50 protein-coding genes and 1 pseudogene (1 of these 51 running past the window's edge) are annotated in these 57,671 nt (G+C 43.9%); 42 read left to right on the top strand and 9 right to left on the bottom strand.

Features of this window, described 5'->3' with window-relative positions; genetic code table 11:
* Positions 1-501, bottom strand: the 5' portion of a protein-coding gene (locus G7035_RS22015; RefSeq protein WP_019687392.1) for a DsbA family oxidoreductase. It extends 228 nt beyond the left edge of the window; only the first 501 of its 729 coding nucleotides appear in the window; it begins with the start codon at positions 499-501; its stop codon lies off the left edge, out of view.
* A gap of 209 nt (positions 502-710) precedes the next feature.
* Here G7035_RS22015 and G7035_RS22020 point away from each other — a divergent pair, with 209 nt between their 5' ends.
* The 11 genes from G7035_RS22020 (at position 711) to G7035_RS22070 (ending at position 12,820) form a co-directional block, all read left to right on the top strand.
* Positions 711-1,739 carry a LacI family DNA-binding transcriptional regulator gene (locus G7035_RS22020; protein ID WP_019687391.1) on the top strand — a complete coding sequence of 343 codons (1,029 nt, stop codon included), beginning with the start codon at positions 711-713 and terminating at the stop codon, positions 1,737-1,739.
* Positions 1,732-2,610 carry a ribokinase gene (gene rbsK / locus G7035_RS22025; RefSeq protein WP_019687390.1) on the top strand — a complete coding sequence of 293 codons (879 nt, stop codon included), beginning with the start codon at positions 1,732-1,734 and terminating at the stop codon, positions 2,608-2,610. Before G7035_RS22020 ends, rbsK begins: the two co-directional genes overlap by 8 nt.
* Positions 2,610-3,044 carry a D-ribose pyranase gene (gene rbsD, locus G7035_RS22030; RefSeq protein WP_016820746.1) on the top strand — a complete coding sequence of 145 codons (435 nt, stop codon included), beginning with the start codon at positions 2,610-2,612 and terminating at the stop codon, positions 3,042-3,044. Before rbsK ends, rbsD begins: the two co-directional genes overlap by 1 nt.
* 31 nt (positions 3,045-3,075) lie before the next feature.
* A complete protein-coding gene (locus G7035_RS22035) occupies positions 3,076-4,557 on the top strand; it encodes a sugar ABC transporter ATP-binding protein (protein WP_019687389.1) in 1,482 nt (493 codons plus the stop codon).
* 1 nt (position 4,558) lies between these two features.
* Positions 4,559-5,527: a ribose ABC transporter permease RbsC gene (gene rbsC / locus G7035_RS22040; RefSeq protein WP_017427749.1), complete on the top strand. Its 969-nt coding sequence runs from the start codon at positions 4,559-4,561 to the stop codon at positions 5,525-5,527.
* A gap of 35 nt (positions 5,528-5,562) precedes the next feature.
* Entirely contained in the window at positions 5,563-6,483 is a 921-nt protein-coding gene (gene rbsB, locus G7035_RS22045) for a ribose ABC transporter substrate-binding protein RbsB (RefSeq protein ID WP_019687388.1), read from the top strand.
* A gap of 220 nt (positions 6,484-6,703) precedes the next feature.
* Positions 6,704-7,711, top strand: a complete 1,008-nt coding sequence (locus G7035_RS22050; RefSeq protein WP_019687387.1) for an ABC transporter substrate-binding protein — start codon at positions 6,704-6,706, stop codon at positions 7,709-7,711.
* Between the two features lie 32 nt (positions 7,712-7,743).
* Positions 7,744-9,459, top strand: a complete 1,716-nt coding sequence (locus G7035_RS22055; protein ID WP_019687386.1) for an ABC transporter ATP-binding protein — start codon at positions 7,744-7,746, stop codon at positions 9,457-9,459.
* A 37-nt stretch (positions 9,460-9,496) separates the two neighbouring features.
* The gene (locus G7035_RS22060) at positions 9,497-10,477 is read left to right on the top strand and encodes an ABC transporter substrate-binding protein (protein ID WP_019687385.1); all 981 of its coding nucleotides are present in this window, start codon (positions 9,497-9,499) and stop codon (positions 10,475-10,477) included.
* A 230-nt stretch (positions 10,478-10,707) separates the two neighbouring features.
* A complete protein-coding gene (locus G7035_RS22065) occupies positions 10,708-11,772 on the top strand; it encodes a FecCD family ABC transporter permease (protein ID WP_019687384.1) in 1,065 nt (354 codons plus the stop codon).
* Between the two features lies 1 nt (position 11,773).
* Entirely contained in the window at positions 11,774-12,820 is a 1,047-nt protein-coding gene (locus G7035_RS22070) for a FecCD family ABC transporter permease (RefSeq protein ID WP_019687383.1), read from the top strand.
* An 80-nt stretch (positions 12,821-12,900) separates the two neighbouring features.
* Here the strand turns inward: G7035_RS22070 and G7035_RS22075 are convergent, their stop codons facing one another.
* Both G7035_RS22075 and aiiA read right to left on the bottom strand, forming a co-directional pair.
* On the bottom strand, positions 12,901-13,068 hold the full coding sequence (locus G7035_RS22075) for a hypothetical protein (protein ID WP_007432475.1): 168 nt from the start codon (positions 13,066-13,068) through the stop codon (positions 12,901-12,903).
* A 435-nt stretch (positions 13,069-13,503) separates the two neighbouring features.
* Positions 13,504-14,259 carry a quorum-quenching N-acyl homoserine lactonase AiiA gene (gene aiiA / locus G7035_RS22080; protein WP_019687382.1) on the bottom strand — a complete coding sequence of 252 codons (756 nt, stop codon included), beginning with the start codon at positions 14,257-14,259 and terminating at the stop codon, positions 13,504-13,506.
* A gap of 467 nt (positions 14,260-14,726) precedes the next feature.
* Here aiiA and G7035_RS22085 point away from each other — a divergent pair, with 467 nt between their 5' ends.
* The 5 genes from G7035_RS22085 (at position 14,727) to G7035_RS22105 (ending at position 20,437) form a co-directional block, all read left to right on the top strand.
* Entirely contained in the window at positions 14,727-15,683 is a 957-nt protein-coding gene (locus G7035_RS22085) for a tyrosine-type recombinase/integrase (protein ID WP_019687381.1), read from the top strand.
* Between the two features lie 244 nt (positions 15,684-15,927).
* Positions 15,928-16,929, top strand: coding sequence for an ROK family protein (locus G7035_RS22090; protein ID WP_019687380.1), 1,002 nt, complete (start codon positions 15,928-15,930; stop codon positions 16,927-16,929).
* A 33-nt stretch (positions 16,930-16,962) separates the two neighbouring features.
* Positions 16,963-18,183, top strand: a complete 1,221-nt coding sequence (locus tag G7035_RS22095) for an MFS transporter (protein ID WP_019687379.1) — start codon at positions 16,963-16,965, stop codon at positions 18,181-18,183.
* Between the two features lie 473 nt (positions 18,184-18,656).
* Positions 18,657-19,463, top strand: coding sequence for an HAD-IIB family hydrolase (locus G7035_RS22100; RefSeq protein ID WP_019687378.1), 807 nt, complete (start codon positions 18,657-18,659; stop codon positions 19,461-19,463).
* A gap of 68 nt (positions 19,464-19,531) precedes the next feature.
* Positions 19,532-20,437 (top strand): ROK family protein, encoded by a 906-nt coding sequence (locus G7035_RS22105; protein ID WP_019687377.1) that lies wholly within the window; start codon positions 19,532-19,534, stop codon positions 20,435-20,437.
* A 118-nt stretch (positions 20,438-20,555) separates the two neighbouring features.
* Here the strand turns inward: G7035_RS22105 and G7035_RS22110 are convergent, their stop codons facing one another.
* Entirely contained in the window at positions 20,556-22,517 is a 1,962-nt protein-coding gene (locus G7035_RS22110) for an endonuclease MutS2 (RefSeq protein WP_016820761.1), read from the bottom strand.
* 702 nt (positions 22,518-23,219) lie between these two features.
* On the opposite strand from G7035_RS22110, the gene G7035_RS22115 reads away from it, so the two are divergent.
* The 3 genes from G7035_RS22115 (at position 23,220) to G7035_RS22125 (ending at position 27,907) form a co-directional block, all read left to right on the top strand.
* Positions 23,220-24,209 (top strand): helix-turn-helix transcriptional regulator, encoded by a 990-nt coding sequence (locus tag G7035_RS22115; protein WP_019687376.1) that lies wholly within the window; start codon positions 23,220-23,222, stop codon positions 24,207-24,209.
* Positions 24,210-24,347: 138 nt separating this feature from the next.
* Positions 24,348-26,186, top strand: coding sequence for an ABC transporter ATP-binding protein (locus G7035_RS22120; protein WP_019687375.1), 1,839 nt, complete (start codon positions 24,348-24,350; stop codon positions 26,184-26,186).
* Positions 26,186-27,907 (top strand): ABC transporter ATP-binding protein, encoded by a 1,722-nt coding sequence (locus G7035_RS22125; protein ID WP_025364985.1) that lies wholly within the window; start codon positions 26,186-26,188, stop codon positions 27,905-27,907. Before G7035_RS22120 ends, G7035_RS22125 begins: the two co-directional genes overlap by 1 nt.
* An 82-nt stretch (positions 27,908-27,989) precedes the next feature.
* On the opposite strand, the gene G7035_RS22130 is transcribed toward G7035_RS22125, so the two are convergent.
* Positions 27,990-29,204 (bottom strand): MFS transporter, encoded by a 1,215-nt coding sequence (locus tag G7035_RS22130; RefSeq protein WP_019687373.1) that lies wholly within the window; start codon positions 29,202-29,204, stop codon positions 27,990-27,992.
* A gap of 382 nt (positions 29,205-29,586) precedes the next feature.
* Between G7035_RS22130 and G7035_RS22135 the strand changes: the two genes are divergently transcribed.
* A complete protein-coding gene (locus G7035_RS22135) occupies positions 29,587-30,690 on the top strand; it encodes a DUF3900 domain-containing protein (protein ID WP_019687372.1) in 1,104 nt (367 codons plus the stop codon).
* A gap of 119 nt (positions 30,691-30,809) precedes the next feature.
* On the opposite strand, the gene G7035_RS22140 is transcribed toward G7035_RS22135, so the two are convergent.
* Entirely contained in the window at positions 30,810-31,739 is a 930-nt protein-coding gene (locus G7035_RS22140) for an L-lactate dehydrogenase (RefSeq protein WP_017427033.1), read from the bottom strand.
* Positions 31,740-31,971: 232 nt separating this feature from the next.
* Here G7035_RS22140 and bcaP point away from each other — a divergent pair, with 232 nt between their 5' ends.
* From bcaP to G7035_RS22195, 11 genes and pseudogenes are all read left to right on the top strand, one after another.
* Positions 31,972-33,363: a branched-chain amino acid transporter BcaP gene (gene bcaP / locus G7035_RS22145; protein WP_017427032.1), complete on the top strand. Its 1,392-nt coding sequence runs from the start codon at positions 31,972-31,974 to the stop codon at positions 33,361-33,363.
* A 163-nt stretch (positions 33,364-33,526) separates the two neighbouring features.
* Positions 33,527-34,777, top strand: coding sequence for a YCF48-related protein (locus G7035_RS22150; RefSeq protein WP_017427031.1), 1,251 nt, complete (start codon positions 33,527-33,529; stop codon positions 34,775-34,777).
* A gap of 152 nt (positions 34,778-34,929) precedes the next feature.
* Positions 34,930-35,112 carry a hypothetical protein gene (locus tag G7035_RS22155; RefSeq protein ID WP_013371387.1) on the top strand — a complete coding sequence of 61 codons (183 nt, stop codon included), beginning with the start codon at positions 34,930-34,932 and terminating at the stop codon, positions 35,110-35,112.
* A 188-nt stretch (positions 35,113-35,300) separates the two neighbouring features.
* Entirely contained in the window at positions 35,301-35,696 is a 396-nt protein-coding gene (locus G7035_RS22160; protein WP_019687371.1) for a DUF2500 domain-containing protein, read from the top strand.
* 134 nt (positions 35,697-35,830) lie between these two features.
* Positions 35,831-36,582 (top strand): annotated as a pseudogene (locus G7035_RS22165) (SDR family NAD(P)-dependent oxidoreductase).
* Positions 36,583-36,701: 119 nt separating this feature from the next.
* Positions 36,702-37,124, top strand: a complete 423-nt coding sequence (locus tag G7035_RS22170) for a cell wall hydrolase (protein ID WP_016820774.1) — start codon at positions 36,702-36,704, stop codon at positions 37,122-37,124.
* 58 nt (positions 37,125-37,182) lie between these two features.
* Positions 37,183-37,638, top strand: a complete 456-nt coding sequence (gene gerQ / locus G7035_RS22175; protein ID WP_017427029.1) for a spore coat protein GerQ — start codon at positions 37,183-37,185, stop codon at positions 37,636-37,638.
* Between the two features lie 356 nt (positions 37,639-37,994).
* Entirely contained in the window at positions 37,995-39,329 is a 1,335-nt protein-coding gene (locus G7035_RS22180; protein ID WP_016820776.1) for a hemolysin family protein, read from the top strand.
* Between the two features lie 200 nt (positions 39,330-39,529).
* Positions 39,530-40,537 (top strand): biotin synthase BioB, encoded by a 1,008-nt coding sequence (gene bioB / locus G7035_RS22185; protein ID WP_019687370.1) that lies wholly within the window; start codon positions 39,530-39,532, stop codon positions 40,535-40,537.
* A 36-nt stretch (positions 40,538-40,573) separates the two neighbouring features.
* Positions 40,574-41,692 (top strand): glycerol dehydrogenase, encoded by a 1,119-nt coding sequence (locus tag G7035_RS22190; protein WP_019687369.1) that lies wholly within the window; start codon positions 40,574-40,576, stop codon positions 41,690-41,692.
* A 131-nt stretch (positions 41,693-41,823) separates the two neighbouring features.
* The gene (locus tag G7035_RS22195) at positions 41,824-42,315 is read left to right on the top strand and encodes a hypothetical protein (protein ID WP_016820779.1); all 492 of its coding nucleotides are present in this window, start codon (positions 41,824-41,826) and stop codon (positions 42,313-42,315) included.
* A gap of 74 nt (positions 42,316-42,389) precedes the next feature.
* Here the strand turns inward: G7035_RS22195 and G7035_RS22200 are convergent, their stop codons facing one another.
* Positions 42,390-43,622 carry an aminopeptidase gene (locus G7035_RS22200; protein ID WP_016820780.1) on the bottom strand — a complete coding sequence of 411 codons (1,233 nt, stop codon included), beginning with the start codon at positions 43,620-43,622 and terminating at the stop codon, positions 42,390-42,392.
* A gap of 163 nt (positions 43,623-43,785) precedes the next feature.
* Here G7035_RS22200 and G7035_RS22205 point away from each other — a divergent pair, with 163 nt between their 5' ends.
* The 9 genes from G7035_RS22205 (at position 43,786) to G7035_RS22245 (ending at position 54,287) form a co-directional block, all read left to right on the top strand.
* Complete coding sequence (locus G7035_RS22205; protein WP_013371376.1) at positions 43,786-44,082, top strand: hypothetical protein; 297 nt, start codon at positions 43,786-43,788, stop codon at positions 44,080-44,082.
* 126 nt (positions 44,083-44,208) lie between these two features.
* Positions 44,209-45,012 carry an MBL fold metallo-hydrolase gene (locus G7035_RS22210; protein ID WP_019687368.1) on the top strand — a complete coding sequence of 268 codons (804 nt, stop codon included), beginning with the start codon at positions 44,209-44,211 and terminating at the stop codon, positions 45,010-45,012.
* A 136-nt stretch (positions 45,013-45,148) separates the two neighbouring features.
* Positions 45,149-46,168, top strand: coding sequence for an aldose 1-epimerase (locus G7035_RS22215; protein ID WP_016820782.1), 1,020 nt, complete (start codon positions 45,149-45,151; stop codon positions 46,166-46,168).
* Positions 46,169-46,321: 153 nt separating this feature from the next.
* A complete protein-coding gene (locus G7035_RS22220; RefSeq protein ID WP_019687367.1) occupies positions 46,322-47,032 on the top strand; it encodes a FadR/GntR family transcriptional regulator in 711 nt (236 codons plus the stop codon).
* A gap of 99 nt (positions 47,033-47,131) precedes the next feature.
* On the top strand, positions 47,132-48,676 hold the full coding sequence (locus G7035_RS22225; RefSeq protein ID WP_019687366.1) for a 2-isopropylmalate synthase: 1,545 nt from the start codon (positions 47,132-47,134) through the stop codon (positions 48,674-48,676).
* Positions 48,677-48,841: 165 nt separating this feature from the next.
* The gene (gene fumC / locus G7035_RS22230; RefSeq protein ID WP_019687365.1) at positions 48,842-50,230 is read left to right on the top strand and encodes a class II fumarate hydratase; all 1,389 of its coding nucleotides are present in this window, start codon (positions 48,842-48,844) and stop codon (positions 50,228-50,230) included.
* Positions 50,231-50,433: 203 nt separating this feature from the next.
* A complete protein-coding gene (locus G7035_RS22235; protein ID WP_016820786.1) occupies positions 50,434-51,900 on the top strand; it encodes a potassium/proton antiporter in 1,467 nt (488 codons plus the stop codon).
* A 219-nt stretch (positions 51,901-52,119) separates the two neighbouring features.
* The gene (locus tag G7035_RS22240) at positions 52,120-53,241 is read left to right on the top strand and encodes a phosphodiester glycosidase family protein (RefSeq protein WP_019687364.1); all 1,122 of its coding nucleotides are present in this window, start codon (positions 52,120-52,122) and stop codon (positions 53,239-53,241) included.
* Between the two features lie 41 nt (positions 53,242-53,282).
* Positions 53,283-54,287, top strand: coding sequence for a stalk domain-containing protein (locus tag G7035_RS22245; protein WP_019687363.1), 1,005 nt, complete (start codon positions 53,283-53,285; stop codon positions 54,285-54,287).
* Positions 54,288-54,403: 116 nt separating this feature from the next.
* Here the strand turns inward: G7035_RS22245 and G7035_RS22250 are convergent, their stop codons facing one another.
* The gene (locus tag G7035_RS22250; protein ID WP_016820789.1) at positions 54,404-54,943 is read right to left on the bottom strand and encodes a helix-turn-helix domain-containing protein; all 540 of its coding nucleotides are present in this window, start codon (positions 54,941-54,943) and stop codon (positions 54,404-54,406) included.
* Positions 54,944-55,214: 271 nt separating this feature from the next.
* On the opposite strand from G7035_RS22250, the gene G7035_RS22255 reads away from it, so the two are divergent.
* Positions 55,215-55,628: a DoxX family protein gene (locus tag G7035_RS22255; protein WP_016820790.1), complete on the top strand. Its 414-nt coding sequence runs from the start codon at positions 55,215-55,217 to the stop codon at positions 55,626-55,628.
* Between the two features lie 49 nt (positions 55,629-55,677).
* The gene (locus tag G7035_RS22260; protein ID WP_019687362.1) at positions 55,678-56,544 is read left to right on the top strand and encodes a VOC family protein; all 867 of its coding nucleotides are present in this window, start codon (positions 55,678-55,680) and stop codon (positions 56,542-56,544) included.
* Between the two features lie 70 nt (positions 56,545-56,614).
* On the opposite strand, the gene glsA is transcribed toward G7035_RS22260, so the two are convergent.
* Entirely contained in the window at positions 56,615-57,553 is a 939-nt protein-coding gene (glsA, locus tag G7035_RS22265; protein ID WP_013371363.1) for a glutaminase A, read from the bottom strand.
* Between the last annotated feature and the right edge of the window lie 118 nt (positions 57,554-57,671).

A 57,671-nucleotide genomic window follows, 5' to 3' on the forward strand; every position in this document is an offset into this window, starting at 1 on the left:
AGCTCTAACTTCGTCGGTAAAGCGGTCACCGGCTAATATGGCAGCGGCTTCGTTATGATCCAAACCAACTTCGGCTGCCAACGCTGCCAGTACTTCATGATCCCCAGTATGCTTGCCTTCCATGAAGACAGCCTGAAATAAACGCTCGCTCAATTCCAGCATTTTGCCTTGTGTGTGAGCCCAATGCGTTAGACGGTGAGCATCGAAAGAGTTGGTCGGCACCATGGCATGAATATTGTACTCCAGACCTGTAGAACGTGCGTTTTCGGTCATGCGATCATTCATGGCATGAGCCTCTTGCAGACTAACGCCATATTTTGCTGATAGTTCTTCATTAATCGTCTTACCACTATCTTTCACAGCATTCGGATTCAATTCAAAACTCTTGAATGTCAATTGAACCTCATCGCGATGTGGGAACTGCTGCAAGACTTGCTCCAAACGGCGTTTGCCAATATAACAGAACGGACACATATAATCAGACCAAACTTCGATATTCATCAGGAAATGCCTCCATATATATATTTTATTAAGCAACTGAGAGTGAATCTGCCTACTTTAGTGTAAGTGAAAGGTGAAACTTCACCAGTTACAAAAAGAATTATACGGCTAATGCTTTCGACGTGCAAATATTTAATGCTTGTCAAAAAATAAATGCTATGATATTTTATATCTGTAACCGGTTACACAATTGGAGTTGAACCTACATTATGACAACAATTAAGCAAGTAGCAAGTTTTGCAGGTGTTTCCGTGGCGACCGTATCCCGAGTTATTAATGAAACCGGCTATGTCCACGAGGATACACGGCGAAAAGTTGAAGCTGCGGTGAAGCAGCTAAATTACAAGCCTAATGAAGTTGCGCGTTCTCTGTATAAAAAGAAATCCAGATTAATCGGCCTGCTGCTGCCGGATATTACAAACCCTTACTTTCCCTTGTTGGCTCGTGGGGTGGAGGATCGAATGCAGGAAAATGATTTTCGTATTATTTTCGGTAATAGTGATGAGGATCGCCAAAAAGAATTAGATTACATGGATACTTTTGTTCAGAATAATGTTGTTGGGGTTATTTCATCTACCAATGACCCTGCTGCCGACTGTTACGCCAAACTGAAAATACCAGTCGTTTTTCTCGATCGGACTTCCAGTGACAGTCTCTCCGTTTATGCGGATGGAGCTCATGGCGGTCGCTTGGCTGCACAAGCTATGGTTGCCCGTGGCAGCAGACAAATTACAGTCATGCAGGGTCCTGCTCATATTCGTCCAGCACAAGATCGTTTTCGCGGGGCAGTGGAAGAGCTTCAGCATTCTGGTATTGCTTACCATATCGTCGAGACAACGTCCTTTTCATTTGAGGAGGCAGAGTCGTGGGCCAAAGAGCTATTCAGCAAATATCCGGATACAGACGGAGTTATTGCCAGTAACGATATTGTAGCTACCGCGGTGATGCATGAGGCACATAGATTAGGAAAGAAAATCCCGGAAGATGTTCAAATTATCGGGTTTGATGATATACCATTAAGCAGCTTGTTATTTCCGCCATTATCAACAATCCGGCAGCCTGCTTATGAAATGGGCTGGGAAGCGGCAGGTCTGCTCATTCAATTGATTGAGCAGTCGCAAGCAACGAAGTCAAGTGTACCTAATCTTCATTCGAAAGTACTTACCTATTCAAGCATACAATTGCCCGTCAAATTTATCGAACGGGAAACAACGAGAAAGGTGGATTATCATGGCTAAAATTTCGGTTATCGGAAGCAGTTCGATGGACCTCGTAGTTACTTCTTCCAAACGCCCTGGTGCTGGTGAAACGGTATTGGGAGAAAGCTTTACAACCGTACCTGGCGGTAAAGGAGCCAATCAGGCAGTAGCTGCAGCACGACTCGGGGCGGACGTTACGATGATTGGACGTGTAGGAGACGACCATTTGGGACAACAGATTTTCCGCAATTTTGAAGAAAATCATGTTCATATTAACTATGTGAAACCGGTTACACACATGGAAAGCGGTACAGCACACATTGTACTAGCCGAGGGTGATAACAGTATTGTCGTGGTAAAAGCAGCGAATAATGAAGTTACACCCGCTTACGTGGAAGAAGCGCTTGATGTTATTCGAAGTTCGGATATTGTATTAATTCAACAGGAAATACCGGCGGAGACGATTGTTTATGTAAGCGAAATTTGTGCGAAGTATCAGGTACCCTTGCTGCTGAATCCAGCCCCGGCTCGTGAGGTGGAAGAAAGCGTAATTGCCAATGCAGCCTACATTACGCCAAATGAGCATGAAGCCGCCATCATGTTTAAGGATATGAGTCTTCAAGAAGCGCTGCGCAAATATCCGAACAAGTTGTTTGTAACGGAAGGCAGCAACGGTGTACGGTTTTTCGACGGAGAACAGGAAGTTGTAGTTCCTACTTACAAGGTCGAAGCCGTGGATACAACAGGTGCAGGAGATACGTTCAACGCTGCTTTTGCGGTGGCACTGGCTGAAGGAAAATCGCTGGCAGACAGTGTGAAATTTGCTAATCGTGCTGCGTCATTGTCTGTTACCAAATTTGGAGCGCAAGGTGGAATGCCAACCCGTCGTGAAGTGGAGGAGCAATTATAATGAAGAAACATGGAATTCTAAACAGTCATATATCCAAAATACTAACGGATCTCGGCCACACGGACTTTATTGTCGTGGCTGATGCTGGCTTACCTGTTCCTGAAGGCGTTACCAAAATTGATTTGGCGCTAAAACTGGGTGTTCCGTCCTTTCAAGACGTTGTTGATGTTATTGCTTCGGATATGGTGATTGAAAAAGTAACACTGGCCGAAGAAATCAAACAAGAAAATGAACAAGCACTCCAGTATATTATGCGCACCTTTGCAGGAGAGCAACTAGAGCATTCGCAGATTATTCAGCCGACTGCCGTCATTGAATTTTGCTCACATGAACAATTTAAGACATTAACTCGGCAAGCGAAAGCTGTCATCCGTACAGGAGAGGCTACGCCGTTTGCCAATTGTATCTTACAGGCAGGAGTTCTTTTTGGATAAATTAGTGTTGAATAAAAAAGGGGGGAACAGCATGCAGATTCAAATGAAAGGAATTCACAAAGCATTTGGAACCAATCAGGTACTAAGTGGTGTTGACTTTGATCTCCGTGAAGGAGAAGTACATGCCCTCATGGGTGAAAATGGTGCAGGCAAATCAACGCTGATGAATATTTTAATCGGACTGCATCGACGCGATGAGGGAACGGTCATCATTGACGGTCAGGAAACCTATTTTGCCAACCCCAAGGAAGCGGAGCAAAAAGGAATTGCTTTTATTCACCAGGAACTGAATGTATGGCCAGAGATGACGGTACTGGAAAATCTATTTATCGGCAAGGAAATGACTTCCAAGTGGGGATTACTAGATAGCTCTAAAATGAAAGCGCTAGCAAATGAGCAATTTAGCAAGCTTTCAGTAAACCTTCCTTTGAACGGTGAAGCAGGCGAGTGTTCAGTGGGTCAACAACAAATGATTGAAATAGCCAAAGCACTCATGACGGATGCCAAAGTGATCGTAATGGATGAGCCGACAGCAGCCTTAACCGAACGGGAAATACAAAAGCTGTTTGAGGTTATTACTTCATTGAAAAAAGATGGTGTTTCAATTGTGTATATTTCTCACCGGATGGAGGAGATATTCGCGATCTGTGATCGGATTACCATTATGCGTGACGGGAAAACTGTAGATACTCAAGCGATCCCCGATACGAATTTTGACGAGGTTGTACGGAAAATGGTTGGCAGAGAGCTGACTGAACGCTACCCGGTAAGAACGCCTGCTTTGGGAGAAGTGGTGCTAGAGGTCAAAAACGCATCACATAAAGGTCTATTTGAAAATGTGAATTTTACAGTGCGCTCTGGGGAAATTGTAGGTTTTTCGGGCTTGATGGGCTCGGGACGGACCGAGATCATGCGGTCGTTATTTGGACTGGATACTTTGGATCGTGGTGAGATACACGTACGTGGGAAAAAGGTGTCTATTCGCAAGCCGGATGATGCAGTGAAACTAGGGATTGGCTTCATTACAGAAGATCGAAAAGATGAGGGCTTAGTGCTGGATTTCTCCATTCGGGAAAACATGGTGCTGACGAATCTGTTCAGTTTTACATCAAAAGGATTTATATCAGGCAAAAAAGAGATGGATTTTGTTAATACATTAATTAAGCGCTTACAAATCAAAACCCAATCAGCCGAAGCGACGGTTGGCAGTTTGTCAGGTGGCAATCAGCAAAAGGTGGTTATTGCCAAATGGGTAGGTATCGGTCCCAATGTGCTCATTCTTGACGAACCGACGAGAGGCGTGGATGTAGGAGCCAAACGGGAAATCTACCAGTTGATGAACGAACTGACCGAACGTGGAGTCGCAATTATCATGGTATCCTCAGAGCTTCCCGAGGTACTTGGCATGAGTGATCGTATTGTCGTGGTGCACGAGGGAAAGATCAGCGGAGAGCTAAGCAGGGAAGAAGCCACACAAGAAAATATTATGACGCTAGCTACAGGAGGACAGTAATATGACAACTATGAATGAAGCAAAAGGTAGCAAAGGCATCCAAATATCACAAATCACACAGAAGCTTGGCCCATTGTTGGGGCTCATTATTTTGGTGATCATTGTATCGGCCTTAAATCCCAGCTTTTTGGAACCGCTTAATATTTTGAATTTGTTGCGCCAGGTATCTATTAATGCGTTGATTGCGTTTGGTATGACCTTCGTTATTCTTACAGGCGGAATCGATTTGTCCGTTGGCTCTATATTAGCACTATCCAGTGCGTTTGTCGCAAATATGATGTTGGCCGGCTTCGATCCGATTTTGGCGATTATCATTGGCTGTGCATTGGGTGGCGTGATGGGAATGGTCAACGGCTTGATGATTACGAAAGGTAAAATGGCTCCGTTTATCGCCACACTCGCAACCATGACTATTTTTAGAGGATTAACATTAGTTTATACCAACGGTAACCCTATTACGGGGCTCGGAGATAGTCTGGTATTTCAATTATTCGGTCGTGGTTATCAGTTTGGTATTCCGGTCCCGGCGATTACGATGCTCATTACCTTTGCTGCTCTTTGGATCATTCTGCATAAAACACCTTTCGGACGCAAAACGTATGCCATCGGCGGCAACGAGAAAGCTTCGATTGTTTCAGGTATTAAAGTACCACGTGTAAAAATCTGGATTTACTCTTTGGCGGGAATGCTTTCCGCATTGGCGGGTGCTATCTTGACCTCACGCTTGAATTCAGCGCAGCCGACAGCAGGTGCTTCTTATGAACTGGATGCCATTGCGGCTGTCGTACTAGGTGGAACAAGCCTTTCGGGAGGACGCGGACGGATTGTAGGTACATTAATTGGTGTGCTAATCATCGGGACACTAAACAACGGCTTGAATTTGCTGGGGGTTAACTCTTTTTACCAAATGGTCGTAAAAGGGATCGTCATTGCTATTGCTGTATTGATTGATCGTAAAAAATCCGCATAATACATCTAATCTTGCATAGAAGGAGACACACAAATATGAAAAAGCTTACATTAATCATGACGGCCTTGCTGCTCCTGCTCATGACAGGGTGTTCCCTGGAACCGCCTGAATGGGCGAAGCCTAAAGCGGCCGCAGACCTGAAGGACATAAAAATCGGCTTGTCGATCTCAACATTGAATAATCCATTCTTCGTTTCCCTCAAAGACGGAGTTGTTGCAGAGGCCAAAAAACAAGGATTGCAGGTTATTGTGGTCGATGCACAAAATGATTCTGCGAAGCAAAGTAATGATGTGGATGATCTGATCCAACAGGGAGTAAATGCGTTACTCATTAATCCAACAGATTCGTCGGCTATCTCCACTGTGGTGCAGTCAGCGAATGCTTTGAACATTCCTGTAATTACGCTGGACCGTTCCGCTGACAAAGGTGATGTGAAAGCGCTAGTCGCTTCAGACAACGTCGAGGGAGGACGGATGGCTGCCAGATACGTGATTGATCAAGTCGGAAAAGGCGCCAAGGTTATTGAGTTGGAAGGCGTTCCAGGCGCATCGGCTACCCGTGAACGTGGGAAAGGCTTCCATGAAGTGGCAGATAAGGACCTGAAGGTCATCGCCAAGCAGTCGGCTGATTTTGATCGGACCAAAGGTTTGAATGTGATGGAAAATCTACTGCAAGGCAACCCGGATGTTCAGGCGGTATTTGCCCACAATGATGAAATGGCGTTGGGAGCGATTGAAGCCATTCAAAGCTCTGGTAAGAATATTCCAGTCATCGGCTTTGATGGTAATGAGGATGCGCTTAAATCAATTAAGGAAGGGAAGCTGACAGCTACTGTGGCTCAGCAGCCTGAGTTGATTGGACAATTGGCAGTGCAAGCAGCCAAGGATGTACTTCAAGGTAAAACCGTGAAAACATCGATTCCCGCCAAACTGGAGTTAGTGGATCAATCCAAATAGGAATGGGCATGTGAACCAACCTATGAAGCTTTCGAACTGATGCAAAGAATACGCATCAGTTCTTTTTTTTGGATATTTTCCCAAGACGATATATACACATAAATGGAAGTTTTTAATTTTTGTATTGTAAGAAGAGACGGTAAAAGATAGAATAACACTTGTATGATAATGAGAATCACTATCATTTCATGAAGGCATATATCTAAGGAGGACGTATATTGTGCAACAAAAGAACAGATTAAAAAGAGGAATTATGCTTGGTTTTGCCGTTTTTTTGATGGTTGTATTGGCTGCATGCGGAAATGCAGCAAGTAGTAACCAGACCAATGACAAGAGTGGAACGGATGCCCTTAACGGGCAATCCAAATCAGTTGCCACGCGCGAATATGTTGATGCCACTGGCAAAAAGATCAGTATCCCTGCAAATCCACAGCGGGTTGTCACGACACAATATTTGGATGCGATGCTGGCTTTAGGTGTTAAACCAGTAGGGGCTGCTTCTCATGTGTTAGAAGGCGACTATTTGAAAGGAAAGATTGACGGGATTGCTGATATTGGGAACCCAACGAATGTGGAAAAGGTACTAGAGCTACAACCTGATCTGATTATAGCAACAGAAGATACCTCGCCAGAAGTGAAGGAGCAGCTGGAGAAGATTGCTCCAACCGTAGCCGTTTCTTTTGGAGATGGAGATGTATTTAAGCAACTGCGGGATGTCGCAGCCGTACTGGGTAAGGACAAGGAAGCCGATCAGTGGATTGCTAGTTTTGACAAAAAGGCTGAAGAAGGTCGAAAAAAGATGGCTGGAAAATTCAAGAAAGATGAAACGATTACCATTTATATGACCTACGGTAAGGACGTGCTGAGAGTGTATGGGGCGCGAAATGTAGGACATGTCATCTACCGTTCACTGGAATTGAATCCTCCAGAGTACATACGTCAGAAGCTCGCAAAGGATCCGAAGTATAACTTTGTATACGATAGCATTTCGATGGAAAAACTGCCTGAACTGTCAGGAGATCGTATTATTATGCTGGTTTACGATGAAGCGACTAAGGACGGAATGTTGAAGGAAATTGAACAAAGTGCGCTGTGGAGAAATCTCCCGGCTGTCAAAAACCACAAAGTGTATTTCATCAAGGCCGATCCTTGGTTTACCTACTCACCACTGGCTATCGATCAATCACTGGATGAGGCCGTTAACATGTTTTCCGTCGAACCTAAATAATCAGCTCATTTAAATAGGAAGGGAGAAGTCTTATGCTAAGACGATTTTTTGAATATTACCGTCCCTACCGGACTTTGTTTATCATTGATTTTACTTGCGCCATACTAGCTGCACTGCTGGAGTTAGCTTTTCCGCTTGCAGTCAATCGGGTAGTTGATGATTTGCTACCCAGTGGAAATTGGAAATGGATTTTATTTGCCTGTTTATCTTTGCTTGGGATTTATGTCGTAAGCGCCGGATTGAACTATGTCGTTACCTATTGGGGACACAAGCTGGGGATAAACATTGAGTCAGATATGCGTAAAAAGCTGTTTGATCGAGTACAAAAGCAATCCTTTCGCTTTTTTGACAATAACAAAACAGGCCATCTAGTCTCCCGTATGACCAACGATCTGATGGATATCGGAGAGATTGCCCACCACGGACCTGAAGATTTGTTCATCGCACTGATGACCCTGGGCGGGGCTTTCGGTATCATGCTCAGCATTAACTGGAAACTAGCAGTTCTGACGTTTATTATCGTTCCACTAATGATTTACCTGTCCTTGTACTTTAGTCGTAAAATGAATGCCGCCTTCCATCGTATGTTTTCTGATATTGCGGACTACAACGCCCGGATTGAAAATAACGTTAGTGGTATCCGTGTTGTTCAAGCATTCTCCAACGAAGCACATGAAATGGAGCGTTTTGCTGAAAATAATGGACGGTTTCGTAAAACAAAGCTGATCGCATATCGCATTATGGCATGGAATTCTTCAATTAGCTTTATTCTGATGAAGCTGGTCTCGTTGTTTGTGCTTGTATGTGGAACATGGTTTGTTATTAAGGGGCAGATGTCCTATGGGGAATTTATCGCATTTGTAATGCTGTCCAATGTATTCCTCGCACCCATCAAACAAATTAACTCTGTCATTGAAACGTATCCCAAAGGAATTGCCGGCTTCCGACGTTACTTGGATTTGCTGGAAAGTGAATCTGACGTAGAGGATCTTCCAGGTGCGAAGACCGTTAAGCATCTCAACGGAGATATTCAATTTGAAGGTGTAACGTTTGGCTATGAAAACAAAGACAAGGTACTGCGCAAAGTGGACCTTGCTATTCATGCGGGAGAAACTGTAGCTCTTGTGGGTCCTTCAGGAGCAGGCAAAACGACACTTTGCAGCTTGCTGCCACGCTTCTATGATGTCGAGGAAGGCAGCATTAAGATTGATGGTATGGATATCCGTGAACTGAAGCTGGATTCGCTGCGGTCCATGATTGGAATCGTACAGCAGGATGTATTCCTTTTTGATGGAACGATTCGTGAAAATATCGCTTACGGCAAACTTGATGCTTCAGAAGATGAGATCTGGGATGCTGCCCGTCGAGCCCAGATTGAAGAACTTGTTCGATCCTATCCAGAAGGGCTGGATACGATGATCGGTGAGCGAGGCGTAAAGCTGTCAGGTGGTCAAAAGCAACGTTTATCCATTGCCCGGATGTTTCTGAAAAATCCTCCAATTCTCATTTTGGATGAAGCAACATCAGCATTGGATACAGAGACAGAAGCTGCAATTCAGCAAGCTCTGACAGAGCTATCTCAAGGTCGCACGACACTCGTGATTGCCCATCGTCTGGCAACGATCAAAAATGCTGACCGAATTATTGTAGTTGCAGATCAAGGGATCGCCGAGCAAGGAAAACATGAAGAATTAATGGCTGTAAAAGGTGCATATAGCCGCCTACACCAAGCTCAGTATGGAACGTAAGAGTCAATTGCGACTTCGTAAATCGAGAGAGGAATGAATGAGTTTGACAAAGAAAATGTGGATTGTGACGATGCTTTTGTCAGTCATTGTCATTCTTAGCGCCTGTGGTGGAAAGGTAAATCTGCCAGACGAAAAGCAAAATCAAGCTTCTGGTGAATCAAAGTTAGCTGCAACGAAAACAGTTAAGACGATTCATGGAGACATTCAGATTCCGGTTCACCCTCAGCGGATTGTAGTAGATATGTACCAGAATGATTTATTAGCCCTGGGTATTAAACCTGTGGGAAGTGTCAAATATTATCTGGATAATCCGTTTTCGAAGGATCTTGTACAAGGCATTGCAAGCATTGGAGACCGTGGTAATGTATCCATCGAAAAAGTATTGGCTCTACAGCCGGATATGATTCTGATTGGTTCCAAAGATGCTTCTGAATATGAAAAATATAGTAAAATTGCTCCGACCATAGTCATCCCTTATGGAACATACAAGAATGTGCATGAGGAACTGACAGCGTTTGGTCAGCTGCTGGGAAAAGAACAGGAAGCCAAAACGTGGCTAGCCCAATATAATCAGCGGATGCAGGCTGCACGTGACAAGTTGAAGGGAATTGTTCAACCCGGAGATACCTTCACGGTAATGGAAGCCTCGGAAAAGGAGTACTATGTATACGGTGATAATTTTGGCAGAGGAGGACAGGCGGTTTACAGAGGATTGAATTTGACACCTCCACCGCTTGTCCAAAAAGAACTATTAGGCGAGACACAATGGAAGTCAATTTCCAAGGAAGTTATTAATCAATATGCTGGCTCTTACATTTTTCTGACGGTTAACAAGGATTTGAGCGGTTATGAAGGAGACAGCATATGGAAATCACTAAGTGCAGTCCGGAATGGGAAGGTTTTTGAGCTTCAGGAGGATCGATACTGGTACTTTGATCCTATCGCTATTGTGGGGCAAGCTGAAGAATTGGCAAATATGATCGTCCAGCGGAATAAAGAAAACGCCTCACAGAAGTAATGGTTTCGGTAATGTTGGCAGCCCTTTGGTATTTATGCCAGAGGGCTTTATTTTTTCACAAAATAGCAGGGCATTAGAGAATCGTCGAAATTTTGCTATTGAAGCCGTTGCCACATTAATTTACAATAGTAAAGATTGCATGATAATAATTCTCATTATCAAACATCATCTCCACTACAGGTTTTCGTGATAGCCTACATACTATTCAACAGTAAGGGTGAACCATAGTTATGAAATTATCAGAATCTTCGGATAGTCCTGCTCAAAGTAATCACAATCAGCCGCCGACTCAATTTCACTCGCGGCCATGGGCGGCTTCGCTTATCCTGACAGCCGGATTAGCACTGTTAGCGTTCGGTATCGCTCTTTCTTTATCATTTGGTGCAGCCTCAATCAAATTGGAGGAGGTCTGGAACGCCGTCTTTCATTTTAATCCTGAGCTGCAAAACCATCAAATTATATGGGAAATCCGTCTACCTCGAATTCTGGGTGGTGTGTTAATCGGAGTTTGTTTTGCCGTAGCAGGGGCCATTATGCAGGGAATGACCCGCAATCCGCTTGCAGACTCTGGCTTGCTTGGGCTGAATTCGGGCGCCAGCTTGACGATGGCGATTTGCTTTGCTCTTTTTCCGGGTACTTCCTTTTTGCAGTTAATGCTGTATTCTTTTGTAGGTGCAGCCTTGGCGGTTGTGATGGTCTATGGTACAAGCGCTATTTCCAAATCAGGTATTACGCCAGTTCGTCTTGTATTGGCAGGTGCAGCTGTCACGGCGTTGCTGTCTGCCTTAGGAGATACGATCAGTTTATATTTTAATGTTGGACAGGATTTGGCCTTTTGGTATGCTGGAGGACTTAGTGGGACCAAGTGGGTTCAGCTAGGCATTGTTGTTCCATGGGTTGTGGCAGCTTTTATCGGTGCTCTCATGTTATCACGCTCCATTACGTTACTTAGCCTAGGAGACGAAATTGCATTGAGTCTTGGTCAGCGAACTGGGATGGTAAAGGTCGCCGGTATGATTCTCGTATTGATCTTGGCGGGTGCCGCGGTATCGTTGGTTGGTTCTATAGGGTTCGTAGGGTTGATTATTCCACATATCACGCGCAAACTGGTTGGGGTCGATTATCGCTGGATTATTCCTTGTTCGGCTATTATGGGAGCTTTACTTATCGTTTTTGCCGATCTGGCGGCCCGTATGATTAACGCACCTGAGGAAACACCAGTGGGCGTACTTATTGCCTTAATTGGTGTTCCATTCTTCCTTTATCTGGCACGTAAAGAAAGGAGGGCACTGTAAGATGAGTAACGTTACGAATGGCGCTATTGCCAAAGCAAGTCACCGTAAAAAAATCCATGATTGGGTCGTTGTTATCATTTTGCTTGTATTGCTCGTTGCTGCATTCACCATAAGCGCGAATACGGGAACGATCCGGCTTTCGCCAATGGAGCTTTTTAGTACCTTGTTTGGACAAGGGACTCCACAGCAGGAATTAATTCTCTTTGAATTCCGGTTGCCGCGAATGGTTATTTCCATTCTGATTGGCGCAGGTTTGGCTGTTTCCGGTTGCATTATGCAGGGGGTATCGCGTAACAGCCTAGCGGACCCTGGTATTCTGGGGATTAATGCAGGTGCCGGACTGATGGTTATGCTGTTTGTACTGCTTTTCCCATCGATGCAAACGATGAATTCATTATTTTTACTTCCCGCTCTTGCACTCATTGGATCGGGAGCGGCTGCTATTCTGATTTATGCTCTTTCTTACAAAAAAGGCGAAGGTATTTCTCCGACAAGGCTATTGCTGAGCGGAATTGGGGTAGCGGCGGGTATCAGTGCTGCCATGATCATTATGACTCTTAAGTTAACACCTGAAAGCTACACGTTTGTAGCTAATTGGTTAGCAGGAAGCATATGGGGTTCAAATTGGAAATTCGTAATGGCTCTGCTGCCTTGGCTAATTGTATTGCTTCCTTTCGCATACTATAAAGCAAATGTTATGAATGTGCTTAATTTGGGGGATCAGACGGCATCCGGGTTAGGTACACCTATCGAAAAGGAACGTATTCTTCTCCTCGCGGCTGCGGTCGGACTGGCTAGTTCAAGTGTGTCGGTTAGTGGTGGGATCGGTTTTGTCGGTTTGGTAGCTCCACATTTGGCAAGAAAGCTGGTGGGTCCGAAGCATAAAATGTTGCTTGTAACGTGTGCTTTAGTCGGAGCACTTCTGGTACTCGTAGCGGATACGATCACACGAGCCTTACCTTTACAGAAAGAAATTCCGACAGGATTAATTGTTGCCATCATAGGTGCGCCATACTTCTTATATCTGCTGAGTCGCTCAAAAGGATAAAAAATAAAAAATAACCTTCAACACCACTAGGCAAGTGGAACTGAAGGTTATTTTTTTATTTTTTGTAGCAGCCTTTCATCTCAACGGGAAGTATTCAAGGCATGAGAGGTTTGATGTAACTCTCTGATCATTTTATGCAACGTGTAATTTTCCTGCCGTGTCACACCGTGTTGATTTTCCTGAACCAGCAGCTGATGAATGTTTCGTTTTAAAATCTCACTTCGACGTTCCAGCATTTCGGTACTCATAAATAAATGAACACTCCCTTTGTCATGAATAAATCTACATTTTAGAAATAAGCATAGACTGAATATAAGGTTGCCTTTCGACTTCTTTAAGTATATCGTGCTGGATGATCAAGGGAAAACGGAACGAGACAGCAAAATACTTATCCTCATCATCCATACCGTGTCGACAGCTACTCACCCATGAGTTCTTAGATATACTTCCTTATGCTGGCGATAACAGGAGATTAGGGACAATTAGCTTCATATATATGGAATCACTTATCAATTTGCTGGAAGCTGTGGTGAGGAGCAACGAGAACAGCAAAGGTTATTCAATGCAATCATTGGTTTATTCCATATCAGCGATCTCAGGTGACCAAACTTTGCAGCCCTAATGTCGGAGTCGTTACAACTACCTAATGAAAAGAAAAGAATAAGAGGCTATAACATTTATCATTATTTGTATTGTGGATATACCGGCTGAACGGCTACCTGCTCAGGATCATGACCGAAGAACAACAGACTCGGCTTGACCTCCTGCACAATCTGCTGAATGCGGGCAATTGACTGGCGTGTCTGTTCACGGTCAAAACCGTCAAATGGCACGTCGTTTGCGTAATTCTCCTGCGTGTAGGCAACATCAATCGTCAGCATGATCGGACCCGATTCCTTTGTTGTGATCAGCGCGGACTGATGACCCGGCGAATGACCCGGAGTATAGAGCAGTTGCAAGCCCGGAACCAGCTCATGGTCCCCTTGGAGCAGTCGGTAATTCAAGTTCGTCTGCACGCATTCCGGCGGCGCATACTCCAGATTACCGATTGCAGCGTCTGCTTCGGTCTGCTGCACATAAATCGGTGTATTCGGAAAATGCGGATTGCCTCCGGCATGATCCATATGCATATGGGAGATAACGATGGCATGAATATCGTCTGGTTGATAGCCGATCCGATCCAGTACTGCCACGATACTATCATCGGCTGTCATACGGGGGATGAAGCGTCCTTCAAACGGTGTACTTTTAAAATAATCTGGGTTGTCGATAAACGAATCTGGCATACCGGTATCTATGAGGATCGGACCGTGATCTGTCTCCAGCAGATACGACCAGATTTGCAGACGCACCAGTTCACCGGGCTGTGCATGATGGTTGAGTGAGGAGCGATCAATATCAAGCTGACCGACCGGCAACCAGTGCAATTTGTTAATCATACAATCATCCTCCAGTATTAGTTTACATAATAATTATTATGTAGTATATAAACGAAATTATAGCTGGCAGAAAATGATGCTTGTACTTCATTGTAAGATGGGGCGATGGAGCCCCATGTTTTCGCTGTAATGCCGCTCTTTCAAAAATTAATTTTTAATAGTTTAAATGATAAGACATGTAGGCGTCCAGCAGAAATTTGTCATCAGGCAGACCAGTTCGGCCTGCTGTATAATCGGATGAATAAAAAAGGGTAACTACATAGACTGGACAAGAGAGACACGCTTTATTTATACTTAAAAAGAGCTCAAAAAAACTGCGTATAACATAAATTATACGCAGTTTAGGTTTAAAACGACTTTTAGATGCTCTCCTGCATAAGATGTCGATTGGATTGTCGATAAAAATCAGACGAAAATGATTGTTTTACAGCATTTTTCGGATTTTGAACTGAATGGAGGCAAGCACGATGAAAAAAGAACTGCGTCATATGAATCTGGATACTATAGACGAAATTGATGAAGTGTATAATGAGGAGCTGGAAGCATTTTTGATCTGGATGAAGGATGCCGGATATACGATACATACGCAAAAGAATTACACAGGGGATGTAAAACAGTTTTTACGTACATTGCGTGATAAACCACTCGACCAGGTGAAAAAGATTCATGTGATGTCATATTTATCTAAAGCGCGGGAGGGAGGCGCCGGAGATAGTACGCGGAACCGCAAGCATGCTGCGGTGAATAGTTTTTTTAGAGCGCTACAGGAATTTGAATTATGCAGCACCAATCCGGCAGCGGGAATCAAAAAAGCAAAGACTGAAAAGAATCGTATGCCCGTTTATCTGGACGAGAAGGACATTCAGCCATTTTTGCTTGCGGTGGAAGGGAAATATGCAAATCGTAATATGGCTATTTTTCTGCTCATGGTCTACATGGGATTGCGGGTGGGGGAGGTTCATTCTTTGAATGTCTCGGATTACAGCCGAGAAAGACGCACATTAGATGTGTTCGGTAAAGGGCGTAAATGGCGTACCCTGCCAGTACCAACGGCTGTATGTGATTTTATAGAGCAAGCGTTGGAGGAAAGATTGACGCCGTGGAGAGGTAAAGAAGACGCGATGTTCGTATCCCAAAAAGGCCGACGTCTGGCAGTGCGTTCTATTCAACAGATTGCTACAGAAACGTTTGAACGATTCCAGCAAGAAAAGGGTATAGAACGTCGAGAGGCTTATTCCAGTCATAAGCTGCGGCATACATTTGCGACGATGCTATTACGTAAGGGAGCAGATCTACGTACCGTACAGGAGCTACTAGGGCACTCATCCATCCAAACGACCACGGTATATACTCATGTTACAGATCGAGAAAAAGAAAAAGCGATGGATAAGCTGGATATTCAGATCCCAATAACGGGATTGTAAGTATGTTCCACGAGTGTATTGTATATTGAAATAAATTTAGGTTTACATAAATATTATTATGTAAACAAATTAAAAGAATTAAAACTTGAATTGCAAATTTTAACCATGATTTTACGTTCTTATTTAATAGCCAGTATCCTATGGTCTTGACAAAGGTAATATTTTGCTACAAGATTAGTGAGATCACTTTATAAATATGGTTTATGAAGTGGTCTTACTAATTTTGTAAACAAAGGAGCACTGTATGGAAAAAGCCAATACAAATTTAATTAAAGAAATAAACTTGAATCTGGTTCGCAAAGTATTGAAGCAGGTTAGCAAGGCCACAAAGCCCCAACTGGCCGCATTGACTGATTTAAGCGTGGTGACTATCAACACTCTTATGCAGGAATTGCTTAATAATGGAGAAATTTTTGAAGATGAAATCGTTCCTTCAAATGGTGGTAGACATGCGTTAACCTATCGTTTTAATTATGAGTATAGTCTGGCACTGATTATACACATTAATGAAAAACAAGGAATGGATGTAGTATCGACCACGGTAGTTAATTTAAACGAGGACGTCCTCATGAAAGAAGAACATCCCTTTCAAATTTTTGATGCTACACAATTTTATTCCATAATTCAAAATATCATTTCTCTTTATCCCTCCATTAAAGTTATTGGTATTGGAATCCCGGGACAATCTGTAGATGGAGAGATTACAGTCAGCAGTCATGAAAGGTTGAATGGAATTCGGCTGGCAGAGGATGTGCAGAGCCAATTTGGTTTGCCAGTTATTGTGGAGAATGATGTAAATGCGGCTGTATGTGGATACGTTTACAGAGAACAGATCGATGAAGATCAATGTGTGCTAGCTGTCTATTTTCCTGAAAATTCACCACCGGGGATGGGAATTTATTTGCGTAATGGGGTTTTAAAGGGCAAGCATGGATTGGCTGGTGAAATCAAATTCCTTCCGTCTATAGTTTGGAATGAAAGCAAGGGAAGAGAAGTTTTTTTCAAAAGTGTATGTGAAATTATTCAAATATTACAGTCTGTATTCGATCCTAATCAAATTGTGATCTATAGAGAGAATATAGAAGAAGAGGCTTTCTATCATTTTTTGGAAGCCTACAAAGCTAAGCATGAGATGCCTTTGTATCCTGACATTGTTCTCTCAGATTTATTTTATGAAGATTTTAAAACAGGGTTGAGAGGGTTAACTCTAAAAGAATTAGAACGTCCTATTATTGTCTTTAAATAATGACATCATCGTATTGAGCAGAGGAGGAAAGGAATGTTGGCAACCTGGTTTCTGATTATTATTTATCTAGCGTTTATTAGCTTGGGAATCCCGGATTCCCTGTTTGGGGCAGCATGGCCTGTGATGTGGCCGGAACTTGGGGCAGCTTTTGGGTCAGCTGGAATAGTATCCATGGTCGTTGCAGGCGGAACCATTGTATCAAGTCTAGCTAGCGGAAGTATCATTGAAAAAATAGGTACAGGTAAGATTACTCTATTGAGCTGCTTTTTGACTGCAGGAGCGTTACTTGGATTTTCTTTTGCGCCTTCATTATTTTGGCTTGTACTATTAGCAATCCCTCTTGGACTTGGCGGGGGAGCTGTTGATGCAGCACTCAATCAGTATGTGGCTACTCATTATAAGGCACATCATATGAGTTGGCTGCATTGCTTTTGGGGAGTTGGAGCTACGATGGGGCCGATAATTATGTCTTTCTACATTTCGAACTACAATTCATGGAGAAGTGGTTACACAGCCGTATCCATGATTCAGTGGGGCCTTGTTATTATTTTGCTCATTACACTGCCATTATGGAAACGTGTTACCGCGATACAAAATCCCATTATTTCTGAATCCCCATCAGACTACTCACAGATGGATGACAATATCGTACATGTTGAGAACATACCCAAACAAAATCCAATTCGAATGAAAGGAGTTAAGAACACGCTCATTGCTTTTTTGTTTTATTGTGGTGTGGAAGCCACGGTGGGCTTATGGGGAGCCAGCTATTTGGTAGGCGCAAGGAACATCACAGCCGACACTGCTGCTGGTTGGATATCTTTATACTATGGTGGAATCACGGTTGGCAGGCTTATTACGGGGTTTGTAACTATAAAAATAAATAATGGTATGTTAATCCGAATTGGCCAACTTACTGCTGTTGCAGGAGGACTCATTTTGTTGCTTCCTTTGCCTGTTGCCTTTTTATTACCCGGTTTTATTCTTATTGGTTTAGGGCTTGCGCCGATTTACCCTGGACTTCTTCATGAAACACCAACACGGTTTGGTAAGGAAAATTCCGCTAAACTCATGGGGTATCAAATGGCAGTTGCTTATACAGGAACGACTTTGCTCCCGCCCATTTTTGGGATTATAGCTTCACAGGTAAGTATTCATTTTTTTCCAGTTGCAGTCGTTGTGTTCCTTCTTTTTATGCTGCTCAGTTCAGAACAAGTGAATCGGATACTGAAGAAGAAAATTTTGAAGAGTTAAGACAAATTACAACTTGACCTGAAACGCGTTTCATCGGCTAAAGTAAATATATAACCTAAAAGAGAAAGGAGAGTACCCTATGATCTCACTCATTTTATTGTGTTTAGTTATATGGGGGGGAACGTATTGTTGTTTAGTGTTATCAAGAGATCCTATAGAAGTAAAGCCTTACCGCTCCATCGATGATTTTTTCGAGTAGCTTTGTATCCACTTAATAAAGATGCTTTTTTTACTCACTTTATTAACATGTTTAATTAAGTGATTTATGAAGTGAACCGAATCTGTTTCGAGCCCATTACATTGGATAGGTTTTGCTAAAGGTCGAGATACGAATACAAGGGAGTGGGACAATGTGGGGATTGAAAATGTCTTAGGTTAATAGAGACTTTGATATTGATCCCTGGAAAGAACATAAAAAACCGTAAGTATGAACTGACAGGTAGGAAACTCTAACAATTAAGGGAGGCTTATTTATGTTTAAACTGGTAGTAAGTGATTTGGATGGTACTTTTCTGAACAATAGTGGTACTTTTGATGTTGAATTATTTAATCAGGTGTACGGAGAGATGAAAGAAAATAATATCGCCTTTGTTGCTTGTACAGGTAAGCAATGTGAAAGAGTAGAAGAGTTGTTTGATGAGCACGGAAAAGGAATCTGGATTTTGGGAGACAGTGTTACTCGTATTAAAAGGGATGGAGTTGTTGTAAAAGAGTTTACAATTGAACGTAATTTGGCATTACAAGCGATCAGTCAAATTGAAGCTTTCGCTAAGGATTTTATTATCATCGCATGTACAACTGAAGCAGCCTATGTCCACTCTCAAATTCAAGAGGAATATTACAAGATTGTGAAGGGCTCCTACAAGGAAGTGCTGAAGATTGATTCGTTTGATCAAATAAATAGCAACTTTCTTAAAATAACTGTTTACGATCCATCAGGGAGAAGTTCCATTTTAAGAAAACATGTTGAAAAGACGCTGCTAGACCAAATTTATATTGTAGATTCTGAAGCAAATTGGCTGGATATTACAGCCCTTCATACCCATAAAGGGGAGACGGTAAGAAAACTCCAAGAGATATTGGGTGTTACTATGGACGAAACCATGTCTTTTGGAGATGGTGAAAATGACGTGGAGCTTATGAGTATTGCCAAATACAGTTTTGCTGTAAAAAATGCTTGTGAGAATACTAAAAATGCAGCAAGTTTTATCACCAAATCCAATGAAGAGAACGGTGTGTTATTAACGATAAAGAAAATGATGGATTTACAAAAGCATTAATATTAATTATCGTTATTAAGAGATACACTCCAGATTTCACATTACCCAATGAGAGGACTATAAGCAGCATGAAAAATAAAATACTGGTTTTTGATATTGGTGGCTCTTTTATTAAATTCAGTTTATATTTTCAAGATAAATTTATGACGAAAGGTAAAGTTGCTACACCATTAGATTCACTAGAGAATCTGCTTATAGTCTTGAAGCAAATTCATAATCAGTTTATAGATGAATGTGAAGGAGTAGCCGTCAGCATGCCAGGTATTGTGGACTCGGTCACTGGTCATATGGTGCATGGTGGTTCGTTAAGGTATATAAACGATATCAATATGATCGAAGTTTTCAAGAAAGCGTTTCATTTGCCTGTAGCTATTGAAAATGATGGGAAGTGTGCAGCTCTTGGAGAAGTATGGCGCGGCTCACTACAGGGGATCGCTGATGGTGTTGTTTTGGTAGTTGGAACAGGAATGGGCGGTGGAATCATCTCTCAAGGAAAATTGCTGAAAGGTCATCATTTATCGGCTGGGGAATTCTCCTTCATCAGAACTAACAATGAGCATGCAGACAATGTTGATTATCTGCTTGGTATGCAAGGGAGTAGTTCTGTTTTAGCTAAAACTGTTGCCAAGGCTAAAGGACTTCCTGAAGATGCTATAACAGGTGAAAGAGTATTCAAGCTTATTGAAGAAGGTGATCACACGGTACAAAAGATTTTTCAAGAATACTGTAGGAACATCGCAACACAAATTATTAATTTACAAACAATTCTTGACCCTCAAAAGTTTGTGATCGGGGGAGGCATATCTGCCAATCCTTTGCTGGTTGCTACCATTAAAGAAGAATTAGAGAAGCTTTACCTGCATTCGATCTTAAATTTTGTGCGTGCAGATATTGAACAAAGTAAGTTAGGCAATGAAGCGAATTTGCTAGGTGCTATATACAACTACATGCAGTCACACCATCTTGAGGTATAAGATAAAATAAAAGCAAAAGAGCGTGCCTTGATACTTAAGACACGCCTTTTTGCTTTTGTTAGTTTACATAATATATATTATTTTTATTTGTTTAATACGTATAACATTTCAAAGCAACTTATTTTTCATTTTCCGGGGGAGATTCAATTATCAGCCCCTGAACATGCTTGCGCGTTAGAAGCTTCCGTTTTTTGCGGTTTTCCTTTGTTTCTAACACAATATCCAAATCATAGTCGTCAGGATACAATTCTGTTGCAGCGATGTGAAGAGTGAGCCTCTTTTTGTTTATGATCAGTTTTTGTCCTTGAATCAAAATTCCAACATTGCCTCGTTCATCCTCGGTTTTGTAAACAATACCGGTTCGATCTAGGTAGCTGGCATAAACACTATCTCCAAGAGCAAATGGCTTGGTTATGAGCGGGTGCTCTTGTTTTCCCTGTTTTGCGACTGTGCGGTCTGTAGATGCTTTTTTAGAGGCAGGTTTAAATACATCGTCAGACTTTTTATCATCAAAAGAAGGGGGAATAACCAAAAACTCCTGTGCATCCTGAGACGTTCTTCCAGCAGAAATGGCCTCAGAACGCTCGATAATGCGAGTCCACATGCCTAGCTTCAAAGCAATTGCGTATGCGTAGCTTTCCCCGGCCTCGCCGATGCGAAGTCGGTACAAGGGTTGCAACGTTTCGGTATCAAACTCCATACGAGCATTTTGGAACCCCGGTGTGTTTTCAGCAAAATGCTTGATTTCGCTAAAGTGCGTGGTAGCCACTACTGTCGCACGGCGACGATGAAATTCTTCCAGCAACGCGATAGATAGGCCTACGCCTTCTCCCGGATCAGTACCAGAGGCCATTTCGTCGATCAGGATCAGAGTAGAGCTGCCTGCCGTTTCCAAAATGCCAATCATATTGCGAATATGAGCAGAAAAGGTGCTCAAAGCATGTTCAATGCTTTGGCCATCCCCGATGTCTACCACAATGTCCTCGAATACAGCCATTCGGCTACCTTGCAAAACAGGTACCAGCAGGCCGGATTGCACCATGAGTGTTAACAAACCTACGCTTTTGAGAGCCATCGTTTTTCCGCCTGTATTCGGCCCGGTAATAATAAGTGAAGAATAACCTTCACCAATTGAGAAATCAAGCGGCACCATAGTATGGGCCATCAATGGGTGACGTGCACCATAGATATCTATTATCCCATCATCGTTAAGCTCGACAGAGACAGCATCCAGAGTCATAGCGTATTTGGCTTTAGCTAATAAAAAATCCAGTATGCCTACCGTCTCTGTATTAATGCTTAGTTCACGGTTGTATGACTCAGCCATTGCGGTCAGGTCTCCTAGCACTTTCATTTCCTCTTTTGATTCTTCTGCCATATTTGCGCTCTGTTCGAATTGCAGATTTATGATCTCGGCAGGTTCCACATAGACGGTCTGACCGCTACCTGACTCATCCAGTACATTGCCTTTCACCTGTTTGCGGAATTCTTTTTTGATCGGAAGGACGTAACGGCCATTGCGCTGACTGATCATATTTTCCTGCATGATGGATCGGTGACGGCTGATAAGAGAATCTAGTTTCCTCTTGATACGTTCTTCAGTAACTGCAATTTTTTTGCGAATTTTAGCTAGTTCTTTACTGGCATTATCCGTTACTCGACCCGAATAAATGCATCTCTCGATTTCGGATAGGAGTGACTCCATGCCATACATGGAAGAGGCATAAGCACTGACGGTTGGAGCTGAATCCGCCTTGGCATGCATATATTTCATCAGCTGCATGCAGCTTCTGATGAATTGGGCCAAATGAGAAAAATCACGCTCGCTGAACATATAGCCAGTTCCCAAGAGGTGCAGAATGTGCTCCATTCCTTCCAATGAAGGAACAGGTACGCTAGCTCCGTGGCGAATGAGCTGTAAAGCTTCGCTCGTTTCGTTAAGACGAATTTTGATTGTACGGATATCTGTAATTGGCTGCATGGAAGCGGCATGCTGCTTACCTAGGTATGAAAAAGCACATTCAGACACTCTTGTTTTAATCTGGTCATATTCCAAACGCAACATTGTAGTTTCATTCATGGATAAATCTCTCCTTTAGTTGTGTATTGACAGGATTTTTTAAAACCTTTCTGAAAAACAAAAAAAGGGCGGAGAATGAACAAAACGTTCATTCTCCGCCCTTTAAGGGAGAGGGAGTGTATCATCAAATAAGCCTATAATCCAGCATGTGCTCTCATCAATTCTGCGTTTTAATCCACAGGCCAACCAACATATCAGTTCATTGGCTTATGAATAGAAAAACGTGTAAAAGGAGTTCACAAAAGTTGGAAACAAAAAAACCGTGCTGAACACAGCACGGAATAAGGCCTAGATGAAAATAATCCCTAAGGCGATTTATGATATCCGCATGTTCTTAACTAATACCAGGGTAAAAACTCAGCAAGAAACAAACCTGTCCCTAAAGGGTACAAGCGCCTGATGGTCTTCCCTGAATATGCAATTGCTTAGTTAAGAACGTTCACCGACATTAAAATCTCTCCCTTAATTGAAGATCTATCCATAATATACGATCAGACAGGTAATGAAGTCAAGGGCAACTTCTTCAATTCGATGTAAAAGTGACCATGAGGATAATGGGTTTATGTAATATATATTATGTAAACCCATTACTCAACGAATGATTATCATCTTTTAATTGAGAATGATAATCATTATAATTGTAATGGTGAATGAAACTCGTATGTCCTGCGAATCCAGCTATAAGAAGGAAGTGATGACAAGATGAAGACACAAACTTCACCGTCTACTTTTAATGAATATTTTAATCAGATAATCGATTCCAACTTAATGATTCATGAAAATAGCTCCACTCCAGCAGGAATACAGCACGAACATTTTTATCAGATACCCGAAAAGTGGGGAGACGGAATACATCGAACACATTTTTTACGCAATGGCCTTGAGCTATCACAAAGCAAAATGTTATTTCATGAGCCAGTCCAGATATCAAGAAGAATTGATAAGCCTTATCTGGAGTTGGCACTAAACATCGATTATTCCGCCACTTGGTCTGTGGATGATTTTCGTTCAGATCGTGAGCACGGGGGACATGTACAGCTCGTCTACATGAATGATGTGAAGATTCACGCAGAGATAGCAGCTAGTAATGTGATGAATCATCTAGAGCTGCGTTTTAATCCATTGCTATGGCAAGAGTTACTACAGGAACTGGGTATTCGTTTGGAGCAATCTTTTGCTTGCATAGAAGCGTTGATTACTCCTGATATGCGGGCTATTGCTCAGGAATTGTCGTCTCATTCTTATGAGGGCATAACCCGTCAGCTTTTCTTGGAGAGCAAGACGCTGGAATTGATGGCTCTGTTTTTGCAAGAAATACGCACTTCTCCACCTAAACTTTCTATGACAATTAAACCCACTGATGTGCAATGTATTCACGAGGCGCGAGACATTTTACTCCGTACACTGGTGCAGCCTCCCAGTCTGATTCGGTTGGCACAGATGGTACATATTAATGAGCAAAAACTGAAAAATGGCTTTAAAGAGCTATTCGGCACAACAGTATTTGGCTTTGTGCGCCAGCAGAGACTGGAAAAAGCCAAGCAACTGCTAGAACAGGAGCAGATTTCAGTCAGTGAAGCGTCAGCGATAGTCGGCTATAGTAACTTTAGTCATTTTGCCGCACTATTCCGTAAAACATATGGCTACAATCCAAGTGCCTACCGAAAAAATAAGAATTTATGCTCCTTATAAAACCTTCATCTTTATAAAACTCTCCTTCCAGTGGTGATGTTTCTCCCGGAATTGGCGGTAGGAAGCAGAATGTGGGCCTACAATAGACACAGGCTCAAGCATTCTGCAACTGCCGTATTTGGAAAGGAGAAATGATTCATGCAACCAAAAACGGGCATTGCCCGATTACTTCAAATCGCTGGGGAAAAACGCGGATTACTTGCTGTTTCCGCTTTATTTTCCGGTTTAAGTGCCATTTTCATGCTGGTGCCTTATGCTTCAGTTTATTTTGTACTCAAGGAGCTACTTGAGCACGCTGCACAACCTACAACAGCAGACGGGCCATTGATGATTCAATGGGGACTGATTGCTTTAGCAGGTTTATTAGCCAGCCTTATTACAATGTACATCGGCGGGCTTATCTCACATATTGCGGCTTTCCGTATTTTATACGGCTTACGCGTCAAGCTGTCTGCGCACATCGGTAAGCTCCCCTTAGGATGGCTTAATGGCACTTCCACGGGGGCTGTCAAAAAGACCTTGGAGCAAAATGTGGAAAAAGTAGAGACGTTTGTCGCTCACCAATTACCGGATCTGGTGCAGGTTATCGTGACAGCAGTAGTGATGATTGTTGCCATGTTTAGCTTGAATATATGGTTGGCGTTCGCTTGTATCGTGCCGATTCTGCTTGCTTTCACCGTTCAAATGAGGCTGATCGGTGGCTCCAAAACACAGGATAACATCAAGGAATATTACAACTCACTGGAACGTCTAAACGGATCGGCTGTGCAGTATGTCCGTGGTATACCCGCAATCAAGGTGTTTGGACAGACGGTGCATTCGTTTCGTAAGTTTTATTCCGATATGGTGCATTATCGTGAATATTGCATGAGATTCACTGACCAATTTGAAACTGGTTTTCTCGTCTTTAAGGTAATTATTGGCTCATTCGCTGCTTTTGTACTTCCTGTCGGTGTATACCTGTTGAGTGGTAACCCGCAGAATGTTGCATTTGCCTCGGTGTTACTATTTTTTCTGGTAATGGCCCCCGGGGTGTCAGCACCCATGTTTAAAATTATGCATCTCATGTCTTCAATGCGTGATATTAATGAAGGCGTTGATCGGATTGACCGTATTTTTAAAGAACCTGCAATACAAGAGCCAGCACATCCGCAAAAGCCGACTACTTATGATGTGCAGTTCGAGCAAGTTTTCTTTTCCTATGGAAACACAGAAGAGGTTAACAAGCATGAGGACGGAGATGACAATCCATCGACCTATGTGCTGTCTAATATCACTTTTACGGCAAGACAAGGGAAAATGACCGCTTTAGTCGGCCCGTCTGGTTCCGGTAAATCGACGATCGCCAATTTGGTGCCGCGTTTTTGGGATGTACAGGAAGGTGCAGTCCGCATTGGTGGGGCCGATATCCGCCTGATGAGCACATCTAACCTGATGGATACGGTTGCTTTTGTATTTCAGGAAACTTTTTTGTTTTATGACTCCGTATTTAACAATATTGCCGTAGGTGATGCGAAGGCTTCTATGGAGCAGGTTATAGCGGCTGCAAAGGCAGCACAGTGTCATGAGTTCATTTGTAAGCTGCCGAACGGCTATGATACGCTCATCGGAGCTGGAGGGGTATACCTATCGGGCGGAGAAGAGCAGCGACTTGCGGTAGCACGTGCCATTCTCAAAAATGCACCTATTCTCGTATTGGATGAAGCTACGGCATTTGCTGATCCTGAAAATGAATATGAAATGCAGCTGGCATTAAAAGAACTAATGAAAAACAAGACGGTTATTGTTATTGCACACCGTTTGTCTACTATTCAGCATGCGGATCAGATTCTGGTGCTTCAGGAAGGACGTATTGCTGAACGGTGTCAGCACAGTGAGTTGCTGGAAGTAAACGGCCTGTATGCCCACTTATGGCAGGCCTACACGGATGTCGGACAATGGCAGATTGGGGCACGGGAAGAGGAGGCGGCTCAATGATGAGAATGTTGCAAAGTATCACGGCTGGAAATCCAAGGGTACTGTTAAAACCGGTATTATACACAACCTTAGCCAATATCGCAGGGTTGGTTCCTTTTGCCTTGCTGGTAGGGGCGGCCCGTCTGATTTTCGAGCCTTTCATCCATCCGGGAGCTTCGCTCCAATCTGCTGGCTTATGGTGGATTAGTGGAGGTCTGCTCCTGTCGCTACTTCTGCTGTTTCTGTGTGAGATTCCGGCTTATCGTTCCCAATACCGTGGAGCCTATGATGCCTCGGTAACCGGGAGGTCGCGTCTAGCTGAGCATTTGCGTAGACTATCTCTGGGATTTCTGAACAAACGCGATCCCGGTGACCTAGCCAATATGATGATGGGTGATTTTACAATGGTGGAACATGGGATTTCCCATTTGGTGCCGCAGATGATCGGGGCGGTGACGATGCCGCTTTTGGCATTAATTGGATTATCCTTTTTAGATTGGCGGATGGCGCTGGCATTGTTTGCTGCTTTTCCGGTGGCCATTTTGTTGGTATTGCTTACTTCCCGTATCCAGCGGCGGCTGGGGGCCAATCATATGCGTGCCAAAATCAATGCTGCGAATCGTCTACAGGAGTATTTAAATGGTATTCGGGTGATTAAAGCCTACCAGCTAACTGGTGAGCGTTTTGTCCGGCTGGAGCTTGCGTTTAGAGAACTGATGCGGCACAGCATCCGTATTGAAGGGTTGTTAGGACCGATTGTATTGGCTGCTATTGCTTTCATGCGGTCTGGCTTGACGTGGATGGTTATGATCGGTGTATATCTACTGCTGGCGGGTCAGATGGATGTTATTGTGTTTGTTTCTTTTCTGATTGTAGGAACACGTATTTATGATCCCCTAACCACTGCACTTGTAAACTTCGCTGAATTTAGATACCACGAGCAGGCAGGTGAACGTATCGTCCAATTGCTGAACGAGCCAGTGATGCCGGGTGACCAGTTGCCTTCGGAGAGACACGATATTGAACTAAGAAACGTAAGTTTTGGATATGGTGATCAGCCAGTATTGCGGAATGTGAGTATGTCTATGCCGTTTCGTTCTTTCACAGCACTAGTAGGACCCTCCGGCAGCGGAAAAAGTACGGTATTGCGGATGATTGCCCGCTTTTACGACCCGGATCAGGGCAGCGTGCTATTAGGTGGAAACAACATACAACAGATGAATACGGAAGCGCTATTGCGCAAGATATCTATGGTGTTCCAGGATGTATATCTGTTTCAAGATACCATTGCGAACAATATTCGATTTGGCAAAAGCGATGCTACACAGGAAGAAATCGAAGCTGCTGCTCGCCAAGCTTGTTGCCATGATTTTATATCCAGGCTACCCAAGGGATATGATACCCGGGTAGGTGAGGGAGGCAGTACGTTATCGGGCGGCGAGAAACAGAGGATATCCATTGCCCGCGCTATACTTAAAAATTCGCCGATTGTTTTGCTAGATGAAGCTACGTCTTCGCTGGACCCTGAGAATGAAAGGGATATTCAGCAGGCTATTAATCGTCTTGTACAAGGTCGAACAGTTATTGCGATTGCTCATCGGCTCAAAACGATTCGAAACGCAGACCGTATTGTAGTGTTGGACAAAGGAAGGGTCGTGGAGCAGGGAAGACATGATGAACTGTTGGATAACAACGGCCTATATGCACGATTGTGGAACAGACAGCATGAGGTAAGAGAGTAATAGTCTGTATGAACTCAGGATACAAACATTAAGAAACCGCCCCGGGAGATGTCATATCTACCAAGGGCGGTTTCTTGTGGTGTTATTCAGAATCATCGGCTATGACAGCTTGTACAGGCTGCCTGTCACGTAGCAATGGTAACAACAGCATCGCTCCCAGTAAAAATAAACCGGCACTCACGGTATATACGGTGTTCAGGGAGGATTCGCGTTTGAGTGTACCGCCGATGCTCATACCCACGACCATCATCCCCGAGAACAGGGGAGAGAGGGCACCACCAACGCGGCCGATAAAAGCAGCTTCGGCATTTTTCATCATCATCGTGTTGATACCAATATGAATGCAAGGATAAAATAGACCGCTGAGTACTTGCAATGCCATTGTCAGCACAATATTGTGCGACCATCCGACTCCAAAGGTTGTCAGTGTGCTGACCAGAAGTCCAGTCGCCAGCAGCAATTGCGGCTGGACTTTTTTGGCAACCCCCATAATCAGACCGCCGCCCAACAGCATAGCCGCTCCGTTCGCCATTAATGGCCATTGAAGAAATTCCTTGTTTTGCCCAAGGTTCTCGATAGCTACAAAAACCATTAATGGTTGAATAAGTCCGACCGCCAGCCCAATTATGGTAAATGTTCCTCCAAGCGTGCGAAGTGTACGGTTATTCCATACATAACGTATTCCTTCTTTAAGCTCTTCAATGAAATGAGTTGGTCGATCTATCTCAATTACTTGCTCATCTTGTGGGATACGAGTTAGAACAAGCGCAGAGATAAGAAACAACATTCCTGTTATAGACAATGAAGAGAAAATTCCAAAGTGTTGATAAATAAATGTACCGACGACAGGACCGATAACCATAAATAATGCCATGAGAGACTGAAAAAGAGCCATCACTCCCTGAAGCTGTTCTGGTGCTACATGCTGCTTTAATATTTTCATCGCAGATGGCTGAGAAAATTGAGATAGAATGGCCGAGAAGAAAGTGGATAGCAAGAGCACCTGCCATGACCCGTACCATAATGCGAGCAACACGATAAAAATAGACGCGGCCGACAGCAGATCGCAACTAACCATTGTCCGTTTAGGCCGCCAACGATCTGCAAATGTACCTCCAATGATGGCAAACAGAAAGATAGGCGCAAATTCAGCAACCGAAATGAGCGATACGTATACAGGATCATTATGGGTCAGATCTGTTACATACAACAGTATGGCAAAGTTCCGCACCCAGATGCCAAAATTTAGCAACGCATTGGAGGCGATAATGGTCCTTATATATGGATTTTTAAACAACAACAAACTCTCCTTTCCAGTTTTCAGAATATTTACTTGAATATTTTTATAAACAAAATTAGAATTTGTCTATATAATAATAGATAATATAATAAATATACTGTTATTTAGTCAAATGTTTTTTGTAATCCCTGAATAAAATAGAGAATAGAAAAGGAAATAGTCAATCATGCAAAAAAGCGGATTAGAATAGAAGAGGGGTGGATCACTACATATTTACAAATTGGATGGTATATCCAAATAAAAAAACAAAATTACATAATAAATATTATGTTAACTATTGCGTGTCTATTATCTATCAGAATCTGAATCCGATGTACCTTTTAAAATCATAGTGATATAATTACGCGTACATGCCTGAAAAGGAGCGTATAGAACGTAAATGAACTTTCAAGTGGACTTTTTATCTTTTTTTGTGATTCAGGTAGACGGTAAAGAAGGACAAGGCGGTAAGTCCTACAAGCATTATGCTACAATGGATGACTATGATTACGATGAGAGTGATGTCAAAAAATTTTTGGACGGGGAATTTGCTCGCATTAGCAAGCGAAAGGTTGAAAAAAATCCCAGCACAGAGCAGGCACCGACCAAAATCGGCCGCTTTATCGTCGAACCGGAACATGAGCTGAGCAGTAATCCGAATTTCAATATGTTCGCTCGACTACGAGCAGCAGAGGATAAGGAAGATTTTAAAAATGCATGTGATGACCTGGTGCGGATGTATCTGGATACAAGCGCGGTACGAGGTGGAGCACTGATCATTGTACAGGCTACATTAAATACCCACTCTGACGACCCGTTTATTTTTGTACTCAAATGTGATTTTGAACCTAAAATTGCACGAATTACTGAAAGCAGCCTGGTCAGTGAGGTCGAAATGGCCATTTCAGCCCGTAATATGAAATCCATCATGTATCCATACATGATGGAGGAGGGTATGAACGATGAGTGGGAGCTTAAAATACATCAGTCTTCGCATGCGCGGTATTTTGAAGACTTTTTGAAATTCGTCACTTATGAGCAATCCATGCCGGAAATTGTTAATGAACATGTCATGGGCTTTGTTCAGAACTATGTAGAAACCAAATGGCCGGATGCATCTAATGAGGAAAGACAGCAGGAAGAGCGCGATCTGGAACTGTGGGCGGCCAGCGAAAAACGGGATCTACAAGGAAAATGGGAGCCTCTTCAGGTCGTAGAAGCTGCGCAGCATATTGTCGAGCTAAAACCGGAAATTGAAGTTCGTTTCAAACTGGATGATACGGCTGTGCGTGGGTTACTATCCGACTTTGGTGCCAAGCTGCATATCACGAAACTTCATGATAGATATGCACTTATTATTGAAGGTGATGCATTTACGTTTGAAAAGGGATTTTCTCCGATTGAGCTGCTACAACCTGAATCCTTTGAAACGGTGGCTGAGCGACTCAAAGAGAAACGGCAACATGAAAATGAGGGTATGGATGGCGATACACCACCTTGGTAATTTGGAACGTATAGCAGGGCGACAAACTGAATTTTATTATCAAAAAACGGACCTCACAACGGATGTATCCGCTGTGGAGGCCCGTTTTTGTTTAGCTTTTATGTTCCTAACTTACTGAATTACATATGCACTTTACTAATTTGATCTCTTAGCTTGTCCGCAGATTGAATCAACCTTGCACGTTCCTCGTCATTGAGTGGAAGATCCAAAATTTCACGTACTCCATTGTGATCGACGATACTTGGTACACCTAAATAAACATCAGATACACCGTTATAATCTTCCAGCAGGGTGGACACATTAAGTACCGACCCCTCATCTCCAAGAATAGCGGCTACGATACGGTCGAGAGCCAGTCCGATGGCATATGATGTTGCGCCTTTGGCATCTATAATTTCATAGGCAGCATTTTTGGTGTTTTCAAAAATTTCATTTTTCGTTTCTTCGCCCAGTTCCAGAGGTGTTCCAGCAACGTTAGCTGTGCTCCATACAGGTAATTCAGAGTCACCATGTTCACCAATAATATGGGCGTGGATGCTTCGTGGGTCGATACCCTTTTGCTTCCCGATCAGATAGCGGAAACGTGCGCTGTCCAGCAACGTTCCTGATCCAATGACTCTGCTTGAAGGCCAACCACTGCGTTTCCAAGAGATGTAGGAGAGAATGTCCACAGGATTGGTTGCGATCAGCAAAATGCCATGTGTATTGACCTTGACGATATTATCAATGATACTTTCAAAAATTTCGGCATTACGCTTGAGAAGATCAATACGTGTTTCTCCCGGCTTTTGTGAAGCTCCCGCTGCAACAATGATGATATCTGCATTACGGCAGTCTTCATAATCACCCGCCCATACTTTGACACCGCCGAGAAAAGGAAGCCCATGATTCATATCGAGCATTTCCCCCTTCGCCTTTTTGACGTTGACATCAATAAAGACAAGTTCTTGCATGCGTTGGCGCAGCAGTAGGGTATAGCCAGTTGTTGTACCGACCGCTCCCATGCCGACAATAGCCACTCTACTTCGTTTGTAAGGTTTTAAGCTCATTAAATCCTCATCTCCTTCTCGGGTTGTATACCTTTTCATTTTGGGGTATTTCTTTAAAATTTATGTTTCTAACTCAGTGTACCGTATATATTTACCCACCGTAAAGAATTATGACATTTTTCCTTGACTTCAAAGGCGAGCTCGCTAATAATTAATCGAACGATAGGAACATGCACTAAAGCGTTGCAGCACCGATATTGACGTAAGAAATTATGGAAAGAGGATTAGGAATATGGACTTATTTCGAAAAAAAACAGGACTGCTCTCGCACGAGGAAAGCAGATCTACAGGTCGCTTAAAGAGAACAATGGGGCCTTTTGATCTCACCATGCTAGGAGTAGGATGCATCATCGGGACAGGGATTTTTGTTATTACTGGCAAGGCAGCAGCAGAAAATGCAGGTCCCGGCTTGATGCTTTCTTTTGTTATTGCAGGGATTGCCTGCGTATTGGCAGCCTTGTGCTATGCAGAGCTTTCATCTACAGTTCCCGCGGCTGGGAGCGCTTATGCATATAGTTATATTGTTTTTGGAGAAGTTCTGGCCTGGGTACTAGGTTGGGACTTGATTCTGGAATATGGAGTGGCGGCCGCCTCTGTGAGTAGTGGCTGGTCTGCTTACTTTCAAGGCTTGCTGGCCGGATTTGATATACATCTACCGTTAGCTTTAACCGCAGCCTTCGATTCGACCAAGGGGACCATTATTGATCTGCCAGCGGTGTGCATCATCATGCTCATCACACTGTTGCTTAGTCTCGGAGCCAAGGAAACGGTCCGATTCAATTTCATTATGGTTTGTGTCAAAGTCGGGGTCGTACTGCTATTTATTGGAATTGGAATCTTTTATGTTAAGCCTGCCAACTGGACACCGTTCTTGCCTTATGGATTTTCTGGTGTATTGAGTGCTGCGGCAATCGTATTTTTTGCTTATCTAGGCTTTGATGCTATCTCAACTGCTGCTGAAGAGGTACGCAATCCGCAACGGAACATGCCCATCGGCATTATTTCCTCTTTAGCGATCTGCACGATATTGTATATTGCCGTTTCAGTTGTGTTAACGGGAATGGTACCTTATACGCAGTTGGGCGTTAGTGATCCGGTTGCGTTTGCTCTCCGCTTTATTCATCAGGATTTTGTAGCTGGATTAATTTCAGTTGGTGCGATTGCAGGGATGACGACCGTTTTGCTGGTGCTGTTGTACGGCCAGACACGATTAATTTTTTCTATGTCACGAGATGGTCTTTTACCCGTTTTTCTTTCTAAGATAAATGCCAAAACTCAAACACCGATTCGAAGCACATGGCTGGTGGGTAGCATTATCGCATTGGCAAGTGGTTTGTTCCCGTTACATGCACTGACCAACTTGACGAGTATTGGAACCCTGTTCGCTTTTGCTGTAGTTTCGGTTGGGGTCATCGTTTTGCGGAAGACACGACCAGATTTAAAAAGAGGGTTTACCGTACCATGGGTTCCGTTACTTCCGCTACTGAGTGCTTTGGTTTGCATCGGTCTGATGCTTCAGCTTCATATCAGCACCTGGATCGGATTTATCGTGTGGCTACTGCTTGGATTACTGATTTATTTCTTTTATGGATATCACAAAAGTTTGTTGAATCATAAATCCTAAACAATATTAGTATGAAAAAAGCCGGCATTCTTCAATTTGTGAAGGAGCCGGTTTTTTTTGTCATTACGCGAAAAGTGTCACATAGGGGTGTTTATGGTATAATTCTGTTTCAGATAAGCTTTTGGCACGTGATTACCGCATGCCATCGAGGGAGGATTTTGATATGAAACTGCGCTGGCGTGCGCTCTTGGGAGGAGTAATGCTATTGACGGGCATCCTGCTAACTGCCTGTTCTGCTGAACCCCCAAAAACTGTAACTAAACCTCCGATTGAGGAACCAGATGACCAGGGACAAACGATAACTATTAATCCGCCGGGAACCCCAAAGGCTGGCGATCCAAACGCCAAATATGTAGTACAGACACGAATCGCGGATTTTCATTTAATCGATAACAATAAAGGGTTGGTTTGGGGAGTTACCCATAATGAGCTTCGACTTTATGATACCCATGATGGTGGGAAAACATGGAATAATATTTCTCCTTCTGAAAACGTCCAATTTCAAGACAAGCTTGAATATGGCAAGGATATCAGTTTCACAGATTCACGTCACGGTTGGGTCGTCCGCCAAAATTTGGACCAAACAGCAACAGTCATTCTAAGAACGGCAGATGGAGGGCAGAGCTGGGATGTTTCAGCGCTACCTAGCGGAGACCATGTAAGCTCGATTCAATATGTAAATCCAACCATAGGCTGGATCATGGCTTATACAAAACTGAATGAGCAGGATCAACAAAAAATGTTGTATCACACCACGGACGGAGGAGCCACGTGGAATAAAGTTGCGCAAAGTTCTGGTATGACTTCCAACAAATCAGGCTCAGGTTTACCCGATCAAGGCAGTATGGCGGGAATGAGCTTTTCTTCCAACAATCAGGGTTTTGTGGCGATTAACGTGGACAATAGCGTGAAGTTGTATAAAACTTCGAATCAAGGGAAAACGTGGACTCCAGTCGCTAACAGCATGCAAGGGTGCCCTCAGGCTAAGGCAGAAGCTCAGCAGTCTCTTAAAGGTAACAGTTCCTCATACTGGATTCCGGTTTTCTGCTATGGGGATAACGGTACCAAATATAACGGGCTGTTTACGAATAATACAGGAACACAATGGAATGATGTGCCATTGGGTCTGAGTAGCAATAATAATTCTATAACTCCTGGGCGTACCTTTCTAAGCGATAAAGAAGGATGGGTTATAACCATAAACGGAATGAGCCGTACAATAGATGGAGGCAAGACGTGGACAAGTCTCAAAGGCAACAAGGTGCTGCCTTCGAAGCTAAAAGACTACCCACGATCAGTCAAGCTGCGTTTTGCTTCTTCATCGGTAGGTTGGCTGCTTTTGGAACGACTCGACGACAAGAAATCACTGCTGTTAAAAACAACAGATGGTGGTGCAAACTGGAGAATTTTATAATCACGATAAAGGTGATTGCCCTGGGATGTCTTCCCAGGGCGTTTTATTTTTAAAAAATTTAAATTTTATACGACGACATGTGAAAAAAATCACAAACTAACAAATGAGCCACTGTTATACTAAACCTGTAAACAACGATAGGAGTGATAATCATGAGAGCGAATCAGGATCATATGTTAACCCAATACTACCTTCAATTTTGCTACACTTGTCAGGATGCCTACGGTTGCACGACGGAAGAGGACTGCAAGCAATGCGCAGAGCGTTACGCCGAAGAAGAAGATCATGAAGTTCTGGATGAAACACAACGTTATCTCCAGCTTGTACATGTGTAAATCGATGAGCCATTCTGATATCGCCATATCTTGAGCCTCCCGGATTAATCCGTGGAGGCTCTTGGCGTTCTTGAGGGTTGCTATCAAATTTGGGCAGCAACATACATATACTGTTATAGAAGGCTTGAGGCAGGTCAGGATGCCCAGTGGTTTCCCTGTGGAATGCCTGGCGGAGAGGAGTGCGGTGCATGGGATTTGAGTCATTATGGATGTTCGATTGGCTGGGTACGGTATTGCCCGTATTTTTCGTAGTTGTGTTGGGTATTGTCGTGTTGTCTGCGGGCAGGGAAGTCATGGAATGGAGCCGGAACAAGCGGCAGCCTGTGTTGACGGTGGGTTCCCGCATTACGGCCAGAAGGATACATCTCCAACAGAGGCGCCAAGAGGAACAAGGGAGTCGTACCTATACTTTCTATTATGTAACCTTTGAAGTGGAGAGTGGCGACCGGATGGAGTTCAAGGTATCAGGGGAAGAATATGGTCAATGTGCTGAAGGGGATGAGGGACGGCTTACTTTTCAAGGTACAAGGTATATCGGGTTTCAGCGTCTTAATCGTTATAGCTTGGAGCAGGTTAAAATGTAGGATTCAGTCAAAAACATTCATGCTCATTTACAGCCTTCTGCGAGGAGCCAGGGTAGGGGGCTGTGAATGTTTCTTGTACGGCACATTTTGGTACATATATACTAAAACAGAGTAGTTCAGAGGAGGAATAAGTCGTGTCATTTGAAGGACAAGTTGTTATTGTAACAGGAGCGGCGCATGGCATCGGGAAAGAGGTCGCTTTTGCCTATGCTGCTCAGGGTGCCAAAGTTGTATTTGCTGACTACAATGAGGAAGAGGGCGCCGCAGCCGCTGCAGCAGCCCGGAACGAGGGTCATCAGGCTATTTTTATTCCTTGTGATGTGTGCGTAAGGAAGCAGATATTGTAGCGCTGATCCGTGCCACGGAAGAAGAATACGGTACAATTCATACGTTGATTAACAATGCAGGCGTATCCAGATGGAAATCTCCATATGAGTTAACCGTAGCAGAATGGGATGACATTCTGAATACAAACGTACGCAGTTGTTTTATTGCAACCAGAGAAGCGGCTAAGGTAATGAAGCGAAACGCAGAAGGGGGCTCAGTGGTTAATATGACCTCTACACGAGCTTTCATGTCAGAGCCGGATACAGAAGCCTACGCAGCATCCAAAGGAGCCATAGCAGCCCTTACACACGCGATGGCCATATCGCTAGGAAAGGATAGGATTCAGGTCAATTGTATTAGTCCAGGATGGATTGAAACCGGGGATTACGAGCAATTGCGTGCGGAAGACCATCAACGGCATCCGGCTGGGCGAGTAGGGACCCCTAAAGACATCGCACGAGCCTGTCTGTATTTAACACAACCCGGCAATGATTTTGTAACAGGCACGAATCTAGTGGTCGATGGTGGCATGACGCGTAAGATGATCTACGAGCCATGATAAAAGCCTAAATGAGTAGTCCCATTCATGGGGCTATTTTTTTATTTTCTGGACTGTCACCTATTGGGCATTTGTACCATAGGATAGGGTATGTGAAGGAGAAGCAAGGAGGGGACGCGGTGGCTGTAATCAAGACCAACTCAGAGGATGTGAGGACCCTCGCCCGGCTGATGCGGGCTGAGGCTGAAGGTGAAGGCGAGTCTGGAATGCTCATGGTTGGCAATGTCGGTGTGAACCGAATTTTAGCCAATTGCCTAGATTTCCAAGGGATACGCCTCATGAATGACATGGTGTTTCAAAGCCCCGGAGGTTTTGAAGCTACTCAGAAGGGGTATTTTTATCAGAGGGCCCGTGATCGGGACATTCGACTTGCCCAGCGTGTAATCAATGGTGAAAAAATACGTCCAGCATCCAATGCATTATGGTTTTTCAGACCGGCTGGAGACTGCCCGGGTACCTGGTATAACCAGACCAATACCGGACGCTTTAAAGCCCATTGCTTTTTTAGCCCGACTGCACAGGACTGTCCTAATGTATATTAGACACCTTTCAGGATGGCTTGAAGAATTAAAAATTAAAACCATTTTAGGAGGAATTTAAATGATTTCACAGCAAGCTTACCGTCCCGTATCTTATGCTTCCGGCAATGGATATCCCGAATGGCCAAGAGGAATGGCTCCAGCCGGAACCATGCAACCTATGACTGGCTTTCCACCTCAAGTAAGTAGTGGCAGCCCTATGACACCAACGGGTACGGTAGTGCAGGTTCAGACTCCTCAATACGAGCAATCATACATCGAGAATATTTTACGCTTGAACTTGGGCAAAACGGGAACTTTTTATATGACCTATGAAAATAACCGAGAATGGAATGCTAAAATATTCAAAGGCATTCTGGAAGCAGCAGGTCGGGACCACATTATTATTAGTGATCCGGCGACAGGCAAACGGACCATTCTGCTGATGTTAAATCTGGATTATGCAACTTTTGATGAGCCATTGTTGTACCAATATCCCGGCGTCATCGGGAACCCGGGCGGATCTCCGGTTCGCTGATGCCTTCATATATATGAGTTTACATCCTCTGCCAGACGGCAGGGGATGTATTTTGTTTATATTCTTTCTCAAATATAGTTGCTTTCTTGGTGGTAAGAGGCGAAAATGAGAGCTTTTCGACCTAAATGATAGAGGGATTGATTTTTCTGACATTGCTTGTAGTTTGACTGTATAGAGTATAGTTATATAATTAAATATAAGCTGATGAATGATTTAAACATTTATGCGGAATATGGCTTATGGAAGCCGGAAGGGGTGAATGTGTTGGGAAGTTGACGCTGCTTATGATGTGTTATCGTTCTGTCTATGATGAAAATATCCGAAGGAGGTGCGCCTGTCTGCCGTAATGACGGCTGATGGGGAGCATATTGAGTGACCCTTTACCGAGTATGTTTAACTTAATTATTGTTTTTGCATTAGTATTATTGAATGGATTTTTTGTATCTGCGGAATTTGCCATGGTGAAGGTCAGGGGCAGCCGTATCGAAACCTTGGTGGAGGCGGGCAATAAAAAGGCCGTATACGCCGCCAATATGATACACAATTTGGACGCTTATTTGTCTGCCTGCCAATTGGGTATTACCTTAGCATCGTTGGGACTGGGATGGATCGGAGAGCCGGCCATCGCACATTTGATTGAGCCTATATTTACTGCCGTTGGCTTGGGAGCGGTATACGTACACGGTACTGCCGTGGTGATTGCATTTATTGTCATTACGATTCTGCATATTGTGTTGGGTGAATTGGCACCCAAAACGATAGCTATTCGTAAATCTGAGACTATTACACTGTATTCGGCCATGCTGATGACTTGGTTTTACAAGTTGATGTATCCATTCATATGGGCGTTGAATGGAATGGCGAACAGCCTGTTGCGTTTATTCCGTCTGGAGCCGGTATCCGAATATGATGATTCCGCGCATACGGGGGATGAAATACGCATTCTGATGAAAGAAAGCAATAAGAGCGGACTAATTGATAATACGGAATTGGCGCTTGTTGATAATATATTTGATTTTGCCGACACGACCGCCAGGGAAATCATGATTCCGCGCACGGAGATGATCTGTTTATACAGTAATGAGTCCACAGAAGAAAATCTCGCGATTGCAACGGAAAGCATGAGAACCCGTTATCCAATCTGCGCCGAAGATAAGGACCATATTATCGGCTTTATCCATATTAAAGATCTTCTACGTGCGAACACGCTGGATACCCGTACGATGATTCGCCCGATTCTTGCTGTTCCTGAATCAACGCAAATTAGTGATCTGCTCAAACGCATGCAGCGTAGCAAGACGCAAATTGCAATTTTGATTGATGAATACGGTGGCACATCGGGTATGGTAACATTGGAAGATATTATGGAAGAAATCGTCGGTGAAATTCAGGATGAGTTCGACCAAGAACGTCCGAGTTGTGAGCAGATTAATGACGAGGAATTTTCCATTGACGGTATGTTATTAATTGATGAAGTGAACGATCGTTTCGGGCTGGATCTTGATCATGAGGATTATGATACAGTAGGGGGCTGGCTCTACTCACATGTAGAGGTTATCCCTCCACAGCCAGGTCAGTCTGTAGTGTTTGAAGGATGTATGTTCATTGTAGAAGAAGTTGAAAACAAGCGGATTTCACGTATTCGGCTAATCAAACAGCCTATCATCGTGGAGGAAGCAGGAGTTTCATAATGGAATAAATATGGAAAGCGACCTTTAATGATGTGGGGTCGCTTTTTAATTTGTCTTCTTTACATAAAGGATGTGAATTGATATGATATCTGTGTTATTGTCAACCTATTATATAATTATTAAGTTGACAATAAAGTGGATTTCCTTACGGTAAAAATCTCATCTGCTTACATAACCATCTAAATGAGGGAGGATGAAGTATGAATTTATTCAATAAGGCTGTAAATTGGGACTCATTAGCTGAAAAAGCGATACATTTCAGCAATCTGACGCTGGAAGAAGGCACGGCGGTACTGGAAGCGGACGATGTGGAAATATTACCGATTATGCAAGCTGCATTTCAGGTAAGGCATCATTTTTACGGAAAAAAAGTAAAGCTCAATATGATCATGAACGCCAAAAGTGGTCTGTGCCCGGAGGATTGTGGTTATTGCTCACAATCCATCGTTTCTACGGCACCTGTCAGCAAGTATAGTATGCTAGATAAGGAATCATTGTTGGCTGGGGCAAGGGAAGCCCTAGCACGAAAAGCGGGGACATATTGCATTGTAGCTTCCGGCAAAGGTCCGACAGATCGGGAGCTGGATCAGGTGATTGATGCTGTACAAGAAATTAGTCGTACCATGCCGCTCAAAATTTGCGCTTGCTTGGGGATTCTCAAGGGAGATCAAGCACAGCGATTGGCAGATGCTGGGGTACACCGTTACAATCATAATTTAAATACAAGCAAAGCCAACTATCCCTCGATTACGACCACACATACATATGACCAACGCATCGAAACTGTGAAAATGGCTCAATCACACGGAATGTCTCCATGCTCTGGCGTTATTATCGGTATGGGGGAGACGAATGAGGAAATCGTTCACATGGCTTATGCCTTACGAGAGTTGGATGCCGACTCTATTCCGATTAATTTCCTGAATCCAATCCCCGGAACCCCTTTGGGAGAAGCACAGCGGATCTCGCCGATCCAAGCTTTAAAGGTGTTGGCACTGTTTCGGTTCATCTGTCCATCCAAAGAAATACGCGTCGCAGGCGGAAGGGAATTGAATTTACGCTCATTACAACCGCTATCCCTTTATGCAGCAAATTCGATTTTTGTAGGAGATTATTTAACGACAGCAGGCCAAGAAGTTACCGCTGATCATCAAATGATAGAAGATTTTGGCTTTGAAATTGAGATGTGTGCCCTTTCAGCCGTATAATAGAGATTGTACAAACATGGAAGGGAGAGTTGAATGATGAGCGAAAAAGTATTTATTAGTCCAGGTAAATATGTGCAAGGGAAAAATGTGATTGATAAAACAGGTGAATATGTTAAGCCTTTAGGCCATACGGCTTTGGTTATTGCGGACAAGCTGGTTTGGGAGATTGCAGCCGATCGAGTGGTCAAAAGTCTGGAGCAGGCTGATATCACTGCTATAAAGGTTGAGTTTCAAGGAGAAGCATCCAAAAATGAAGTAAACCGTATTGCTGATGAGGGACGAAGCGGCCAGGTCGATATTGTCATTGGTGTAGGTGGCGGTAAAACACTGGATACCGCCAAAGCCGTTAATGAGCTACTCGGTTCCTCGGTGGTGATTGTTCCAACAACCGCCTCTACAGATGCCCCTACCAGTGCTCTATCTGTTTTGTACACGGATGAGGGTGCATTTGATACGTACACCTTTTTCAGTAAAAATCCGAGCTTAATCCTGGTTGACACGAAGGTCATATCTCAGGCACCGCCTTTGTTCCTCTCCTCAGGTATTGCGGATGCCATGGCAACGTGGATTGAAGCCCGTGCAGTCATTGAAGCTCGTGCTACAACTATGGCTGGCGGCTTGCCAACCTTGGCGGCAGAAGCCATTGCGTCCAAGTGCGAGGAGGTTCTTTTCGATTACGGACTGCAAGCTTATGAATCTGTGAAGCGCAAAGTCGTTACACCAGCGCTTGAAGCGGTGGTAGAAGCCAATACATTGCTAAGCGGTTTGGGCTTTGAAAGTGGCGGCTTGGCAGGTGCACATGCCATTCACAATGGTTTTACCGTACTCGAAGGAGACATTCATCACCTGACGCATGGCCAAAAAGTAGCTTTTGGCACCTTAGTACAGCTTGCCTTGGAAAAAAGACCTTTAACTGAGGTGGAGCGGTATATTGATTTTTACCTAAAACTGGATCTACCGGTTACGCTGGAAGACATTAAGCTGCAGGAAGCTTCCCGAGAGGATTTATACCGGGTAGCTCAGGCTGCTACCAAAGAAGGCGAAACCGCTCACAATTTACCATTTGCTGTTACAGCGGATGATGTGCTTGATGCGATTTTAGCGGCTGATCAGTATTCAGTTGCCTACAAGACTAAAATTGGACATAGAAACTAATCGCATACGAAATAAGTAGATTCAAAGGTCGCTGATAAGCGGCCTTTTTCCATTATTTAACTTGCGGCTTATGGTATGATTTTCATGGTACATAATTAGAAAATTACCTAAAATTTGAGAGGGGTTTAGCGATGGCCAAATGGAATGTAGAAGACCAAGGTATTCAATATAGTATTGAGTACAAGCGTGGCTTTACCGGAGGAAAAATTATTGTGAATGGTAGCGAGCAGAAGGTGAAAAGCCAGAACGCATTTTTGAACTTGATTGATTTTCCAATTCGATTGAAGGAGAAAGCTGTGAATGTTGTGGTCATTGGCAACAAAGCAGATTTAGCTGTGGACGGTATTTATCTTGGGTCCAATCAACCTTATGTTCCAGTAAGTAAGGCTCCGGGCTGGAGCTGGGCTTTTGTCGTGGTCAGCTTGGTTATAGGGTGGCTATTTGCAGGTATCTTTGGTCTGTGTTTAGGGATATTAGGCAGCATGTTTTATGTGAAATCATCTTTATCCTTACATCAAACCATTAATCGAAGAGTTGTAAGCTGCTTTATTGTCTTTTTCATCATCAGCATAGTACAAATCGTATTTGGACTTGCAGCGAATTATTGGATTAATACACTGTAAATGTATGTAACATAACTTAAAGATGAAGCAAGAAGGCTCTCTCGCATGAAGCGGTGAGAGCCTTTTTTACCATGTTAAATCGCCCAATTTCCTTTACGGAAGATCGGTTCCTCAGTACCGTCTTCGGTAACGCCGTTGATATCCATTTCACCTGAACCAATCATAAAATCGACGTGAGTCAGACTGGAGTTCAGACCGTTGGCAGCCAACTCCTCTTGAGTCATATCCTTACCGCCTTTAAGATTGAATGCATAAGCATTACCGATAGCCAGATGGTTAGAGGCATTTTCATCAAACAATGTATTGTAGAATAAAATATTTTTATCAGAGATCGGTGACTTATGAGGCACGAGCGCAACCTCGCCCAGGTAGTGTGAACCTTCGTCCATTTCTACGAGATGCTGGAGAGTCTCCAGACCAGTCTCGGCCTGTACATCGACAATACGACCATTTTCAAAGGTCAGTGAGAAGTTGTCGATGATATTGCCACTGTAGCTGAGTGGCTTGGTGCTGCTGACTTTACCGTTTACTCCCGTTTTAAGTGGAGCAGTAAATACCTCTTCAGTAGGCATGTTGGCTACAAAAGTATGTCCCTGTTGGTTGACGCTTTCGGCTGCTACCCATAGATGGTCTTTTGCCAGTTCGATAGTGAGGTCTGTACCTGGCGCCAGATAATGCAGCTTTTTATAGCGTTTGGAATTTAAAATATCAGCTTTGCTGGAGAGGGTTTTCAAATGCTCATTCCACGCCTCCACAGGGTTGTCCAGATCCACACGTACAGTGCTGAAAATGGCTTCCCACAGTTTATCCATTTGCTCGGAAGCTGGCAGATCAGGAAATACTTTGGCTGCCCATTCTGCTGAAGGATAAGCAATCAGAGACCAGCTAAACTTGTCAGCCATTTGGTATTCACGGTATTGACGTAACTCATGGGATCGCACACGCTGAGCAGCGGTAATTCTGCTGGACGGAATCCCTTGAAGCAAATCAGGATTCTCGGCAATGACATGGAGCACTGCAGCGCCATTTTCGACTTCTTCAGTCATTTCGGCTGCGTACCATTTGGGAGCAATATTAAAAGTTTCATCAGGAGCTAGTTCATACTGTAATCGGGTAACCGTCTCATCACTCCATTTTACTTTTACCAGCTTAGCTCCGACAGTATATGCTGATTTAACGATAAGTCGTACGAGTTCGGCGGACAAGATTGGCGCATGAACGATAAGTGTCTGCCCAGGTTGGACATTGGCGCCCACTCGAACGGCTAATTCCGCATATTTCTGCAATTTTTGTTGAAAATCTGACATGTAACTTTCCTCCATTTCACGAAAAAGCCTCAAATAAGAATAGGGTAATTCGCACAGTTTTTTTGCAAATTCCACACATAGCTTATATATTGTACAATGTAACGAAAAGGTTCACAAATCAGTTTTGGTACTTTTTAGTGAAAATGAAAGGGCGGATAAATAAATGACGGAGCAAAATTCTTCTCAGGAATTGAAAGAAGTACATATTCAGCAGGCGCAAATGACTAGAGATGAGAACGGTGCATATTTAGGCCAAGTGGTATTTGGAGTAGACGGACAGAGTTCTATATATGAAATCACCTTCCACAGTAAAAAGGGAAAGGAGTGGGATTATAGTCTCCATTTTGCAGGAGAGCCACGCTTGGAGGAAGAGATGCTACAGATGGATAGCTGGATTGAAGAGAACGATGATCTTTTCGACTATTTGCTGGATGCGGCATGGAGTAAATTACCCGAGTAATGTAAACATGGTCTATTTTCGTGACAAGCGGATTATATTTAGCAGTGTCCGCATAATCTGCTGACATGGGGGAAGCCTAAAGGTCGAGTATAACAGGAAATTCCATGTGAATAGGAGGGTGAAGCTTTGGCAAATCATCTGTTCACCGAAGGAATGACGGCAAATGAAGAGGCTGCTCCCGATCTCCTGAGCTTACGGACGCTGTTTGTAAATGTGTGTTTTATCGGAGAGCCGGGAAGCCGATCCTGGGTGCTGGTGGATACGGGGATGGCAGGATTCACAGACTCGATTATACGCCTAGCTGAGGAACGGTTTACGGGTCCTCCGGTTGCTATTGTGCTTACTCACGGTCATTTTGACCATGTAGGTTCGGTTATTGAGTTGGTTCAGCATTGGGGTACACCTGTTTATGCACACCCTTTGGAATTACCTTATTTAACGGGAATGAAAGATTATCAAAAACCTGACCCTAGTGTTGGGGGAGGCTTGATGTCGGGAATTTCCTTCTTGTATCCCAATGATGCTATAGATCTCGATGATCGCATCACCTCCTTGCCCCAAGATGGCAGTGTCCCCGGCGCCCCTGGTTGGAAGTGGCTGCATACACCAGGACATACGCCTGGTCATGTATCGCTTTTTCATGAGCGGAGACGCTTAATGGTAGCTGGTGACGCTTTTATCACGGTAAAGCAGGAATCGGCCTTGGCTGTGCTTTTACAGGAAAAAGAAATCCACGGACCGCCTGCGTATTTTACAACAGATTGGCAAGCTGCACAGCGGTCAGTGAAGATGTTAGCCGGCTTAAAGCCTGCAATCGCAGTTACAGGGCATGGACATTTCATGCAAGGTGCCGAGCTGACTGATCAGTTGGAACAGCTGGCTGGAAATTTTGAACACATGGCAGTACCCAAACAAGGACGTTATGTGTAATATGTGTGAAGGACGATGCCTTGCGGGGCATCGTTTTTTTGCGTGGACGTGGAATTTTTTTGCTGGACATGGTATAGTCAAGCCAAAAGCTAAACGCTTTCATTAAACATCGTCATTTCATCAAGGAGGATTTTTGATGACACAACAGCATACTGCAATTGGTGATCTTTATTATGGAATACCGGCGATTCGTCTTAAATTTGGACGATATGAAGCGGTTGCCCTGCCAGGAAACGGCGCAAATCTGATTTCTTTTCGTGACAATGAGACGGGATATTCTTTTTTACGTGAGCCAGATGCTGAGAGCATAGAGGCTTTTAAGCAAAGCCCATCCGTTTACGGAATTCCTTTCTTATTCCCTCCGAATCGATATGAGGATGGAAAATTCCTGTGGAATGGTGTTACATATGAGCTGCCAATTAATGAAGAGGCTACCCATAACCATTTGCACGGCTTTTTACACACCGTTCGGTGGGAGGTTGAGGATTACGGTTCCGGGGAGCAAGGTAGTTATGTGGTAATGAATCAGCATGTAAGGGAAGGGCATCCTATGTTCCGTTATCTACCCTTCACCTTTACGATGAAGCTGACGTACAGCCTTGACGAATTTGGCCTGCATCAGCGTTATGTGATCCATAACGAGGGGGATCAGCCGATTCCCAACTTGTTTGCCTTTCACACAGCCATTCGGGTACCGTTTGTACCTGATAGCTCGCCTGAGGATTACAAGATTAAGGTTACGATCGGTGAGCGGCGTGAGCTGACAGATCGGTTGTTGGCCACTGGACAGTTCCAACCTTTATCCCCGGAAGAGGAACTGATGAAGACAACAGGAGTTAGCCCTTATTTTGCCTCTATGGATAATCATTATACGGCGGCTCCGCAAAATGGACGTAACTATATGGAACTCACACACAGTAAGACAGGTGCTACCCTTGTATACGATGTAGGCACTGCTTATAAGCACTGGATGATCTGGAACAACAAAGCGAACCAGGAATTCATCTGTCCTGAACCGCAAATGAACATGATCAATGCACCGAATCGACCAGACTTGCCTGCGGAAGACATCGGGTTAATTGCACTGGCTCCGGGACATATTTTTGAAACAACCAGCCGTCTGTATTGTGTTACTCCGAATAAAACGAAATCTTAATATGTTTTTTATCCAAATAAGCTTGCATCGTGGTGAACGGTGCAGGCTTTTTCGATTGCTAAGGCTCCAGTTACAAGACCACTAAGAAAGATTATGAAAAAGGTTGCAGAAAAGCAATGTGTCATAGTATGATACGAAACAGGAGATGATCAGATGAATCATGGAATGATGCCTTTTCAAGCTGTTAAACGCAAGCAAATTGCAGATGAAGTGGCTGAGCAGTTGCAACGAAAAATTGCTGCTGGTGAATGGAATGTAGGCACTAAGATTCCAACCGAGCCCGAGCTTATGAAGCTATTTGGAGTCGGGCGATCTACAGTTCGGGAGGCGGTTAGCGTACTGGTGCATGCCGGTCTATTAGAGAAAAAGCAAGGACACGGGACCTTTGTCTGCCAACCGACGACTTCTCAAGAACCATTGGATTACCGACTAAGCCGTGCTGAAATTATTGAAGTTTATGAAGTGCGGAGCGTGCTGGAACTGGAGATTGCCAGATTAGCTGCATTACGTCGTAATGACGAAGATTTACGCTTGATGCGAGAGGCACTGGACCGTCGAGCTGCGACATTGGCCGCTGGAGATATGAATGGGTACTTGGATGCGGATATCACTTTTCACTTGGCTGTTGCAGCAGCTACAGGCAATAAGGTGCTTACGGACGTATACCGCAGCTTTGTAGAGGCTATTCGCAAGGCGCTGAGAAATCTGATTACCGATCCGGTGATGCCAAATCATTTTACACTTCAGCATGAAAAAATTTATGAAGCGATCTTGGATCAGGATGGTAAGGCTGCAGAGCTATATAGTATTCAGCATTTGGACGGCACCAAGCTGGAGCTGCAAAAGCATATGGGAAGTTCCTAATTTTTTTAATCCTAAACATCAGATGATCGGATGAATAAAATGATGTATAAACCTTCTACTTTGAGCATCTCCTAAAATCAAACCAAAGGTGGTATCTGTATGCGCAAAATATGGGTGTTGGACACAACGTTAAGAGATGGAGAACAATCACCAGGAGTTAGCTTAACCAGCACAGAAAAGGTGGAAATCGCTCTTCAGCTTCAAAAATTAGGCGTAGATCGGATTGAGACCGGCTTTCCGGCAACCTCACCTGGTGAGATCATCAGCATGCAGGAGATTGCCAAACAGGTCACCCAAGCAACACTGGTTGGTTTTGCACGCTCGAAAGAGCAGGATATAGATGCGGTCAGAGAAGCTCTACGGGGAGCGGAGGACGCTTGTCTTCACTTGTTCCTGGCTACCTCACCTATTCATCGCCAGCATAAGCTACGAATGGATAAAGCGAAGGTATTAGAGACCGCTGCTGCTGCCATTCGTTATGGACGTAAGTATTTCAGCAAGGTAGAATTTTCGGCAGAGGATGCCAGTCGTACCGAGTTGGACTTTATTTGTGAAGTTGTAGATATGGCAATTCGCGCTGGAGCGACCGTCGTCAATTTACCGGATACCGTGGGTTATGCCTCGCCAGATCAGTTTGGAGAAATGTTTAGATTCGTAAAACAACAAGTACCAGGTATTGAAAAAATACAGCTTAGCACACACTGTCATGATGATCTTGGGATGGCAACAGCTAATACGCTGGCAGCTATCCGTAACGGTGTAGATCAATTTGAAGGTACCATTAATGGCATTGGCGAGCGAGCCGGAAATACACCTATCGAGGAGGTCGCACTGGCCCTTGACACGAGAACCGATCTCTATGGTGCACAAACGAGTCTGGTTTTGGAGGAACTGTATGCTACCAGTCGACTGGTAAGCAAACGTACTGGAATGTCGGTACCGGGGAACAAGGCCATTGTTGGGGCCAACGCATTTGCACATGAGTCCGGTATACACCAGGACGGAATGCTAAAGGAGCGTACAACATATGAGATCGTGTCTCCTGAGCGCATTGGTTTGAAGACCAGTAAACTTGTATTAGGCAAGCATTCGGGAAGTCATGCGTTTAAGGAAAAACTGGCGGACATGGGGTTTGATGTTTTGACAGAGGAACAACTTCAGGCTGCATTTCGCAAATTCAAAGCCTTGGCAGATAAGAAAAAACAGGTGTTGGATGAGGATTTACTTGTCCTGATGGATGAAAGCCGCAATGCCTCACCTCAAATTTACACACTAAATTCTATTCAGGTGTCCTATGGTAATCAGTCGGTTCCAGTCGCCTCTATACGGTTGAATAAGCAAGATGGCACATCAATTGATGAAGTTGCGATGGGTAATGGTTCTGTAGATGCGATTTTTCATGCGATTGACAAGGCTAGTGGTGAAGTGGTGGAGTTGGAGGATTACTCCATCCAGTCTGTAACGTATGGCAAAGATGCGTTGGGGGAAGTTCACGCTATTTTGAGGCAAGGTGAGTACACAGCACTGGGAAGAGGTACTAGTACAGATATTTTGGAAGCTAGCGCTAAAGCTTATATCGACGCACTAAATAAGCTACTGGGCAGAAAAGTAGTGCATGCCAAAAGCAACATCACGATTAACTGAGGCTGGTAATCAAGCTCATAGCTGAATTTTTTCTTCTATCTCCTCTAACCTTATCGTAAAAAAGCGCTTGCAAAATATATGATAACATTTGAAATTTAATGTATAATAGGCAAAGAAGATCACCATATTTTGTCTGAATTACATAGGCCAAGAGGAGGAAATGAGTTGAACTACCGCATTGAAAAGGATACGTTGGGCGAAATCAAAGTACCGGCAGATCGTTTGTGGGGAGCGCAAACACAGCGCAGTAAGGAAAATTTCCCGATTGGCTCGGAGAAAATGCCATTAGAGGTCATTCAGGCGTTCGCGGTACTCAAAAAAAGTGCGGCGATCAGCAATTATAAGTTGGGTAAGCTATCTCAGGAAAAACAGGATGCCATTATTTATGCAGCGGATGAAATTCTAGCTGGACGAGTGGATGACCATTTTCCATTGGTTGTATGGCAGACAGGGAGCGGTACGCAGTCCAATATGAATGTCAATGAAGTGATTGCTCATCTGGGCAGTGAATGGTTACAAAAACAGGGAAAAGATGCGAAGCTGCATCCGAATGACGATGTGAATATGTCGCAAAGCTCAAATGATACGTTTCCTACAGCGCTTCATGTAGCGGGTGTCATTGCGGTCGAGGACCGTTTGTTGCCTGCCATTGATAAGCTGAAAGAGACTTTTCAACAGAAGTCAGAACAGTTCAAGGATATTATCAAAATTGGTCGAACCCATTTGCAGGATGCTACACCACTTACACTGGGTCAGGAAATTAGCGGCTGGTATGCCATGCTGGATAAAAGCAAGCGGATGATCGTCGACATGGTTCAATATATGAAGGAGCTGGCGATTGGCGGAACAGCAGTGGGCACAGGAATTAATGCTCATCCAGAGTTTGGTTCCCGAACCTCTGCGGAAATTTCCGGCTTCACTGGCAAAACGTTCACTTCTGCACCTAATAAATTTCATGCGCTGACCAGTCACGATGAAGTGGTGGCTGTACATGGAGCAATCAAAGCGCTAGCTGCGGATTTGATGAAAATCGCCAATGATGTTCGCTGGCTGGCTAGTGGTCCGCGAAGCGGCTTGGGGGAAATCACGATTCCTGCTAACGAGCCGGGTAGCTCCATTATGCCAGGTAAGGTAAATCCTACCCAGAGTGAAGCACTGACGATGGTCGTTACGCAAGTCATGGGTAATGATGCAGCTATCGGCTTTGCAGCAAGTCAAGGTAATTTTGAACTGAATGTGTTTAAGCCAGTAATCATATACAACTTTTTGCAATCAGTTCATCTACTGGCCGATTCCATCATTGCTTTTAATGACAACTGTGCCGTTGGCATCGAGCCCGATCTCGCCAAGATTGAGCACAATTTGAATAATTCACTAATGTTGGTGACAGCATTGAATCCACATATTGGATATGAAAATGCTGCTAAAATCGCTAAACTTGCACATGCAGAAGGGCTGTCTCTAAAGGAAGCGGCACTCCGCAGTGGACTGCTGACGGAAGAGCAGTTCGACCAATATGTTGTACCAGCACATATGATTCAGCCCAAAGCCTAAGCACGACGAACGGGTACAGCTTGAGAAATTTAAAAAAATGTACAAACCAGCTTGTGGAGTGCGGAATTTAGCACAGACCATGAGCTGGATTTTTTGATTTTCTCATATATTTTTTTACTTATGATTAGTATTCTGTGTGATTTGAGGGTATATAGTTAGAAGGCGAAAAAATGAACATTTATTTTCAAGATAGGAGAAGCCGTATGGAACAGACAACCGTGATTAATTTGATTGTGCTTTTGCTGTCCGGCTTGCTGCTGGTCGGTGTGCTGACTACCAAATTTTCCAGCCGTTTCGGTATGCCTGCGCTCGTTTTGTTTATTGCTGTAGGCATGGTGCTCAGTCAGTTTATTTATTTTGATAATGCCTTTATCACACAGCTGGTGGGCATTCTCGCGCTCATTGTAATCTTGTTTGAAGGCGGGATGCAGACAAAGTTTACAGATGTTAAGCCAGTAATTCGACCTGCGTTGTCATTATCAACGTTGGGGGTCATCATTACGACTGTAGTCATTGGCGTCTGCGCCAAGTTTATTTTAGGCGTGAGCTGGATGGAATCCATGCTGTTTGGCGCTATTGTTGGTTCGACGGATGCGGCAGCTGTGTTTTCCGTTTTAGGAGGTAAAAACATCAAAAAGCGAATTACCTCGACGCTTGAAGCGGAATCCGGCAGCAATGACCCGATGGCTGTATTTCTCACAGTAACATTGATTGAGCTGATACATCACCCTGAGCAATCCATTTGGATACATATCTTGTTGTTTTTATGGGAAATGGGTTTTGGTCTAGCCGTTGGTTTTGTACTCGGACGCTTAGGTGTATATGCGATTAATAAAATGAATTTTGATTCATCCGGTTTGTATCCTGTAATGGCATTGGCATTTGCAGTCTTGACGTATGCGGCGGCATCGTTACTGGAGGCGAGCGGATTGCTGGCGGTATATGTCATGGCCATTGTATTGGGAAATTCCGACTTGACCTACAAGCGATCCATTATTCATTTTAACAATGGCTTCGCCTGGATGGTGCAGATTATGATGTTTGTCCTGCTCGGCCTATTGGTCTTTCCCGATCAATTGCTGGGCATTGCGTGGCAAAGTTTGGCGCTCTCCTTCATCCTCATGCTGGTGGCTCGTCCAATAGGTGTGTTCCTAAGCTTGCTTTTTTCCAGGTACTCTGTTCGCGAGAAGACACTGTTATCCTGGGCAGGACTGCGGGGAGCGGTACCCATTGTACTAGCAACTTATCCATTACTGGACGAAATGGATGTAGGACCTTTGTTTTTTAATGTCGTATTTTTCGTTGTGCTCACCTCTGCGATTATTCAAGGTACCACGATCTCGTGGCTAGCGGTGAAGCTTGGCTTGATGGACCCTAACGAGACATCGTCGCCTTCACTGTTGGAATTAGTTTCTTTGGGAAAAACCACTTCCGAAATCAACCACATTCAGGTACAAAAGGGGATGTCGATAGCCGGCAAGGCGATTCAGGATATACAGCTGCCTGAAGACATCTTATTCACAGCCATTATTCGGAACGAGCAAATTATTGCCCCGAGAGGTACAACTGTGATTGAACCGGGCGATACTTTGTATGTGCTTAGTCCCAAACTTAAGCGACAGCAGATGAAAGAGCTGTTCATGCTACTCGAACCGGAGGCTGCTCCGTAAATAGGATATCCCCCCTATTTACAGTCCTTCACATTTATGTGAAGGGCTTTTTGCTGTATTCTTTTTCAGAGTGGATGAATCTGTTAAAAAATTGACACTATCATTCTACAAAATTAGTTTATGATATTGTCGTTAGATGTCGCAGCCTATCGCTACTGATCATTTGATGGGCAATAGTGAAGAAATACGATAGAAGTCACCAAACAGGAGAGATGATGAATGAAACCGGAAGTCTTGCCACAGCGTGCAGCAGCTCGCAGGCAGAAAAATAAGAAAAAGAAACGAAAAGGAAAATTTGGTCGCTTTATGTTGCGACTTTTTATTGTATTCCTGTTAGCAGGAATTGGGGGCGGTGCATGGTTGTTTTTAACCCCTTCTGGCAAGGAGATGCGCTATTTGGCTGCGGATACGCTGATTACGACTCAGCATCGTCACTGGGCGAAATATTTTATCGGCGAAGCAGAGGCGAAGAAGCGCGTGGCTGAATATTCGGCCCGGTTCGAAGAGATGGGAGAGGAAAAGGATAGACATACAATCAATCTGCCTGATCTGATACCTACTAAAGTACAACAGACGCCGTTGGTTGAAGTGGAAGAGGTATCGGGTCGTAACTATCATGGCTATGTTATGACGGTGCATGACCCCACTAAAATTAGGCTCGGGGTTCCTGCTAAAGTCGGCCGGGGAGAACATGTATCTAGTATGGTCGAGCGTTTGGGGGCCGTTGCTGGTGTAAACGGCGGTGGATTCGCTGATCCCAACTGGAACGGGAATGGCTTTAAACCGATTGGTGTTGTCATTTCTCAGGGCCAGATATACTACAACGATATGGGTAAAAATGCCTCTGTTCAAATCGTAGGTATTGATAAACAGGGAAAAATGATAGCCGGTCACTATTCGTTGTCCGAGTTGTCCAAAATGAATGTGCAAGAAGCGGTTACTTTCCAACCACGCCTAATTGTGAATGGAAAAGGCCTGATTCGTAATGCAAGCGAGGGATGGGGCATTGCTCCCCGTACCGCGATGGGACAGAGAGCAGACGGGGCAATCCTTTTCGTAACCGTCGACGGTCGCCAGCCTGGGTACAGCATAGGTGCCAACTTGTATGATATGCAAAATATTTTACTTAAGCATGGAGCGGTTATCGGTGCTAATCTGGATGGAGGTTCATCAACGGTGCTCGTCAAGGATAACACCATTGTCAACAAGCCTTCCTCTGAATACGGAGAACGATATTTGCCGACTGCGTTTCTCGTATTTGAGCATCCAGAGGCCGTCAGTATCCCGAACATCTGGGCAGGGATGAGACCTGGAGACATTGACGCAGCCAAAAAGAAATAGAGCCGGAATGAACAAGTCTATTAAGTGAACGGAGACTCATAATGAAGCTAGATCGAACAGGATTTCAGCGATTGTTTGTCGCCTTGCTGATGCTTCCATTACTCTTGACAACAATGCATCAAGGAGAAGCCAAAGCGGTTGAACAGGGAACCACAGCACCTCAATCAACACAACTAACAGATATTGTTATAGCCGGTCAACCCTTAAACAACAAGACCAAATCTCTATTGATTGACGGTAAGCTCATGGTACCGCTTAAACCTTTGGCTGAAGCTGTAGGTGCAAGCTACCATTGGGATGCTAAAAAAAAGCAGGTCACGCTGCAAAAGTGGGCAGAGCCCTTAGTTCTTAAGGAGCGATTACGAAAGAACAAGCAGCAGCTTACATTTGAGGTTGTAGGTAAAGACGTTTATGTGCCTCTTAGAGATGTATCGCTTGAGTTAGGTTATACGTTGGAGAAGACAAATACACAGATTCAGATCCAGCCACCGATTCACGGTAAACTTAAAGAACAAATATATGAGGGGGATCTCGTGGCAGCACGTGAAGCGTTAATCCACTTAGAAAGACGTTCTGTCCATCCTTATATAGAAGCACATCGTCCTAACACTGAGCTGCTGTCCAGTGTCTATATGTTCCCCCAAGGCGAAGCATTGCGGTATTTTACAGTGAACGGGGATGTGCTGAGTCTGGTTGAAGTGAAGGACGGTTTTCCGATTGTTACCTATCAAGGGTATGTGGGAGCTCCCTTTGATAAAACCTTTACGATGGAATACGATCCACTGGAGCTGTTTTTGGCTAATAAAGCCAAAGATCAGTGGGGAACCTATCCGAAATTAAATAAGCCGCTGATCTACGAGTATACTACAGGATGGGGAGACAGCAGCACTACTTTTTATGGGCGTGTTACTATAGATAAAAAAGAAGAGCTGCTGGGTACGACGGGCGATCCGGTAAGCGGACTCCGAGCCGATGCCAAGCAGATCATGAAAACCATCAAGCTGCCGTGGGAATCGCGTACAGATGCCCAGCAGGCGATGGGATAAGTTTAGTAGAGCAGATACTACAAAAAAGCGTGTATCGTTGAAGTTAATTTAACTTCCCGGTACACGCTTTTTACAATGAAATGGATAATGAATATTGTGATATGCTCAAATCTTGTTTAGGCGTCATTTTCTGCTTCGAGAAACACGGAGATCAGAATACGCGCGTTGTTTTCTCCAACATTTTTGGCATAGTGGGGGATGGCTGCTCTCCAGCTAAAGGAATCTCCTGCTTCCAGCGTAGCTGAATCCTCACCCTGCTCCACGTATACCGTACCCTCCAAAATAAAATGAATCTCATCCCCTGCATGAGCATGCTCTTCTTCTGTAGATGAGCCTGGCGGCATGTCCACCAGCATCATTTTGACATTACCCTGACCACCCAAATGATCGACCTGGAGTTTGTTTTTACCATACAATGTTTTACGACGCTCGTCCTTACGAATCACTTGCATCCGTTCCTCTTCTTTAAGAAGCAGAAAAGCGAGAGGTACGTTCAGCGCATTAGCGATGCTGTCCAATGTAGCGATGGAAGGGGAGGTTTTATTATTTTCTACTTGACTCATAAACCCTTGAGATAGACCGGTTCGTTCGCAGATTTGCTGGATGGATAAATTTTTACGTTTACGAGCCGCACGAATGTTGCATCCTATACCCATAGAGCGTTCCTCCTTTTAGGGAAATATAATATATACTAATTTATTATTCATCATACCAAATAATTTGTTGACAGACTATAGTTTCTTATGCTAAATTCACATTACAAAATAATTATTACTATTACTAATAATTTGAGTGTAATTCATACTTATGTGTTGCAGTATAGATTCGGACGTCATTATTTTTTTGGCTAAATTATTAGTAATATAAATTAATTATTCATATACGCTTGTATGAGTGTATTAAAACAAACAGAATGGAGAGATAAACATGAGTTCAGCAAGCAGAAATGTTTCTACAATTATGCGGGTGGCGCTCGGAATTTTGTTTTTGGCACACGGAATTGCTAAATTCCAAATGGGATTGGGTAATGTTGCAGGCTGGTTTTCCAGCATTGGTGTCCCAGGATTTTTAGGTTATGTCGTTGCGGTGATTGAGTTGGTCGGCGGGATTGCATTAATTCTTGGATTGCTTACTCGCTATGTATCCGGACTTTTAGTTATTGTATTGATCGGCGCTATTTTCACGGCCAAATTGTCCGGCGGGTTGATGGGGAATGGTCAAGGCGCTGGCTATGAGCTGGATATTGCTTTTATTCTGGTAGCTCTTCATCTCGTATTTGCGCCGACAACTCGCTGGTCTCTGGATTCTTTGTTCAGCCGTCGTGGGTCAACAGAACAATAAATTTGATTAAGCCTTAGTCCTCCAATCCATGTAGAAAGAGGGAAATCTCATGACAGCACATATTCATGACAACACTAAAATCGGGCAGGTTTCATTAAAAGTTAGTAACTTGGAGCGCTCTATTCAATTTTACACTGAGGTCATTGGTTTACAGCTTCTACGTCAAACAGCGGATACCGCTGAATTGACTGTTGACGGAAAGCATGCGCTACTGATTCTTAACTATATTGAAAATGCAGTTATTCTGCCGCGCCAGTCTGCAACCGGATTGTATCACTTTGCTATTCTTCTACCAGATCGTATAGCTCTGGGTTTGTCTTTGCGTAATCTGCTGGCTCATGAGATTGAAATCGGACAGGGAGACCATGATGTAAGTGAAGCATTATACATCCATGATCCCGATAATAACGGAATTGAAATCTATGCGGATCGTCCTCGTAATCAATGGAAAAAAGATGCAAATGGATTTTACATGATGGGAACTGGACCTGTGGATGCAGAAGACCTGATTGCCATTTCTGAAAACTTACCTTGGCAGGGACTGCCACAGGGAACAGTAATTGGGCATGTTCACTTCCATGTGTCTAATTTGCTCACAGCACAGCAATTTTATTGCGATGTGCTTGGCTTTGACATTACATGCCGATATGGATCTTCAGCCTTGTTCGTTTCCGCAGGTGGTTACCACCACCATATGGGCTTAAATATATGGGCAGGTGAAGGAGCGCCACCAGCTCCCGAGCAGGCTGCTGGATTGGATTATTTTGAACTGAATGTTCCAGACCAACAAGAATTGGATGCCATTACTGCTCGTTTGACTGCGGCAGGTTATCGATTACAAGAACGTGATGGGGCCTTGTATGTGGCTGACCCGTTCCGTATTCAAATCAAATTGGTTCAGGGTCAAACCATTTAACATAGCAAGAACGTAACAGAAAAGGGTATTCCTATGAGCCGTACTGGCTGGGAATACCCTTTTTTATATCCTAAAACAAACTCCAATCCAAATCGCGGGACATTGTCTCCAGCAAGTGTACCCCCGCTGTACTGTTGCCCATACGATTCAATGAAGGCCCCACTAACCCGATGCCGTATCGTCCAGGTACCATCGTCATTATACTGCCAGATACGCCGCTTTTGGCAGGGAGTCCGACTTGAATGGCAAATTCACCAGAGGCGTCATACATACCGCATGTTGTCATAAATGTTTTGGCGATCTGTACATAGCGACGGGGGATCAAAGGTATACCTGTGACCGGATCACGGCCGTTGTAGGCTAGTATGAGTCCCATACGTGCTAAATCTGTACAGTTTAATTTGACAGCACAATGTCTGAAATAGACGTCAAGCACATCCTCCACATGACCTCTTAAAATCCCCTTTTCCATTAGAAAATAAGCAAGGGAACGGTTCAAATGGCCTGTGGCTGATTCTGAGTCGTAGACATCCTGATCATATTCCAATGTGTCATTATGAGTAAGCAGACGGAAAAACTGAAGAACACGGGCAAATCTCTCTTCTGGACTGTTTCCGCGAATCAGAGAGGAGACCGCGATTGCTCCGGCATTAATCAGTGGGTTAAATGGAATCCCCGGCTCGACTAGTTCTAGCTTTAGCATGGAATTAAAACGGTCTCCGGTAGGCTCCATACCTACCTTAGAGAAGACAACGTCCTCTCCATTATCCATCAAGGCCAGAATGAGCGTAAATACCTTTGAGATGCTTTGCATCGTAAACTGGATTTCCGTATCTCCGGCTACCACGGTCTCACCCGCACCGTTCATGACCACAATACCCAGCGCGTCGGCCGGGGCCTTGGACAGTTCGGGAATATACGCTGCTACCTTGCCATGAATATACTCATGACGGCTTTGTTCTACCCATTCCGGCAGTTTGGTCTGTAGTCTCTGCCACTCCGATGTCATTTCTTTTCCTCCAGTCGAGTAACCAATCTGTGGTATTTATTGTAGAGCAAGAAGTAGCTATATACTTATTTTAAAGAAATGTTCAGTCGAAAAACAAGCTCTGATGTCATTTCTTTTT

The organism is Paenibacillus polymyxa, assembly GCF_015710975.1.
GTDB classification, from domain to species: domain Bacteria; phylum Bacillota; class Bacilli; order Paenibacillales; family Paenibacillaceae; genus Paenibacillus; species Paenibacillus polymyxa.

Excerpts from the sequence above, each read along its gene's own strand:
- G7035_RS22055 (WP_019687386.1), top strand. The coding sequence starts at position 7,744 with ATGCTAAGACGATTTTTTGAATATTACCGTCCCTACCGGACTTTGTTT.
- G7035_RS22195 (WP_016820779.1), top strand. The coding sequence starts at position 41,824 with ATGGCCAAATGGAATGTAGAAGACCAAGGTATTCAATATAGTATTGAG.
- G7035_RS22245 (WP_019687363.1), top strand. The coding sequence starts at position 53,283 with ATGAAGCTAGATCGAACAGGATTTCAGCGATTGTTTGTCGCCTTGCTG.
- G7035_RS22225 (WP_019687366.1), top strand. The coding sequence starts at position 47,132 with ATGCGCAAAATATGGGTGTTGGACACAACGTTAAGAGATGGAGAACAA.
- G7035_RS22090 (WP_019687380.1), top strand. The coding sequence starts at position 15,928 with ATGGAAAAAGCCAATACAAATTTAATTAAAGAAATAAACTTGAATCTG.
- G7035_RS22260 (WP_019687362.1), top strand. The coding sequence starts at position 55,678 with ATGACAGCACATATTCATGACAACACTAAAATCGGGCAGGTTTCATTA.
- rbsD (WP_016820746.1), top strand. The coding sequence starts at position 2,610 with ATGAAGAAACATGGAATTCTAAACAGTCATATATCCAAAATACTAACG.
- G7035_RS22250 (WP_016820789.1), bottom strand. The coding sequence starts at position 54,943 with ATGGGTATAGGATGCAACATTCGTGCGGCTCGTAAACGTAAAAATTTA.
- G7035_RS22160 (WP_019687371.1), top strand. The coding sequence starts at position 35,301 with ATGGGATTTGAGTCATTATGGATGTTCGATTGGCTGGGTACGGTATTG.
- G7035_RS22180 (WP_016820776.1), top strand. The coding sequence starts at position 37,995 with ATGGGGAGCATATTGAGTGACCCTTTACCGAGTATGTTTAACTTAATT.
- G7035_RS22190 (WP_019687369.1), top strand. The coding sequence starts at position 40,574 with ATGAGCGAAAAAGTATTTATTAGTCCAGGTAAATATGTGCAAGGGAAA.
- glsA (WP_013371363.1), bottom strand. The coding sequence starts at position 57,553 with ATGACATCGGAGTGGCAGAGACTACAGACCAAACTGCCGGAATGGGTA.
- rbsK (WP_019687390.1), top strand. The coding sequence starts at position 1,732 with ATGGCTAAAATTTCGGTTATCGGAAGCAGTTCGATGGACCTCGTAGTT.
- G7035_RS22200 (WP_016820780.1), bottom strand. The coding sequence starts at position 43,622 with ATGTCAGATTTTCAACAAAAATTGCAGAAATATGCGGAATTAGCCGTT.
- bcaP (WP_017427032.1), top strand. The coding sequence starts at position 31,972 with ATGGACTTATTTCGAAAAAAAACAGGACTGCTCTCGCACGAGGAAAGC.
- gerQ (WP_017427029.1), top strand. The coding sequence starts at position 37,183 with ATGATTTCACAGCAAGCTTACCGTCCCGTATCTTATGCTTCCGGCAAT.
- G7035_RS22150 (WP_017427031.1), top strand. The coding sequence starts at position 33,527 with ATGAAACTGCGCTGGCGTGCGCTCTTGGGAGGAGTAATGCTATTGACG.
- G7035_RS22085 (WP_019687381.1), top strand. The coding sequence starts at position 14,727 with ATGAAAAAAGAACTGCGTCATATGAATCTGGATACTATAGACGAAATT.
- G7035_RS22120 (WP_019687375.1), top strand. The coding sequence starts at position 24,348 with ATGCAACCAAAAACGGGCATTGCCCGATTACTTCAAATCGCTGGGGAA.
- G7035_RS22220 (WP_019687367.1), top strand. The coding sequence starts at position 46,322 with ATGAATCATGGAATGATGCCTTTTCAAGCTGTTAAACGCAAGCAAATT.
- G7035_RS22020 (WP_019687391.1), top strand. The coding sequence starts at position 711 with ATGACAACAATTAAGCAAGTAGCAAGTTTTGCAGGTGTTTCCGTGGCG.
- rbsC (WP_017427749.1), top strand. The coding sequence starts at position 4,559 with ATGACAACTATGAATGAAGCAAAAGGTAGCAAAGGCATCCAAATATCA.
- G7035_RS22235 (WP_016820786.1), top strand. The coding sequence starts at position 50,434 with ATGGAACAGACAACCGTGATTAATTTGATTGTGCTTTTGCTGTCCGGC.
- G7035_RS22125 (WP_025364985.1), top strand. The coding sequence starts at position 26,186 with ATGAGAATGTTGCAAAGTATCACGGCTGGAAATCCAAGGGTACTGTTA.
- rbsB (WP_019687388.1), top strand. The coding sequence starts at position 5,563 with ATGAAAAAGCTTACATTAATCATGACGGCCTTGCTGCTCCTGCTCATG.
- G7035_RS22155 (WP_013371387.1), top strand. The coding sequence starts at position 34,930 with ATGAGAGCGAATCAGGATCATATGTTAACCCAATACTACCTTCAATTT.
- G7035_RS22140 (WP_017427033.1), bottom strand. The coding sequence starts at position 31,739 with ATGAGCTTAAAACCTTACAAACGAAGTAGAGTGGCTATTGTCGGCATG.
- G7035_RS22115 (WP_019687376.1), top strand. The coding sequence starts at position 23,220 with ATGAAGACACAAACTTCACCGTCTACTTTTAATGAATATTTTAATCAG.
- G7035_RS22110 (WP_016820761.1), bottom strand. The coding sequence starts at position 22,517 with ATGAATGAAACTACAATGTTGCGTTTGGAATATGACCAGATTAAAACA.
- G7035_RS22205 (WP_013371376.1), top strand. The coding sequence starts at position 43,786 with ATGACGGAGCAAAATTCTTCTCAGGAATTGAAAGAAGTACATATTCAG.
- G7035_RS22035 (WP_019687389.1), top strand. The coding sequence starts at position 3,076 with ATGCAGATTCAAATGAAAGGAATTCACAAAGCATTTGGAACCAATCAG.
- G7035_RS22070 (WP_019687383.1), top strand. The coding sequence starts at position 11,774 with ATGAGTAACGTTACGAATGGCGCTATTGCCAAAGCAAGTCACCGTAAA.
- G7035_RS22255 (WP_016820790.1), top strand. The coding sequence starts at position 55,215 with ATGAGTTCAGCAAGCAGAAATGTTTCTACAATTATGCGGGTGGCGCTC.
- G7035_RS22240 (WP_019687364.1), top strand. The coding sequence starts at position 52,120 with ATGAAACCGGAAGTCTTGCCACAGCGTGCAGCAGCTCGCAGGCAGAAA.
- G7035_RS22215 (WP_016820782.1), top strand. The coding sequence starts at position 45,149 with ATGACACAACAGCATACTGCAATTGGTGATCTTTATTATGGAATACCG.
- G7035_RS22100 (WP_019687378.1), top strand. The coding sequence starts at position 18,657 with ATGTTTAAACTGGTAGTAAGTGATTTGGATGGTACTTTTCTGAACAAT.
- G7035_RS22105 (WP_019687377.1), top strand. The coding sequence starts at position 19,532 with ATGAAAAATAAAATACTGGTTTTTGATATTGGTGGCTCTTTTATTAAA.
- bioB (WP_019687370.1), top strand. The coding sequence starts at position 39,530 with ATGAATTTATTCAATAAGGCTGTAAATTGGGACTCATTAGCTGAAAAA.
- G7035_RS22135 (WP_019687372.1), top strand. The coding sequence starts at position 29,587 with ATGAACTTTCAAGTGGACTTTTTATCTTTTTTTGTGATTCAGGTAGAC.
- aiiA (WP_019687382.1), bottom strand. The coding sequence starts at position 14,259 with ATGATTAACAAATTGCACTGGTTGCCGGTCGGTCAGCTTGATATTGAT.
- G7035_RS22095 (WP_019687379.1), top strand. The coding sequence starts at position 16,963 with ATGTTGGCAACCTGGTTTCTGATTATTATTTATCTAGCGTTTATTAGC.
- G7035_RS22075 (WP_007432475.1), bottom strand. The coding sequence starts at position 13,068 with ATGAGTACCGAAATGCTGGAACGTCGAAGTGAGATTTTAAAACGAAAC.
- G7035_RS22060 (WP_019687385.1), top strand. The coding sequence starts at position 9,497 with ATGAGTTTGACAAAGAAAATGTGGATTGTGACGATGCTTTTGTCAGTC.
- G7035_RS22065 (WP_019687384.1), top strand. The coding sequence starts at position 10,708 with ATGAAATTATCAGAATCTTCGGATAGTCCTGCTCAAAGTAATCACAAT.